Origin of the sequence: Mesorhizobium sp., from assembly GCF_004963255.1 — a bacterium.
GTDB lineage: Bacteria > Pseudomonadota > Alphaproteobacteria > Rhizobiales > Rhizobiaceae > Mesorhizobium.
The window spans coordinates 1-45,612 of the sequence record NZ_SUGA01000044.1 but is presented as its reverse complement, the minus strand read 5'-3'; the positions used below and the strand labels follow the sequence as shown (position 1 = coordinate 45,612).

Below are 45,612 nucleotides of genomic sequence, written 5' to 3'. Positions count from 1 at the left end.
ACTTCGCCTCGACCAGGCGGCGCGCGATGGTCTTGCGCATGTTGTCATGCGGCACCAGCTCGTAGGAGCCCTCGACGAACAGTTTCAGCACCTGATCGTCCGACATCGGCTTCGGCGCGGGTGCCGGGGCGGACGGAGCACCGGCCGGAATCTCGGCGGCCGGCTGAACAGGGGTGGCTCTGCCTTTCGCTGCGACCGCGGCCTCGACGTCCGCGCGCACAACACGGCCGCGCGGGCCGCTGCCTGCTATAGCCGAGAGGTTCAGATTTGCCTCTCGGGCCAAGCGTCGAGCCAACGGCGTGGCTCGGGCAGGCCCCAGCAATTGGCTGATCTCCCCCCCGGTGGGGGAGATGGCCGGCAGGCCAGAGGGGAGCCCGACGGAATGAGAGGTTGGCGGGACAGCGCCCCCCTCTGTCGGCTGCGCCGACATCTCGCGCACGAGGGGGGAGATTGGCGCCTGGCCCTGCTTGGCTTCATAGATCTCGTCGTCGGCATAGATCCAGGCGACGGGCTCACCGACGGGAATGTCGACGCGCTCCTTGCCGGTGACGTTGCGCAGCGTGCCGCTGGCCGGCGCGTCGATCTCCATCGCCGCCTTGTCGGTCTCGATCTCGAAGAGCACGTCACCCTTCTTGACGCGAGCGCCCTCCTCGGCGAACCAGCGCGAGATCTGGCCGGTCGCCATGTCCATGTCGACCTTGGGAAGAATGACCTCTGTCGGCATCGCTCAGCGGACCCCTTTCACAAGGTCGCGCGCGGCCGCGATGATGTCGGGAACCTGCGGCACTGTCGCCTTTTCCAGATCCGGATTGTAAGGGATCGGCGTCTCGGCGCCGCCCAGGCGCACGATCGGCGCATCGAGATAATCGAAGGCCTCGCTTTCGGCGACGAGCGCGCTCACTTCCGCGCCGATGCCGAGCGTCTTTACCGCTTCGTAGACGCAAAGCAGGCGCGAGGTTTTCTTCACGCTGTCGATGATGGTCTGCCGGTCGATCGGGCGGATGGTGCGCAGATCGACGACTTCGATGTCGATGCCCTCGCCTTCCAGCGCCGCGGCGGCTTCGAGCGCCTTCTGCACCATGATCGACGTGGCGACGATGGTGAGGTCGCGACCTTCGCGGCGGATCTCGGCCTTGCCGATCGGAACGATATAGTGGCCTTCCGGCACATGGCCCTTCATCTTGTAGAGCAGCTTGTGCTCGAAGATCATGACGGGGTCAGGGTCGGCGACAGCGGCAAGCAGCATGCCCTTGGCATCGTGCGGCGTCGCCGGCTGGATCACCTTGAGGCCGGGCACATGGCCGAGCCAGGCTTCCAGGCTCTGGCTGTGCTGCGCAGCGGCACCCGTGCCGGAGCCGGCAGGGAAACGCATCACAACCGGCACCGAGACCTCGCCGCCGAGCATGAAACGCATCTTGGCCGCCTGGTTGACGATCTGCTCCATGCCGAGCGTGGCGAAATCCGAGAACTGGAATTCGAAGATCGGCCGCATGCCGGTGACGGCCGCGCCCACCGCGACGCCAGCGCCGCCCAGTTCCGAAATCGGCGTGTCGATCACCCGGTCGGTGCCGTAGCGCTCGACCAGATCGCCGGTCACCTGGAAGGCGCCGCCATAGACGCCGATATCCTCGCCCATCAGGAAGACGCGCTCGTCCATGTCCATGGCGATGGCCATGGCTTCCTGGATCGCCTGGGCGTAGCTCAGTTCACGCACCGCGGCGTCCATCACGCATGCTCCGTGTAAACATAGTTTTCGAGGGTGGCGATCTCTGGCGCCGGGCTCGCCTTGGCGAACTCGATGCCGTCGGCGATCTCCTTGGCAACCGCGTCGCGGATCGCTTGGATGCCCTGGTCGTCGATGAAGCCGAAATCGCGCAGCTCCGTCTCGAAGAGCGTGATCGGATCGCGGTTCGCCATCCAGTCCTCGATCTCTTCCTTGGTACGGTAGCGGTTGCGGTCGCTTTTGGAATGGCCGCGATGGCGGTAGGTCTTGGACTCGATCAGCGTCGGCCCCTCGCCGGCGCGCGCCCGCTCGACCGCCTTGAAAGACGCCTCGGCGACCTCGGAGAAAATGTTGCCGTTGACGATGACGCCCGGCATCGAATAGGCGGCCGCCCGCTCGGCGATGTTCTTCACCGCGGTCGAGCGCGCCGTCGAGGTCGACATGCCGTAACCGTTGTTCTCGCACACGAAGATCACCGGCAGCTTCCAGATCGCCGCCATGTTCAGCGCCTCGTGGAAGGCGCCTTCATTGTTGGCGCCGTCGCCGAAGAAGGAGACGACTACCTTACCGGTCTTCATCCGCTTGGATGAAAGTGCCGCGCCCACGGCAATCGGAATGCCGCCGGCAACGATGCCGTTGGCGCCGAGATTGCCCTTGGCGACATCGGCGATGTGCATGGAGCCGCCCCTGCCCTTGCAGTAGCCGGTGGTCTTGCCGAAGAACTCGGCGAACATGCGGCTGACTTCCGCGCCCTTGGCGATGCAATGGCCGTGGCCGCGATGCGTCGAGGTGATCTGGTCGTCCTCGGCGAGCGGCATGCAGATGCCCATGGCGCTCGCTTCCTGCCCGATCGACAGGTGCATTGTGCCGTGGATGAGGCCGCGCATGTAGCACTCTTCCGCGCCCTCTTCGAAGCGGCGGATGAGGTACATCTTGTGAAGCACCTGTCTCAGCTGCTCGGGACTGTACTGGCGATAGACGAAAGGCAGGTTGGCCCGGCTATCCACGACGGCTTTGCTGGCTCCGGCCATGATCACGCCTCCACGGTTCCGTAGACGAGCCTGTCCTGGCGGGCGCGAAGCTCGGCGATCTTCGAACCCGGCGCGGGCGCCGCATTGGCATAGGTGATGAGCTCGCCCTTCTTAATGGGCGCGGTGACCGAGCCGCCCTGCAGCAGGCCGCAGGGGATGGCACGCGCCGCATGGGCTTCCGGCGCCGTCATGATCCAGGCGCGGTAGCAATATTCGCCGATGGCATCGAGCTTGTCGCCGGGCTTCAGGTCCTTCTTGGCGACGGCGCAGACCTCCGCGACCGGCTTTGCCAGCGGCACCATGTCAGCCTTGCCGTAGAGCACGACGCGGGCGCAGGTCAGCGGCACTTCCAGCGAGGTCAGATGATAAGGGCGATGGAAGGTGAAGTACGGGCCCTTGCCCATCTTCAGGTCTTCCATGCGCTCCGAGATGCGAGGATGCGACATGTCGGCGACGACGAAGACGCCCGGCGCCACGCCCTTGCCGATCGAATAGTCGACGACGCCTACCTTCGACAGCACGCCGCCATCCTTCTGTGGCACCAGCACCTTCGACAATTCGCCGAGCGTGGCCGCCGGGCCGTGCATGCCGGGCTTGTCGGGAACCAGCCCGGTCGCGTTGGCGATCGCCGCCATCTCGACCATGGTCTTCGAACCGTCGACGAATTCGACCAGCATGCGCACATTCATATGCCGGCGCTTCGCCTCCTCCTCATAGTCCGGAGGCGTGGCGTCGATGTTGAGAGGGTTGTTCTTGCCCTTGCCAGCGGCGACGATCGGGTGGCCCATGGCGGAGACGAACTCGATCAGCTCCATGCAGGAAGACGGCTCATCGCCGGCGCCCAGCGAATAGGTGACGCCGAGGCGGTCGGCCTCGGCCTTGAGATAGGCGCCGATGGTGACGTCCGCCTCGACATTCATCATCACCAGGTGCTTGCCGTGCTCCATTGCGCGCAGGCCGATCTCGGCGCCGACGGCCGGAACGCCGGTCGCGTCGATCACGACGTCGATGAGGTCGTTGCCGATGACAAGGCTGGAATCGTTGGTGACGGCGATCTTGCCCGCCTCCATGGCAGCGGTCATGGCCGAGGCGTTGGAAACCTCTCGCGCATGGCCGGTTTCCTGGAACGCGATGTCGACGGCTTTGCTGGCCGCGGGAAGGTTCAATTCGGAGATGGCGCCGATCTCGATGCCGGACATATGGGCGACGCGGGTAACGATGTCGGTTCCCATTTCGCCTGAGCCGATGAGGCCGATGCGAATAGGCTTGCCGGACTTGCCGCGTTCCTCGAGATCACGGGCAAGGCCCGTCAACGAAATATTGGAAGCCATGCCGCTTATTCCTCCCATATCGCATGCTGTTTGATTGCTTGACGGGTATTGAACATATGTATTTCTGTCAAGACTAATGTCCAAATCTTTGGCCGTTAGCCGACGCTTTTCGGATTGGTCGAGGCGCGGCTGCGAAAGGCATGGACCATGAGCGCCGCCATCAAACCCAATGCGAGCGTGCGCCTGCGGCCGAATGCCGGCGAAGGCCGCTCGACGGACCGCAAGGAGATATCTAGACGGCAATTGTTACTGGCAAACGTCGACCCATATGGCGCCGACCAGATCGGCCATGCGCTGCGGCGTGATGCGCACAGCGGCGTTGGTGGCGCCGGCAGCGGGGACGACCTCGTCGAAGGCCTTGAGCGACAGATCGCAATAAACGGGAAGCGGCGCCGGCAGGCCAAACGGACAGACGCCGCCCGGCGGATGGCTGGTGGCCGCAAGCACCTCCTCTGCGCCAAGCATGCGCGGCTTGCCGCCCATCCTGTCCTTGAACTTGCGGTTGTCGAGCCTGGCGACGCCGCTGGTGACGACCAGCATGGCCTCGTCGCCGACGCGCAGGCAGATCGTCTTGGCGATCTGCGCGGGCATCACGCCATGGGCTTCCGCCGCCAGCGCCACGGTGGCCGAACTGGCCTCGGTGACGATGACTTCGATGTCGGGCGCATGCCGCGCAAAGAAAGCGCGAACCGATTCCAAGCTCATGGTGGACCCCTCGTCAGGTCTGTCGGATAGCAGCGGTCGGCGAATCGCACGGCCAAACCATTGTTGGCAAGAGCCAGCGCTTTCCGCCTTTCAGGCATTAAAAAGCCCGCCGGGCGAAACCTCGGCGGGCTCGAATGGACGCTTTTCGCGCCTCTACTGATGCGTGGGCCGATTCTCGGCGGCCGGCACTTTGATCAATTCCTCTTCCGGCATCTGCAGCGCGGAAGCGATGCGCCGGAGCTTGGCGGGATCGGCGTCCTTGCCGTCCTCGATGTCGACGATCTCGCCCACGGCCAGACCGCAGGTCAAAGAGAGTTCCTCGATCGTGTATCCCCTCGTTTCGCGAGCGGCTTTCAAAGGATTGAGGCCGGGCGCGGCAATGATGTCGTTGGAAACAGCGTTTCGTGCGGTGTTGGGCATGGCAACTCCTTGGGATGAAACAGGGTCCGATGAAATGGTGTTGCCTGAGACGGGCGGGAGAATGCTCGTTAACAAATGATTTGCCAAGAGCTTAGGCCGTCACGCCATCGTGAAGCGGCATTCCGGCCGGTATCGCAGGCCTCCCACATGTAAGATCGCGTGGCGCCCAATCAAGTTCTTTTGAAGTTCCGCGACCGGTTTCGCCGGCATTTTCGACGCCTCGATTCGTTAGCTAGCCGTCACCGGCAGCCAAAATCCGGGCGAAGGGCGTTTCACACGGAAGGATCGAATGCCATGAATTTGAAATCATTCGCAATTGTGCTCGGCGCAATCTCGGGCGTCATCGGCGCGACGGAAACATGGGCGGCGGACGCTACTCGCGTTCGAGGCACTGTCGTCGGCGTTGCCGGGTCGACGCTGACGGTGAAGGACCGCGACGGCAAGAACGATGCGATCACGCTTGCCGACGGCTGGAAGATTTCGGGCGTGGCCAAGGCATCGGCCACCGATATCAAGCAAGGCGATTTCCTAGGCATCGCCTCGATTTCGAAAGCCGATGGCGGCAGCGGGGCGCTGGAAGTCGTGATCTTTCCCGCGGCGCTGAAAGGCACGGGTGAAGGCGACCGCGACTGGGATCTGCAGCCCAACAGCCGCATGACCAACGGCACCGTCGCCGACGTCACCGCGATAGAAGGCCACACGGTCACGCTCACCTATGACAACGGCCAGAAAAAGCAGATCGCCATCCCGCAGACCACACCGATCGTGACATTCGCCACGGCCACGCCGGCGGATCTGACGCCGGGCGCCGCGGTGTTCGTCAACGCCGAGCGAGGCGGCGACGGCAAGCTCACCGCGAATCGGGTCGTAGTCGGGAATCACGGCATCGCGCCGCCCATGTGAAGCCGCGCAGGCCGCATCCCAAATTTACCGCGATCTTCGCCTGTCAGGCGGGCAGGCGACGCGAGCGGACTTCTTAGAAACAGTCCGGAAACAAAAATCTACATTTGGGAAAAATTGTCGAAAAAAACCAGGAGGATAGTCCTTGTTGTTGCGAGGCTGGAGTCACGGATTTGGTCCGGCGGACTCAGAACGCCCGCTTTAAAGGAAACGAGTCATGAAGAAGTCCTTTCTCTCAGCGCTCGGGCTGGCTCTGGCCCTGGCGTTCACCATGCCGATCCTGGGCGCTACCAGCGCTGATGCGGCTCCAATGAAGACGCATCATCATCATCGTCATCATCACAGGCATCATCGCGTCCACCATCGTCACTATCACCACCATCATCGTCACCACCACAAGAAGATGGCTCCGAAGAAGTACTGACCTTTCGCTTTTGCCGATGGGTAGGCCTTCGCCGTTTGAGCGAACCAGCTTTCCCATCGGCGTTCTCTGACTAAGCATCCGGTGATGCCGAATCGCGCTCCGGACTTTGCATGATGGGAACCCGTGCCGACCTGCCGGTCAGACACCGCCTGGTGCTGGTGGCCGCGCGCATCGTGTTGACGCTTCGCCACCCGGCTCTCGTTGCCCGCTTCGCCATGAGGCTCGGCTATCTGCCGAATCCCGCCGCTCCGTCGCGCTACAACGAACTGATGCTGTGGCGGAAGATCGTCGACCGCAATCCGCTCTTCGTGACGCTGACCGACAAGCTGGCGGCAAAAGCCTATATCCGCGCTGCCTGCCCTGAGTTACCGATACCCGAAACACTATGGTGCGGGCGGCGCCCTGAAGACCTCCCGGCGGATCTTTTGTCCGACAAAGTTGTCGTGAAGCCGAACCATGGCTGCGCGATGAACATCTTCGTCTCGGAAGGCCGCCCCGGGAGGGCGGCAATCGTCCGCAAGGCCAGGCGATGGCTCGGGACCTTACGGGCGGCGCAATGGCGAATGGGCCTACTGGCCGATCGATCGCGCGCTCTTCATCGAAGAGAGGCTTGATCTCGCAGGCGGATCGATCGCCACCGACATCAAGGTTCATGTCTGCAGCCGCATCATCAGCCATATCTGGGCCGAGGACAAGCTCGCCGAGCGCTCGCATCTGTTCGATGACGAGGGCAAGCCGCTCCCCGGCCGCGACCCGGACTATCCGCGCGAGGATCAGGCGCTGCCGCTAACCCCCAGGCTGCTCGACTTCGTTCGACAGGCCATAGCGCTGGCGCCAAGAATCGCCGGCGATCTCGACCATGTCAGAGTGGATTTTCTGGTCACCGACAAAGGTCTCCATGCCGGTGAGATATGCATCTATACCGCCGCCGGCTACGGCACCTGGACGAATCCCGAGATCGCCAGGCGGATGGAGCGCTACTGGCGTTTGGAGCACTCGGCCTATCTCAGGCAACCACGACACGGGATCGGACACCTCTACGCCGAGGCGCTACGCGCCCGATGCGCCGCGCGCCGCAAGATGGAATCCGAGGGCTGTCCCGAGCCGGTATCGACGGCCAAATGAAAATTAAACGCGCGGCATATGAACCATTCCCTTGGGAGCGGCACTCACCGGTCATGGGCGCCGCGAAGGCGCTCCTCAACCCAACGGGACGCCAGGACGGCGATCCCAACAACCAATGGAAGGAAATGGTCAAATGACCAACTTCAAGCATATCACCCTCGCCGCGGCCTTCACCCTCTCGGCTTTCGGCTCGGTCTCGGCTCCGGCTTTTGCCGGCACGCATCCGACCGGCGACGGCGGCGCCGTCTGCAAGGGCTCTGGCTCGTGTCTGGTGCTGCAGCTCGACTGCAAGGGCACCTATACCGACGCCACCGACAAGAACGGCACCGTCTACGGCAAGTGCAGCCAGGTCATGAAGGTCGACCCGAAGACCCGGCTCAAGCTCGCGAACTGATCGCCTGAAAGGCGACTGGCACGGAAATGGCGGCCGTCGATGATGGTCGCTATTTCCTGTTTCAAATCCCGTCGATCGATCAGCGTCGGCTGATGAGAAGGCCGGCAAGCAGTCCGACCACGACGAGTCCGACCGCGGCGGTCGTCGCCGGATGGTCGCGCGCCGTCCGCTCGATCACCCTGCCCCTGCGCCTTATTGCCGGCAGCGCCTCGTGAAGGCGATCGGCAATTTGCGAGTAATAGTCGGACGCCGCCTCGCGGCCATCCTCGTAATAGGCGTCACCGCGCCTGGCCAAGACCTTCTTGAGGTCGTTCAATTGCCGCGAAAGCGCCGCGACCTGCTTGTCGATGTCGAGGTCGGAGAGGGTCGAAAACGATGCCATGCTTGTTATCCTTCTCTTCGAGAAGGCCTAACGCACGGACTACGGGCCAGTTCCGGCGGCCCGACCGCGCGGCATCACGTTGAATGATGCCTCTTCAACGAACCTGGTCGAGCAGGCGCTTGCATTCCAGCAAATCGAACAGCGCCTCCTGCAGCAAGGCCCGATTGTCACGCGACAATTTTGAAGCGTCCGGTTGCACCGGACCTTCGTCTTCGCTTTTGCCGAGGCCAAAGAAACGGCGACTGGGCTTCACCTTCGGCTGGCCTAAGAGCGCATCCTCGTCGCCGCGCGGCTGCGCGGCCGCCGTCAGCGGTACCTGCTCGGCCTGGCGGCGCTGGGCGATCGCCTCCACGGCGGCCATGTCGCCATTGCCGATGGCGACCAGGAAATGGTTGCCGTTCTCGCGCAACAACTTCTGCACGCCTTTGATCGTATAGCCCTGATCGTAGAGCATGTGCCGGATGCCCTTGATCAGCTCGACGTCCTGCGGCCGGTAGTAGCGACGGCCGCCGCCGCGTTTCATGGGCTTGATCTGGGTGAAGCGCGTCTCCCAGAAACGCAGCACGTGCTGCGGCAGGTCGAGATCTTCCGCGACTTCGCTGATGGTGCGGAAAGCATCGGGGCTCTTGTCCATGGGCCAATCCTCCACACTGGACCGCGATCCGGCGCGTTATGCCGAATCGCCCCTTATTTCAGCGATTTATGAAGCGATATTCAAGCCCAGCGTCAAAACGGCCGGCGGTTTTCAACCGCATTCGCCAGCAAACTACTTGCCGCCTTTGCCCTTGCTGTTCTGATGCGAACGCAGAATCCGGTTCTTGAGCACGTTCGACGATTTGAACGTCATCACCCGGCGCGGCAGGATCGGCACTTCCTCGCCGGTCTTGGGATTGCGGCCGATGCGCTCGTTCTTGGAGCGGACGTGGAAGGTGGCAAAAGACGAAAGCTTGACCGTCTCGCCCCGAACGATGGCTTCGCAGATTTCGTCCAGCACGGCTTCGACGAGTTCCGCCGATTCAGTCCGCGACAGGCCAACCTTCCGATAAACGGCTTCAGCAAGGTCGGCACGCGTCAGTGTCTTTCCCCCCATGCGACCGTCCCATCTGCTCGCAGAAAATGTAAATCGATACAGCCAAAGGCAGAGCCTAAGTAATTGATCCGGCAAGGTCAAGGACCGAACCGGCGCGTTCGGCACTTACCAGCGGAGCAACACCGCGCCCCAGGTGAAGCCCCCACCCATCGCCTCGAGAAGCACCAGATCGCCCTTCTTGATGCGGCCGTCGGCGACGGCCACCGAGAGAGCCAGCGGCACCGAGGCAGCCGAGGTGTTACCGTGTAAATCGACGGTGACCACAACTTTCTCTTCGGCTATCCCGAGCTTCCTGGCGGAAGCGTCAATAATCCGTTTATTGGCCTGATGCGGCACGAACCAGTCGAGGTCCTGCGCCGTTATGCCGGCCTCGCCAAAGGTCGCCTCGATGACATCGGTGATCATGCCGACGGCGTGCTTGAACACCTCACGGCCTTCCATCCTGAGATGGCCGACGGTTCCCGTCGTCGAAGGACCGCCATCAACGAAGAGCTTGTCCTTATGCGCGCCATCGGAGCGCAGGCTCGCCGCCAGCACGCCGCGGTCGGTGATCGCGCCGGCGCCCTCTTGGGCTTCGAGAACGAGCGCCCCGGCGCCGTCGCCGAACAGCACGCAGGTCGAGCGATCGTTCCAGTCGAGGATGCGCGAGAATGTCTCCGAGCCGATCACCAGGACGCGCCTGGCCAAGCCGCCACGGATGTAAAGGTCGGCGGTGGCGACGGCATAGACGAAGCCCGAGCAGACGGCCTGCATGTCGAAGGCGAAGCCGTGATGCATGCCGAGCCTGTTCTGGATCTCGACGGCGGTCGCCGGGAACGTGTTGTTGGGCGTCGAAGTCGCCAGGATGATGAGGTCGATATCGGCTGGCGTCATGCCCGCGCTGTCGAGCGCGGCGCGCGCCGCCGCCTCGCCCAGAGAGGCCGTCGTCTCGTCATCGGCCGCGACATGGCGCTGGCGGATGCCGGTGCGCTGGACGATCCACTCGTCGGAGGTCTCGACCATGCCTTCGAAGTCGGCATTCTTCATAATGCGGCGGGGCAGCGCGGCACCATTGCCGCGCACGACTGATCTGATCAAGGTCCGTTCCTATTCCTCGGCGTCGGCGGAGACGCCGGATTTCCTGTTTGCCTGGGCATTGGGATTGCGCGCATGGAACAGATCGAGGTCGGCCTCGATCCGGTCAAGCAGATTGTTGCGCACCATGTCGTAGCCGAGCTCGATCGCCGCAGCGAAGCCATCCGAATCGGCGCCGCCATGGCTCTTCACCACGATACCGTTCAAGCCCAGAAAGACGCCGCCATTGGAGCGGCCGACATCCATCTTCTCGCGCAGCCGGTCGAAGGCGCCCTTGGCGAAGACATAGCCGATCTTGGCCATGAGCGTGCGGCTCATTGCGGCGCGAAGATAGCCGGCGATCTGCCTTGCCGTGCCCTCGGCGGTCTTGAGCGCGATATTGCCGGCAAAGCCCTCGGTGACCACCACGTCGACCGTGCCCTTGCCGATGTCGTCGCCTTCGACGAAGCCGCGATAATTCATCGAGGCCATGTTGGCCTCGCGCAGCATGCGGCCGGCCTCCTTGACCTCTTCCTGGCCCTTGATCTCCTCGACACCGACATTGAGCAAGCCGACGCTCGGGCGCTCGATGCCGAACACCGAGCGCGCCATGCCGGTGCCCAGAATGGCGAAATCGATCAGCTGATGCGCGTCGGCGCCGATGGTGGCGCCGACATCGAGCACGACGCTTTCGCCGCGCGTCGTCGGCCAAAGCGCCGCGATCGCTGGGCGATCGATGGTGGCCATGGTGCGCAGGCAGAATTTCGACATCGCCATCAGCGCGCCGGTGTTGCCGGCCGAGATGCAGGCCTGCGCGGCGCCGCTCTTCACCGCCTCGACGGCCTTCCACATCGAGGACTTCCAGCGTCCGTGGCGGAGCGCCTGGCTCGGCTTGTCGTCCATGCGCACGGCGACCTCGCAATGGACGAACTCGCTTACTTCGGCGAGCTTCGGGAACTTGGCGAGCTCGGGACGCACCACGTCCTCGCGGCCATAGATGACGAATCGGATGTCAGGGCGGCGGATGACGACCGTCATCAGCGCCGGGATGACCACGCTCGGTCCGTGATCGCCGCCCATGGCATCGATGGAAATCCTGATCACTCGGTGTTTTTCTCACGGTTTGCCTGGCTAGCGGCGGACGCCTGCCAAGGTAAGGGGGCTCGCGAAGGTTCGGCGAAAATAGCGGTTTTGCGCCTGCGCACAACCAACTTTTCCAAAATCCGGACCACTCTCAGGATTTTCCGAGCAGCGAACGCAGCTTTTTCTGGAATTCGCTTTCCTCGGCCTGATCGTCGCCGGCGACGTCGAGCGAGGCTCCCGGCTTGCGCGGATAGGGGTCGATCGCCAGCCCGAAGAACTGTTCGGCCAGCGCACCGACGTCGATCGTGTCGCCGGAGAATGTTTCCGGACTGTCCGGTCCATCGGCGTCGAGAATGATCTCGCCGCCGCCCTCGAAGCCCTCGCGTCCAAGCTTCGACTGCTCGGGCAGGAACAGCGCCTCGACCGGCTCATCTATATGCGCGCTTACCGGCTCCAGGGTGACGATGCAGGCCTGCGTGATGTCGGCCTCGACGCGGCCGGTAACCTTGACGCCATTGCGCTTCCAGGAAGCAACAAGCAGCTCGGCGCGGTAGCTTTCGACCGAAAGCAGGTCATATTCGGCGGCAAGTGCCTCGCGCTGGCGCTGGTCGGCCTCGACCAGGACCGGCAGGCCCTTTTGTGGCAGCCGGGCGACATTGGCGACAAAGGATACCGGGCTGCGCAATTCAGCGTCTTTCATGCTGGCCTCCTTCAAGCGGCCCCGGCGGCCGGGAATGCGACCGTGCCGGCGGCGATCGATTCGGTCGGCTGCGCGGCGAGCTTCTGGCTGGCATCGCAGACATAATCCGCCAGCAGCGACGCCTGCGGCCAGGGGCCCGCGTCCGGCCTGACATTGCGGGCAAGCGCCGCCGCAAGCGCCGCCCGGTCGCTCTCCCGGAGGGCATCATCATAGGCGGTCGTGCGGCCGTAGAACATCCTTGCCAGCTTCTTCATGCGCTTGGGCACGCCGACATCGCTGATTCCAAGTTCGCGCAGCGAATGATCGACGTCGAGGAAGAACTCGTCGATCAGCACTTGCGCGACCTCGGCCGCCACACCTTGCTCGCCATGCAGACGGTGCTGGACGAGATAGATATGCAGCGACAGCATCTCGAAGCGGCCGAGCGGCGTATCCGGCACATTCCAGTCCGAATAAAACACCGTTTGCCGCGCCGCCGCCACGATTTGTGCGTATAGCGCGTCGGTGATAGCGCGGTTGGCATTGCGTTCGCGGCCAAAAAGGCGCTGGAACATTGAGGGCGGTCTCCCGGGGACCTGTTGTTTGATTTGGCCTTGTTGCATCGGCATGCAAGCTGGTTTACCGGTTTTGCGGCCCAGCGCAAGTTGCGGGGATGTGATGGAGAATTGTTGTTGGGTGCGCTGAAATTCAAGTCGTTTCTTGCGCCCGCCCCGGTGGGCGTGGCCTCACTGCTGATGGTGGTATCAGCGCTTTCCGCCTGCAATTCGTCCAAGATGTTCGGCGATCTCCATCCAAGCGAGACGTTGACCAAAGGCTACGTCATCGACCAGCAGGCAATCGATTCGGTACCGGTCGGATCGAGCCGTGAACAGGTGCTGCTGGCGCTGGGCACGCCGTCGACGACGGCGACCTTCGACAACGAGGCCTTTTACTACATCTCGCAGACGCGCAAGCGTTACGTCGCCTTCGACAACCCGCACATCGTCGACCAGCATGTGCTGGCGGTCTATTTCGGTGCTGACGGTCGCGTGACCCAGATTGCCAATTACGGCCTGAAGGACGGCAAGATCTTCGACTTCATCTCCAGGACGACACCGACCGGCGGCAAGGACCAGAACTTCCTCAGCCAGGTCATCAACGGCGCCGCCAAGCTGGCACCCGGCATCCCCGGCGGTGGCAGCGGCACGCCTTAAGTCCATCGACGGCCTGCAGAGCAATCAAAACCCGCCGCCTCGCCGGCGGGTTTTGTGTATGTGAGGCCAGACGCATACTTGCTTATGTTCCGGCGTCCCCCTATCAATTTGCCGGATTGGGGACGGTCATGAGCAACAGCGATCATACTGTGCCGCAAGGCTGGATGGCGACAGGCACGCCCGACCGGCAGACCGTGACACCTGACTGGCTTGTCGTCGATGCGCCGACAATCGACGGCGTCGCGCTCAAGGAAATCCGGCCTGTCGCGACTTCGACCGGCTACCTCACTGAGATCTTTCGCGAGGAATGGGATCTGGACGGGCTTCCCGTCGGACAGGTGTTTCAACGCACGCTTTATCCCGGCGCGGTGACGGGATGGCATGCCCATGGCGTCACAACCGACCGGCTTTTTTGCTCGGTGGGCAGCGTTCGCATCTCACTGTTCGACGGTCGCAAGGCCTCGCCGACATTCGGCGCGGTCTGGCACAAGATCGCCGGCGCGGTCAGGCCCGCCATCGTCGTCATTCCGCCCGGCGTCTGGCACGGTGTCGTCGCGCTCGGACCGGACATTGCATTGGTGGTCAATCTGGTCGACAAGGCCTACGCCTATGACGCGCCCGATCACTGGCGGCTACCTCCCGATACCGAACAAATCCCCTACAAGCTGGCATAGCGTGGAACAGGCCGGCCAGAGCGCGCCGACAGGGCGGATCGAACCACTTGTCTCGATAGTTGTCGCGACACACAACCGCCCGGCGGTCCTGCGCCAGACGCTGAAGAGCCTCATCGGTCAGACCCTGCAGGACTGGGAAGCCATCGTTGTCGGCGACGCGTGCCGGCCGGATACACCGGCAATTGTCGCCGCCTTCGATGACTGCCGCATTTCCTACATCGATCTTCCGGTGAATTTCGGCGAGCAATCAGGGCCGAACAACATCGGCTTTGCCAGAGCACGCGGCCGTTTCGTTGCCATCTTGAATCATGACGACCTCTGGTTTCCCGACCATCTGGCGTCGATGAGCGGCTGGATCGACGCCACAGGCGCCGATGTGGTGATCGCCCGCGGCGCCGTCATCGAGTCGGCCGCGAGCAAGGGGGCCAAGCATATGATCCTCGGGATGGGGCGGGATGGCTTCTATGACCCAGTCACCACAGTCGGATTTGGCTCCGCGCAAATCATCCGCCGGACGTCCCTGCCAAGGCTTGGGCCATGGCGCCCGGCCAGCCAGTGCGTTTGCGAGAGTTCCCAGGACTGGCTGTTCCGTGCCTGGCGCAAGGGTGCGGTGATCGCGACAATGCCGCATTTGACCGTGCTCATGCTGCACTCGGGCAAGCGCGAAGGCAGCTATGCGCGTGATACGGCGCTGGAGCAGGAAGATCTGATGGACGCGATGAGTTCGCCGGACGCGCTGCGCGCCAGGATTCTCGGCAACGCCGAGGAACCTGCTCCCCTCAAGCGCTCCCGCTACCTTAAACGCAGGCTACTGGCGATGCTTGGTATACATCCGCGAGCGCGTTCCTTCCGTCGCCAGCATCGCCGAGGCGCCTTCATTGCCATGCTGCGCCAGACACGCGGCTTGCCGCCAATGCCCGAGCGAGAGCCAGACTTGGAGGAGCTGCTGGCTCGTTATCGCGGTGGCGACGAAAGGCCGACAGGCGACTGAACTGCCAAAAGCAAGCACGCTTCGGTCGCTCTCAAGAGCGGTCCAGCACTTTGCGGACTTTGTCCGCGAGTTCGTCAATCGTGTAGGGTTTGCTGAGCAGCTCGGTGCCAAAGTCCAACATCCCATTGTGGACAATGGCGTTGCGGGTATAGCCCGTCGTGTAAAGTACTTTGAGAGCCGGTTGAATGAGCTTCACCCTATCGACCAGCTCGCGGCCGGACATCTCCGGCATCACCACATCAGTGAAAAGCAGCGATGGAACCTTGCCGGCGTTGATGGCGTCCAATGCTTCACGAGGTCCGCGCATTTCCAGCACGGAATAGCCGAGTTCCCGAAGTGCCTCGGCCGCCATAGACCGTACACGATCCTCATCTTCGACCACCATGACAACCTCCGTGGCCTTGCCTTGGGCCGCATCATCAGTTGCAATCGGGTCATCCTGGACTTCACCGCTGTTTGAGCGCGGTAAGTAGATTTTCAGCGTCGTGCCAATGCCTGGTTCAGAGTAGATTTTGACTGTTCCGCCCGACTGCCGGACGAAGCCATAGACTTGACTCAAGCCTAGGCCGGTTCCCTTGCCCACCGGCTTGGTGGTGAAGAACGGATCGAATGCCCTGCTCATCACATCGGGCGTCATGCCGAGCCCAGTGTCGGTGACCGCCAGAAGGACATATTGCCCGGCTGCGATGCCGTTTGCGACTGCATACCTGTCATCGACGTGAGCGTTGGACGTCTCGATGGTCAGCTTACCACCGCCGGGCATGGCGTCACGCGCGTTCACGCATAGGTTCAGCAATGTGCTTTCAAGTTGACTGGCATCCGCCTCTATATGCCAAAGACCAGCGGCAAGAACCGTTTCGATCTGGATCGTTTCGCCGAGAGTTCGTCGCAACAACTCTCCCATCCCCGCAACCAGGCGGTTCGGATTCATGCGCTTCGGCGCCAAGGGCTGCTGACGTGAAAAGGCCAACAGGCGCTTGGTCAATTCTGCGGCCCGTTGCGCGCCATCGATAGCTCCTTCGACGAAGCTGTTAACGTTCGTGTCGCCATTCCTAAGCTTGCGCTGCACGAGATTCAGGCCGCCAATGATGACGGCAAGCATGTTGTTGAAGTCGTGCGCTATTCCGCCGGTGAGCTGTCCCACAGCCTCCATCTTCTGCGCTTGCCGCAGATGTTCCTCGGCCTTGCTGCGCTCGGCGACCGCTTCGACCACACGTTGCTCAAGAGTTGCGTTCAGGGACTGTAACGCCCCAAACAACCGCGAATTGTCGATCGCAGTGGCAGCATGCCCGGCGAGACCCAGCAGTGCGGCTTCATGTTCGGCGCCGAAGATGCCCGTGTCGGAATGGCCGAAAAACAGCCCTCCTAAAACTTCGCCCGGCCGTGAGATGACTGGAACGGCCAAGTAAGACCTGACGGGTAGATGGCCTTCCGGCATTCCCTTGCCGGGCGCGTTCTTGCCGTAGCGCGGGTCCTGCAGAATATCGTCCGAGCGCACCACGCCTGTGCCGCGGAACGTCGGTTCAAAGACCGCTGTATTGCGGGGCATCGGGAAATTCTCAAACGCAGATCGCGGTGCCCCCGAAAGAGTGTACAGCATATAGCTGTCACCCTTTTCGTCCATGACGTTATAGAAGAATGCGCCGAATTGAGCTCCGGTGAGTTCCACGCCGGTGTCGGTCACCGTCTGAACGATGCGGCCAACGTCGAGTTCTGCGGCCACAGCAGCAGCAGTCGCATTTATAATTTGGAGATGGCGTTCGACCCGCTTGCGGGCAGTGATGTCGATAACAATTCCTATAAAGCGAACGGCGCGGCCTTCCTCGAAGATGGCATCGCCCGTTGCAGCAATCCATCGCTCCTTGCCGTCTTGCAGCCCAATCGTGCGGTATTCGATGTCGTACCGAGATGATCCGCCTGGTTCGATGGCCTGGCGCACAGCTTCATCCGCGCGATGGCGATCCTCGGGGTGCAGACCTGCAAGGAATGCGCCTTCGTATGAAACCTCGGCTTCCGGCGGCAGTCCGAAGAGCGCTTTACATTTGTCGTCCCACCGAAGCACATCGGTGACAGGATCATAGTCCCAGGTGCCGATAGCGGCCGCGTCGGTCGCCAGACGCAGCCGTTCTTCACTGGCTCTGGCTGCTTCCTCTGAGCGCACGCGCTCCACATGTGCCCAGGAGCGCTCAGTGACCTCCGCGAGCAAGGCCAGTTCGCGCTGGGACCAAATGCGAGGCTGCCTATCGTGAATGGCCATCAAGGCAGTCAGTCGGCCTTGCTTGACGAGGGGCATGCATATGGTCGCTGTTATTCCTATGTCTTGGAAGGTCTTCGCTGCCTCGGGCTCTATCTCGACAAGGTTGTTATTGATAATGAGCGGCCGGTTGTTCCTGAGATTGCCGACTGCCTGCCGTCCGAAATCCGCGAGGCTGTAGTAGCCGACAATGCTGGGCGAACCCGGCGCACTCCAATCGCCGCGGATGGTGAAGTGATCCTCGTCCGGCTCCATATCTGCATAGGCGCAAATCGAAACCCTGAGATGTTCACCAAGCAGCCTGGTGGTAATTGCCATTACGGCGTCAGCGTTCCTCGCGACGGCGCTTTCCCGACCAAGTCTATCTAGAAATCCCAAACGTTCAGTGCTCTCCCGCAGAGCTCTTTCGGCCCTGAGGCGCTCAATCGCAGTACGTGTGCGGTCCGCAACGTCCGAGACGAGCGCAACCTCTTCAGGGCTCCATCGTCTCGGAGTTGCGTTATTCAGATAAAACAACGCGACCACGCCCCCATGTTCGGTGACGGGCAAATTGATGATCGATCTTGCGCTGATAGCTTTGAGAGCGTCGACCCTGTCTCGGGTTCGGGGGTCTGTTTCAGCATCCTCGAAGATCACGGTCTCGCCGCGCTTGAGGTCCTCGATGTAGCTCCCGTAATCTCTGAAGTGGAGCGTACCCGCAAGGCTCTTGACTCCCGGTGCGTTCCAGTCGCGCTCGATCGAAATTGTCTCGCGCTCGATATCGATTGTTCCGTAGCCGGCCCGGCTCACGTTGAAGTATCGCCCCAACAGTTGAGCCGCAGCGTAGGCGAGCTCGCTCGGATCATTGACCTCGCGAATCCTGTCGCCGAGTGCGGCGAGCAGTTCGAAACGCTGGACTGCTGGTCCATTAGCGCTGGCGTCGGTTTCCCGCAATTGTCCCCCCGGGTCATGCTGCGCCACAATGCACCGGCGAATGAATGGTTCCACTACGCGGAAAGATGCATGCCCAATCCGGGATGACTCACAAACAAAAGCCCGCGGGATCGCTCCCGCGGGCTTTGTCTGGAATAGCCGCCGCGATCAGCCGTGCGCGAGCACGGCGAGTAGAAGCAGCGCGACGATGTTGGTGATCTTGATCGCCGGATTGACGGCCGGGCCGGCGGTGTCCTTGTAGGGATCGCCGACGGTGTCGCCGGTGACCGAGGCCTTGTGCGCCTCGGAACCCTTCAGGTGCTTGACGCCGTCCTTGTCGGTGAAGCCGTCCTCGAACGACTTCTTGGCGTTGTCCCAGGCGCCGCCGCCGGAGGTCATCGAGATGGCGACGAAGAGGCCGTTGACGATCACGCCGAGCAGCGAGGCGCCGAGCGCGGCGAAGGCCGAGGCCTTCGAGCCCGAGATCATTAGCACGCCGAAATAGACGACGAGCGGCGCCAACACCGGCAGCAGCGACGGGATGATCATTTCCCGGATCGCCGCCCTGGTCAGGATGTCGACGGCGCGCGCATAGTTCGGCTTCGAAGTGCCGGCCATGATGCCCTTGTCCTCGCGGAACTGCTTGCGCACTTCCTCGACGATCGAGCCGGCGGCGCGACCGACCGCGGTCATGGCTATGCCGCCGAACAGATAGGGGATCAGGCCGCCGAAGATCAGGCCGGCTACGACGTAGGGGTTGGAGAGGTCGAAGGAGACGTCGCCCATGCCCTGGAAGTAGGGGTATTTGTCGCCATTGGCGGCAAAGAACCGGAGGTCGTTCGAGTAGGCCGCGAACAGAACCAGCGCGCCGAGACCGGCCGAGCCGATGGCATAGCCCTTGGTCACAGCCTTGGTGGTGTTGCCCACGGCGTCGAGCGCGTCGGTCGAGTGGCGCACTTCCTTCGGCAGGCCGGCCATTTCGGCAATGCCGCCGGCATTGTCGGTGACCGGGCCGAAGGCGTCGAGCGCCACGATCATGCCGGCAAGGCCAAGCATGGTGGTGACGGCGATCGCCGTGCCGAACAGGCCGCCGAGCTGGTAGGTGGCGATGATGCCGCCGACGATGACGATTGCCGGCAGCGCCGTCGATTCCAGCGAGACCGCGAGGCCCTGGATGACGTTGGTGCCGTGGCCGGTCACCGAAGCCTGGGCGATCGAGTTCACCGGACGCTTGTTGGTGCCGGTGTAGTATTCGGTGATCACCACGATCAAACCGGTCACCAGCAGACCGACCAGGCCGCAGATGAACAGGTTCTTGCCCGTGATGGCGATACCGGCAACGGTGCCGACCTCGCCCCAGCCGACCGTGCCGGAGGTCGCTGCGGCAAGACCGACGATCGACAGCAGGCCGGTGACGATCAGGCCCTTGTAGAGAGCGCCCATGATCGAACCGTTGGAGCCCAGCTTGACGAAGAAGGTGCCGACGATCGAGGTCAGGATGCAGGCGCCGCAGATGGCGAGCGGATAGAGCATGGCCGCGCCCAGCGCGGCCGTTCCGCCGAAGAAGATGGCGGCCAGAACCATGGTGGCGACAACCGTCACCGCATAGGTCTCGAACAGGTCGGCGGCCATGCCGGCGCAGTCGCCGACATTGTCGCCGACATTGTCGGCGATGGTGGCCGGGTTGCGCGGATCGTCTTCGGGAATGCCGGCCTCGACCTTGCCGACGAGGTCGCCGCCGACGTCGGCGCCCTTGGTGAAGATGCCGCCGCCGAGACGGGCGAAGATCGAGATCAGCGAAGCGCCGAAGCCGAGCGAAACCAGCGAGTCGATGACAACGCGGTCATTGGGCTGCAGGCCCATCGGGCCGGTCAGGATCGCGTAGTAGATCGAGACGCCGAGCAGTGCCAGCCCTGCGACCAGGAGGCCGGTGATGGCGCCGGACTTGAAGGCGATGTCGAGGCCAGCTGCGAGGCTGTTCGAGGCGGCCTGCGCGGTTCGCACATTGGCGCGCACCGAAACATGCATGCCGATGAAACCGGCGGCGCCCGAAAGCACGGCGCCGATCAGGAAGCCGATCGCGGAGGTGATCGAGAGCAGCCACCAGGCAAGCAGGAGCACGACGATGCCGACCACGGCGATGGTGGTGTACTGGCGCGCCAGATAGGCCTGGGCGCCTTCGCGGATGGCCGCGGAGATTTCCTGCATGCGCTGATTGCCCTGATCGGACGCAAGGACCGAACGTGTCGCCCAGATGGCGTACAGAACTGACAGCAAGCCGCAGGCGATGACGGCGGTAATAATGGTCATTGCCGGATTTTCCTCGATTGATGGCCCAAAAGAACCCCTCCCTGGGCCGTTGGAACGGAGATGGATGCCGCGCGCGGAATCCACCCCTTGGTTGGGGTATGCGAAACAAGGCTTGGAACGTCAAGATATTGTTCGGTTTTTGCCCGGCTTTCGCCCAAAAGAAGAAGGTGGGAATCGTTGTGCCAGCGCGAGCCTGGAATTAGATCGATTGAAATGACGCAAGGGCATCGCAGGGCAACCAGCCCGCCAGCCCTCCCCGCATCTCTACTCTACCCCCTGCCCCATCCGCCGCGCAGCGAAGCGCTCTATGGCCGACAGACCGTCATAGATCAGCACCGCGAGTGCCGCGACGATCAGGCCGCCCTGCAGAACGAAAGCAAGGTTGTTTGAGATCAGGCCGGCGATGATCACCTCGCCCAGGGTTTTGGCTGCAACCGTCGAGCCGATCGTCGCGGTGGCGAGGCTGATGACGACCGAGAGCCGGATGCCGCCCAGGATCACCGGAGCGCTGAGCGGCAGCTCGACCTTCATCAATCGTTGCCAGCCGGTCATGCCGGCGCCGCGCGCCGCTTCCATCACGTTGCCGGGCAGCGTGGTCAGCGCCGTCAGCGCGTTCTCGAAGATCGGCAGCAGGCCGTAAAGGAAAAGTGCTATCAGCGTCGGCTTCTCGCCGAAGCCGACGGCCGGTACCGCAAGCGCCAGCACGGCAACCGGCGGAAAGGTCTGGCCGATATTGACCAGGCTGCGCGACAAGGGCAGGAACTCGGCGCCGGCCGGCCTCGTGACAAGGATGGCTAAAGCCACCGCGACAATCGTTGCCGCGACCGTCGCGACCAGCACGATCCGCAGGTGCTGCAAGGTCAGCGTCAGCAGGCTGCCCTGATTGTAGATCGCCGGCGCGCCGTTCTCGGTCAGGGGTTTCAGCAGCGGCTCGAACCAGCCCGGGCTGGTGATGAAAACCACCAGCAGCGCCAGAACGGCCAGCCTCAGCAGCGCGGGCAGCCACGCTTTCATTGCGGCCTCGCCGCGCGTTTCACCAAGCCTTCGATGGTGACGCGGCCAATGAGTTTGCCGTCGGTGCCCTTCACCGGCAGCGCAGGACGGCCTGACCACAACAGCTCGGCCAGCGCGTCGCGCTGCGTGGCGTCGCCGGGGATCGCCTCGCCCTCCGCGCCGCCCGGCTCCACGGCATCGCGCACTGGCCCGAGCGACAGCAGCCTGAACGGCCTTTCGCTGGCGCCGACCAATGTCTCGACAAAATCGCTTGCAGGCCTGGCCAGAATCTCCGCCGGTTTTGCGTATTGCACCAGCTTGCCGGCATCCATGACGGCGATCTTGTCGCCCAGATGCACCGCCTCTTCCATGTCGTGGGTGACGAGGATGATGGTGGTGCCGAAACGCTTCTGGATCGCCAGCAGATCCTCCTGCGCCTTGGTGCGGATGATCGGATCCAGAGCGCCGAAGGGCTCATCCATCAAAAGCACGTTGGGCTCGGCGGCCAAGGCGCGCGCAACGCCGACACGCTGTTGCTGGCCGCCGGAAAGCTCGTGCGGGTAACGCGGGCCATAGGCCTGTGGATCGAGCTGGTAGAGCGTCATCAACTCGTTGACACGCGCCTTGATGCGATCCCTGTCCCAGCCGAGCAGCAGCGGCACGGTGGCGATGTTCTGCGCCACCGTTCGGTGTGGAAACAGGCCATGGCCCTGAATGGCGTAGCCGATGCTGCGGCGCAACTGATAGCCGGGCACCGAGCGGTTGTCGGCGCCGTCGAGCTTGATGACGCCGGAGGTCGGCTCGACCAGCCGGTTGATCATCCTGAGCAGCGTCGTCTTGCCGGATCCGGATGTGCCGACAATGGTGGCGATGGTGCGCGGCTCAATGACCATCGAAACATTGTCGACCACCGTCGTCTCGTCATAGCGCTTGGTGATGCCCTCGATCTCGATCATGCCGTTTCAACTATCCTGCGCTTGGTGGCGGTCATCTCGATGACCGCGTCGAGGATGATGGCCGCCACAAAGGCCAATGCCACGGTGGGCAGCGCGCCGAGCAGCACCAGATCCATCGCCGTCTGGCCGACGCCCTGGAAGACGAACACGCCGAAGCCGCCGCCGCCGATCAGCGCGGCAATGGTGGCAAGGCCGATATTCTGCACCAGCACGATGCGGATGCCGGTCAGGATCACTGGAAAGGCGAGCGGGAACTCGACATCGAACAGGCGCTGGCGATCGGTCATGCCCATGCCGCGCGCGGCGTCGTTGGCCGCTCGGGGCACACCGGCCAGCCCAACCACCGTGTTGGCCACCACCGGCAGCAGCGAATAGAGGAAGAGCGCGACAAAGGCGGGCGCGGTGCCGATGCCCCTGATGCCGATCGCGGCGGCCCCCGGCACGTGCACCGCGACCCAGCCGAGCGGCGCGATCAGCAGGCCAAACAGCGCGATCGACGGAATGGTCTGGATGATGTTGAGGACATTCAGTACTCCTGCCCGCAGCTTCTCGACGCGATGGCAAAGGACGCCGAGCGGTATTCCAACGATCACCGCGCCAGCCAGCGAGCCAAGCGCCAGGCTAACGTGCTTGGAAGCCTCGGCCCAGAAACTGTCGGCGCGGCTGGCATATTCCTTGAGGATGGAGAGGCTGTCCCAGCTTCCCGAGACGAGCAGCACGGCGATGGCCACAGCGGCGAGCACCAGCACGCCGACGCGCGCCCAGGGCGACAGGTTCAGCCTGGTCAGCACATCGGCCAACAGCAGGGTGAAGGCAAAGATCAGCAGCCAGAAACCGGAGGCGGGCGCGACGCGGGCAAAGGTGTTTCCGGCAGGCGTCAGGAAACCGCCGGCGGTGCCGATCAGGACCGATAGCGCGACCAGCGCGACGACGCTGACCGCCAGCCTGAGGATGAGCGGCGTCTTAAGCAAGGCGACGATGGCGGCGACGATCACTACAGCCACCAGCACCATGCCAAGCGCGGGTGGCAGCGCTTCGAGGATCGAACGCGCCTGCCCTGGCACGATGCGGTTGGCGCGGAACGTGGCAAAGGGTGCGAAGAGGGCCGCGTAGGCGACGATAGCAGCGATAACCACCCCAAGCTTGTCGAAGCGGAGTGTCATCGAGTGCCCACGCGGAGATTTGGAGGGGCAGAATTAGGAATGCCCCGTTCTGTCGCACCCCCCTCTGTCGTGCCGGACATCTCCCCCACTTGGGGGGAGATCAGATGTCGCGCCGATTTTCGCCAATCCCCAGCAAGGTAAGAGGAGCGCCGACGACGAAGCTGCCAATCTCCCCCGTTGCGGGGGAGATGTCCGGCAGGACAGAGGGGGGCGCCTCGCACCGGCGTCACGTTTTCTTCGACGCGCCTGCTGCTACTTCAAGAACCCGTTCTTCTTCAGAAAATCCTCCGCCACGCCCTTGGCAGGCTCGCCGCCCAACTGCACGCGGCCATTGAGCTCCTGCAGGGTGACGAGATCGAGCTTGGCGAAGACCGGCTTCAGCAGCGCCTCGATTTCGGGATGCTGCTTAAGGACCTCTTCGCGGATGATCGGCGCCGGCTGGTAGACCGGCTGCACACCCTTGTCGTCCTCGAGCACGACGAGGCCGGAGGGCTGGATGCCGCCGTCGGTGCCATAGACCATGGCGGCGTTGGCGCCGTTGGTCTGGTTGGCGGCGGCGGCGATGGTTGCCGCGGTGTCGCCGCCGGAGAGCGTGATCAACTGGTCCGGCTTCAGCGTGAAGCCGTAGGTCGTCTGGAAGGCGGGGAGTGCCGCCGCCGAATTGACGAACTCGGCGGAAGCCGCGAGCACCACCTTGCCGCCGCCTGCGACATACTTGCCGAAGTCCGTCAGGGTGGCGAGCTTGTTCTCGTCAGCCACTTCCTTGCGCAGCGCGATCGCCCAGGTGTTGTTGGCCGGCGACGGCGACAGCCAGACGATCTTGTTGGCGTCATAATCGAGCTTCTTGGCGGTTTCGTAAGCCTTGGCGGCGTCCTTCCAGACCGGATCGTCGGCCTTCTGGAAGAAGAAGGCGGCATTGCCCGTATATTCTGGATAGATGTCGATTTCGCCGGCGGTGATCGCCTTGCGCACGACAGGGGTCGCGCCAAGCTGGATGCGGTCGGTGGTCTTGATATTGTTGGCGTTGAGCACGAGCTGGATGATGTTGCCCAGCACGCCGCCTTCGGTGTCGATCTTGGAAGACACCACCACCTGGGCATTCGCCGATGCCGTCGCGATACCAAGCGCCATCGCCGCGATGGCGAGCTTTCTAACTGAAAACATTGTGAAAATCCCTTGCTATAGCCGATCAATCGGTGGTCGCATATGAGCACAGCTTCAACGGCCGGTCGGGGCATACGGTTTCATAACTAGGGGGATACACGCAATAATTTTGTTCGACCCAGACGAAGGCCACGGCCGCACCCCGACATGGCTATGCCGACCTAAGGTCGGCTGGCGGCCTGCCCTGTTCTGGGGGATATTAGGGAAAGGCGGGTCGGCGGCCAAAACAGGGAGTTGTGTCATGGCCAAGCATAAAGTCGGCTACCTCATCGGCAGCCTTGCCAAGGGCTCCATCAACCGCAAGCTTGCGAAGGCCCTCGTGAAACTGGCGCCACCCGAACTTGAGATGACGGAAATCCCCTTCAAGGACCTGCCGCTTTACAGTTATGACTATGATGCCGACTTCCCGCCGGTCGCCCTGGAATTCAAGAAGGCCATCGCGTCCGTCCAGGCAGTGCTTTTCGTCACGCCGGAATACAACCGCTCGATCCCTGGCGGCCTGAAGAACGCGATCGACTGGGCGAGCAGGCCCTACGGCAAGAACTCTTTCGCCCGCAAACCGACGGCCGTCATCGGAACGTCGCCCGGCGCGATCGCCACAGCCGTCGCCCAGCAGAGCCTGCGCAGCGTGCTCAGCTTCTGCAACGCACCCCAGATGAACTCTCCCGAAGCCTATATCCAGTTTACCCCGGGATTGATCACCGACGACGGCGAGGTGACCGTGGAGTCAACCGAAACGTTCCTGCGCAATTACATGGACGAGTTCCACATGTTCATCGCGCGGGTGCTGCAGGTGCTCCCGCCGGATGCATGACGCCGGCCGTTTCGGACTTGTCACCGGAACGGCCTCGGCACCTTCCTCAGCGTTCGCGGGAGCCTACCATCCTCAACGTGCCGAGCGCGACAAAGCAAAGCGCGACGACCGGGAAGACGACCCAGTTGAGCATCGTCCAGCCCCATGCGTTGTAGATCGCGCCTGACATGAGCGAGGAGAAGGCGACGGAGCCGAACAGGACGAAGTCGTGGAAACCCTGCACCTTGCTCTTCTCGGAAGGGCGGTAGCTGGCCGCGACCATGGCCGTGGCGCCGATGAAGCCGAAGTTCCAGCCAAGCCCGAGCAGGATCAGCGCCGTCCAGAATTGCCACAGATGCAGCCCGGAAAGCGCCACCGTGGCGCAGCCGATCAGGAGCACGAGACCCGTGGCCAGGATGCGTTCGGCGCCGAAGCGGTGGATCAGCGAGCCGGTGAAGAAGCTCGGCCCGAACATGGCCATGACGTGCCAGGAAATGCCCAGCGTCGCATCGTCTTCCGACAGGCCGCAGCCGACCATGGCGAGCGGCGCGCCGGTCATGACGAAGCTCATCAGCGCGTAGCTGCCGACGGTGCAGAAAAGTGCTGCGACGAAACGCGGCTGGGTGACGATTTCAGCCAGCGGCCGGGCATCGCTTGGTGCGGTTTCAGTGAAGGCTTCTGCCGGAGAGGAAACCCGCAGGAATGACAGGACGAGCGCGCCAACCGCCGCAAGCGGCAGGATCGAGGCGAAGGATCCCGCGAACATGACCGGGGCCAGCAGTTCGCGGGTGTAAATGACGATCTGCGGCCCGAGGATGGCGGTGACGATGCCGCCCGCCAGCACAAAGGAGATAGCGCGCGCCTTGAATTGGGGCGGCGCGTTGTCGGCGGCCGCGAAGCGGAACTGCTGCACGAAGGCGCCGCCGACGCCGATCACGCAAAGGCCAAAGGCAAACAGCCAAAAGCTCGCCTGGAAGAGCGCGAGGGTCGCGATCAGGCCGCCGAGGGCGGTGACCACGGTGCCGGTCATGAAGCCGCCGCGATAGCCGAGGCTGCGGATGATGGCGGCGGCCGGCAAGGCTCCGAGCGCCACGCCGAGATTGAAGCCGGTGATCGGCGCCGTGGCGAGAGACTTGTCGGGACCGAGCAGGTATTGCCCGGCCAGCGCGCCGAGCGAAATGGCGATCGGAGCGGCCGAACCGACGATCGCCTGCGCGGCGGCAAGCAGGACGGCTGTGCGGCGCCCTTCCCTGCCGGTCCCGGCGACCGCGGCCGTTGCGGTCGTCACGAAGCGTCCTTGCCGCGCCCCTCGCCGCGAACCCGGCGCGAGACGCGATCGAGAACGGCATTCACCAGCTTGGGTTCGTCTTCCTCGTAAAAAGCTTTTGCGATGTCGACATATTCGGACACGATCACGGCCACCGGCACGTCTTCGCGCTTCATCAATTCGTAGACGCCGGCGCGCAGGATGGCGCGCAGCGTCGAATCCAGCCTCGACAGTGGCCAGTCCTCGGTCAGCGCCTGGCGGATGACGGGGTCGATGGTCTTCTGGTTCTCGACGACGCCGGTCAGGATGGCGCGGAACCATTGCGCGTCGGCCTCGCGGTAGAGCGCGCCATCGACTTCCTTGCCGAGGCGGAAGGTCTCGTATTCGGCCGTGATCTCGAAGACGCCGCTGCCGGCCACATCCATCTGATAAAGCGCCTGAACGGCAGCAAGACGGGCGGCGCCGCGCTTGTTGGCGTGGCGTACCGCTCCGGTCGAGGCAGGCTCGGTCACGATTGGGCTCCGAATTTCTCTTTCAGCGCTATCATGGTCAGCGCCGCGCGCGCGGCAAAGCCTCCCTTGTCGCCTTCCGTTTTTCGCGCACGCGCCCATGCCTGCGCGTCGTTCTCGGTGGTCAGGATACCGTTGCCGATCGCGATCGCCTCCTGCACCGAAAGGTCCATGAGCGCGCGGCTCGATTCATTGGCGACGATGTCGAAATGGTAGGTATCGCCGCGGACGACGGTTCCAAGCGCGACGAAGCCGTCATAATGTGTGCCGCCTTCGGCCGCGCCGTCGAGCGCGAAGGTGATGACGGCCGGTATCTCCAGCGAACCGGGAACCGTGACGATGTCATAGGTGGCGCCGGCCTCGTCGAGCGCGCCGGTCGCGCCTTCGAGCAGAGCATCGGCAAGGTCGTCGTGAAAGCGCGCTTCGACAATGAGCAGATGCGCCTTCGCCTTCGGGCGAATGAACGCTTTGCCGTGTTGGGATGTTCCAGCCATAAAAGTCTCCGGGGGGTTGCCGGTGACTTAGGCCGAAGCGGGGTTGATCGCAAGCGGAAGATGCTGGGCGCGACGTTCTGTGGCCTAGTCAGGCTGGCGCGTTACGGTCTCCACGCGCATTACGAGGTTCTTGACCCAAGCCTCTACCTCCCTGTGATCGATCACTCGGCCGGCATCGACATCCGCCAACGCGTCAAGAGTCATCTGTCGGCGGTCGGCCTTCTCTTCGGCTCCGGCGGGATCCATCAAAGCCCCTCTTTCACCGCCTCCGCCAGGCGCGCGGCGTAGCGCGCCATGGTGTCGATCTCGATGTTGACGCGGTCGCCGGCCTGACGCTCGCCCCAAGTGGTGACGCTCAGCGAGTGATGGATGAGAAGCACATCGAAGCGGGTGCCTTCCACCTTGTTGATTGTGAGCGAGGTGCCGTCGAGCGCGACCGAGCCCTTCGGCGCGATGAACTTCGCCAGATGGCGCGGCGCCTCCAGCGTGAAGCGCACGGCATCGCCCTCCTCCTTGCGCTCGACGATCTCGGCGGTGCCGTCCACGTGGCCGGAGACGATGTGGCCGCCGAGTTCGTCGCCGATCTTCAGCGCCCGTTCGAGATTGATCCGGGTGCCGGATTTCCAGCTCGACGCCGTGGTCAGCCTGAGCGCTTCCTCCCAGGCCTCCACCTCGAACCAGCGCGCGTTCGAGCCATGTTCGGGGAGCGCCGTGACGGTAAGGCAGACACCTCCGCAGGAAATCGAGGCGCCAATCGCGATGGTCTCCGGATCGTAGGCCGTGTCGATGCGCAGGCCGACGCCTTCAGCGAGCGGCTTCACAGCGGCTACCGTGCCAACGTCAGTCACTATTCCCGTAAACATCAGAGAGTTTCTTTCGTTTTGACCATGATCTGATCCAAAAACCGGTCTCCACTTTTTTGGATCATGGTCTCACCCACTCGGCGTAGCTGTCCTCGCCGAAGCGCATGTCGCGCAGTTTGCGAAATCCAGCCGGAATATGGTCGGCATCGATCGGCGATGCGATACCGTCTTCGCCAATCGCGTCCGGTCCCTGGAACAGGACGATACGGTCGACAAGGTCTTCCTCGAGGAAGGCCTTGGCCACCTGGGCGCCGCCTTCGACCAAAACGCTTGCCATACCGAGCGCGGCAAGGTCTTCCAGCAATTCCGGCAGGGCGACGACGCCGTCATGGGTTTCGGTGCCGATGAAGCGCACACCGGCGCGTTCGAGCGCGGCGCGCCGGTGCGGGTCGGCTTCGAGGCACGAGGCGACATAGAGCGGGACGCGGTCGACGCCGGACACCAGCTTGGATGTCTCCGGCAACCGGATCTGCCGATCGAGGATGATGCGCGCCGGCGAGCGGTTCTCCAGTCCTGGCAGGCGCACGGTCAGCGCCGGGTCGTCCTCGAGCGCGGTGCCGATGCCGACCAGGATGGCGTCGGACTCGGCGCGCATCAGATAGACATCGCGCCGCGCGATATCGCCGGTGATGGCGACCTGGCCGGCGCCCTTGCGGCCGATCTTGCCGTCGCTCGAAAGCGCAAGCTTCAGAGTTACTTCCGGGCGCTTCTTCAGAGAACGAGTGAGATAGCCGGCCATCTGCTCGGCAGCCTCGGCTGCCAGCACCTTCTCCACCACCTCGACACCGGCGGCGCGCAGTATGGCGTAGCCTTTGCCGGAGACGCGCGGGTCGGGATCGCTGGCAGCGCCAACAACGCGTGCTACGCCGGCATTGACCAGTGCGTTGGCGCAAGGCGGCGTGCGGCCGTGATGAGCGCAAGGCTCCAATGTCACATAAGCGGTGGCGCCTCGGGCCAATTCACCGGCCTCGGCCAGCGCCTCTGTCTCGGCATGCGGGCGCCCACCCACGGCGGTCACGCCGGTGCCGACGATCATCGGGCCGGCGCCGTCGTCGCGCACGATGATGGTGCCGACGGAAGGATTGGTCGAGGTGCGGCCGGCATTGCGGCGCGACAGCCTGATGGCCGCGGCCATGAAGCGGCGATCAAGCGCCGCCTGCGCGGCCTCGTCCAGTCGCGGTCCTGCCATGATCAGTCGGCGTCCTCTTCGGCCTTTTCCTCGTCGCCCTTCAATTCGCCCAGCAGCTCGTGAAAATCCTTGGCTTCGCGGAAATTGCGATAGACCGAGGCGAAGCGAACATAGGCGACGTCATCCAGCGACTTCAGCGCCTCCATGACCAGTCGGCCGACCTCGCCTGAAGCGATCTCGGTCTCGCCGGAGCTTTCGAGCTGGCGCACGATGCCGGTGACGGCGCGGTCGATGCGCTCGGGGTCGACATTGCGCTTGCGCACGGCGATCTCGACGGAGCGCAGCAGCTTGTCGCGATCGAAAGGCACCTTGCGGCCGGACTTCTTGACGACGACGAGGTCGCGCAGCTGGACGCGCTCGAAGGTGGTGAAGCGGCCACCGCAATCCGGGCACACCCGCCGCCTGCGGATCGCCGCGCCATCCTCGGCGGGGCGCGAATCCTTCACCTGCGTATCTTCGGACTGGCAATAGGGGCAGCGCATGGAGAGCCTTGGGTTCGCGATTCTGTCGGCGCAAGGCTTAGAGCCTTTTATGCCTCAGAGATAGCGATGCATAAGCAAGATTGCCAGCGGCTTACCCCGCCGGCCGACAGGTGTCAGGGCGCGACATCCTTGGTCGAAAACCCGCAGGACGTGCCGAGATTGCGATAGGCCTTGGTGAAACCGTCCATCGGGATGCTGGTGACCTGCTGCTTGCCGAAGGTCACATCGAGCGAGGTAACCTTGCGCATGGCGCGCAGCAAAGCGAGGCTGGTCTTGGCCTGGTTGTCGACCATCCAGCTCGGACGGCCGCCCGCGGCCGCGTTGGAGCTTACGGTCGCGGCCACCTTCACGCCGGGGTCGCCGAAAGTCGCGGCGATCTTGTCGCCGGTCGGCAGCGTCTTGTTGTCGATGATGAACATGATGGCCGGATAGGCGTCCGGCGGCAGCGCGTCGCCGGTCGAGATCGAGAGCGTCAAGGAGCCGGCATTGCCGTCGCCATCGACGAAAGCCGTCGAGGCGGCGCAGGTCTTGTGTGCGTCCTGCCCGGTATCAAGCGTGTCGATGATGGTGGTCCACCTGCCGAAGGTTTTGGTGGCCGGCATGTCGGAGGCGGACTGCGTCTGCTCCTGCGCAATTGCGCCGGACAGGGCGAAGGCGGTCAGCGAGCCGGACAAGGCCAGGGCGGCAAGGTGGAAAGTGCGCATCATCAAATCTCCAGTAAGCCGCGCCGCCCGATCAGGGAGCGGCGCGAAGCGCGAGGATAAAAGATGACGCGCGGCGCCCGGTCAACCGAGGGCTGACAGCCGGCGGAAGGATCAACCGAGGTAGGGGTAGAGCGGGAAGCGGTCGGTCAGCGCCGTGACCTTGGCCTTCACCGCGGCCTCGACCGCCGCATTGCCTTCGTCGGAATTCGCCACCTTCAGCCCGTCCAGCACCTCGGCAATCAGCTTGCCGATCTCGCGGAACTCGGCCTGGCCGAAGCCGCGCGTGGTGCCGGCCGGCGTGCCGAGGCGCACACCGGAGGTAACAAACGGCTTTTCCGGGTCGAACGGAATGCCGTTCTTGTTGCAGGTGATGTTGGCGCGGCCGAGCGCCGCCTCCGCGCGCTTGCCGGTGGCGTTCTTGGGACGCAGGTCGACCAGCATCAAATGGTTGTCGGTGCCGCCCGAGACGATGTCGAGGCCGGTCTCCTGCAGGCTGGAGGCCAGCGCCTTGGCGTTGGCGACGATGCTTTCGGCATAGGTCTTGAAGTTCGGCTTCAGCGCTTCGCCGAGCGCCACCGCCTTGGCGGCGATAACATGCATCAGCGGGCCGCCCTGGAGACCCGGGAACACCGCCGAGTTCATCTTCTTGGCGATTTCCTCGTCGTTGCACAGGATCATGCCGCCGCGCGGGCCACGCAGCGACTTATGCGTCGTCGTGGTCACGACATGGGCATAGGGCAGCGGCGACGGGTGCACGCCGCCGGCGACGAGGCCGGCGATATGGGCCATGTCGACCATCAGATAAGCGCCGATCGAATCGGCGATCTCGCGGAAACGCTTCCAGTCCCAGATGCGCGAATAGGCGGTGCCGCCGGCCAGGATCAGCTTCGGCTTGGTCTCATGCGCGGTCTTCTCGATCGCGTCCATGTCGAGCAAGTGATCATCCTTGCGCACGCCATAGGACACGACCTTGAACCACTTGCCGCTCATGTTGACCGGCGAGCCGTGGGTGAGATGGCCGCCCGAATTCAGATCGAGCCCCATGAAGGTGTCGCCGGGCTGGAGCAGCGCCAGGAACACGGCCTGGTTCATCTGGCTGCCCGAATTCGGCTGGACATTGGCGAAGTTGCAGCCGAACAGCTTCTTCGCACGCTCAATGGCCAGTTCCTCGGCCACGTCGACGAACTGGCAGCCGCCATAGTAGCGCTTGCCCGGATAGCCCTCGGCATATTTGTTGGTCATGATCGAGCCCTGCGCTTCGAGCACGGCGCGCGACACGATGTTTTCCGACGCGATCAGCTCGATCTCATGGCGCTGGCGACCAAGCTCGTTGCGAATGGCGCCGAAGATTTCCGGATCGGCGTCGGCAAGCGTGGTCTCGAAGAAGGATTCGAATTTGCTGGAGGCTGCCGCTGCATTGGACATGGCTTGCTTTCCCTTGGGGCCGGAGGTCTGCGAGGTCGCCGCGCATTAACACAGTTGTTTTCGGGCCGCCACGTTTGCGGCGCGAAATTTGCTGGCCGGTTTGCGCCAAGACAAAGCCGCCTGGTTCTAATCCTGCGGTTCCCGGCCCTTGAGGACCGCTTCGGAGAAGGTGATCTCGGTCAACAGCTTGCGCGCCGTGTGGTCGTTGATGTCACCGCGGCGCAACATCGCCTGCAGTTCGGCGCGCTCGGCCTCAATGCCGGCAAGTCTGAATCCGAGCTCGATCCGCCCGGATTCGCGGGCCTCGGCGCGGGCTTCCTCGGCGCCGTCGGAGAGCGAGATGCGCCGCCGGTAGATGGAGGCGACGCTCTCGGCGATGGCGAGCTTCATCTCAGCCGCCTCGCCTTCGTTACTGTCAACGGCGAGGCCTTCGATTCTGGCGATGGCCGCGTTGGCGGCGCCGACGCGAGCCCTGCGCTCTTCGGCGGCACCCGGTTGCTCGCCCGGCTCGACGAGACCGCGTGCGACCGCGGGCAGAGCAAGGCTGGCAATCGCCAGCGAGCAGATGATGACGCCGGCGGCGAGGAAGATCACGAGATCGCGGGCCGGGAACGGCGAGCCGTCCTGCAAGGTGAGCGGCACTGACAGGATGCCGGCCAGCGTCACGGCGCCGCGCACGCCGGCGATCGAGCCGGCAAGCCTGACGCGAAAACCAAAGGGTTCGGCCTTGCGCTTGCCGAGCCGCGCGGCAAGCACGGCGCCGATGTCGCCGATCCAGATCCAGACGAAGCGCAGGCCGATCAGGCACAGCGTCAGGATCAGCACGGTCATGGCCGGCTCGAACAGCCAATGCCGGGTGGTCAGTTCCGGCGGAACCTTGCGGATGATGTCCGGCAGCTGCAGGCCGAGCAGGATGAACAGCGAGCCGTTGAACATGAAGATCAGCATCGACCAGAGCGAGATCGTCTGGATGCGGGCCGAAACCGCCATGTGGCGGACGATGCCGGAATATCCGGTCAAAAGCCCGGCCGTGACCGCCGCCAGGATGCCTGAAGCGCCGAAATGCTCGGCGATCAGATAGGCGACGAAGGGCAGCAGCACCATGACCAGCACCTGCGCTTCGGCCGGCGTGCTGGTGATGCGGCTGAGCATCTGCAACGACTTCGCGGCGATGAACAGCGCCGCTATGCCGGCCAGGATGCCGATCGCCACCGCGAGGAGGAAACTCATGGAAGCCGCGGCAAACGAAAAGCTCCCGGTCAGCGTCGCCGCCACCGTGAAACGGAACATCACCAGGCCGGAGGCGTCGTTGAGCAGCGACTCGCCTTCCAATATGTGCATCAGCCGCGCCGGGACGAGATTGCGGTCGACGATCGAGGACACGGCGACCGCGTCGGTCGGCGACAGCACGGCGGCCAAAGCGAAGGCGACAACCAGCGGGATGCTCGGCACCAGCCAGTGCAAGGCGTAGCCGAAACCGACGATGGTGAAGAAGACGAGTCCGACCGCAAGGTCGAGGATCGGGCCGCGCAGCGCCATCAGCTCACGCTTCGGTGCCGAGAAAGCGTCGCCGAACAGAAGCGGCGGGATGAAAACCAGGAGAAAAAGCTCCGGATCCACTTCGATGTGAACGCCTCGCGCAGGCCAGGCAAGGGCGGCGCCGATCGCGATCTGCAGTACCGGGAGCGGCACGTGCACCAGCCGCACCAACGCACCCGACAGTGTGACGAAGGCGAGCACGACGAGGATGAAGACGGCGACGTCCATGGCGCGATTCCAGCGGTTCGGCCGACCATGGGCAATTGGACGCGCGCCGTCCAGCAGCGCCTTTGCGACCGCGCGAGGCAATGTGGATTTCGAAGCGGCCATAGAAGATCTGAGCAAGCCGAAGATGCGCCCCGATGGCCCACGCCCGCTCTTTCGCCGCAGCCGCGGCGCTTGCTCGAGAGCGTCCCCCGACATCGGGGCGCATCCGGCGGCTCGCGATATCCGGAGCGCCAGCCAAATTCGAAAAAACCGGCCGGCACCCGGCGTCAGCGGAAGGCTGCTAAGGGGCACCGGGTGGCCGGCCGCCACGCCAAGGCCCTGGAATCAGCGTGGCAAATGCAGAAGAGGGCGCCGGGTCCGCACCCTTCTGGAGGAAGTGCGCGGGTGGCTGGCGCCGCGTCTTTCCTGATACGCGAGGGGCCAACTCCATCAACCTCTCGAAAGCGCGGGGTTGACAGACAAAGCGCCCCTGCCCTTGCGGCATGGCACGGCCCATGCGACCCTGCGTTGCGGGTGGGTTCATATTGGGGCGTGCGATGCTGTCACGATTGATGACGCATGTGGAGGCGGCGTATGCGGCGCCTACGGCGGAAGACGCCAGCGTGGCCTTCTTCGCGGCAATGGAAGATTTCGGCGCCTCCTATTTGCAGACAAGGCTCTACCGGCGGCCGGCGGCGATCCTGACTTCGGCCAGCCATTGGGCGGCTGGCGGTTTCATCACCAGGCTGGCGCCAAGCGGTTGGCCGGGCAGCCCGGCCTTCGACTATGTCTGCTTCGAATGCAATCCGTTGCTGGGGGCGATCCGCGAGAGCCGCACGAGCTACCGCTTCAGCGATTTCGCGCCGCGCGACGATGCGCAATACGGCGCTTATTGGGAGGCGCTGAGCGAAGCCAATATCGACGACGCGCTCTGCGCCACTTCTTACGGCGCGGGTGGCGTGATCGCCTCGCTGCATCTCGGCTTTCGCAGGCGGGACTTTGCGCCGGACGAGCGTTTCGCCATCCACATGGCGGGCCTTGCGCTGACGGAAAGGCTGATGAGCCTGACCTCGCCGCCGCCGACCACGGCGGTCAAGCTCACGACGCGGGAGCGCGACAGCCTGGCGCTTGTCGCCGAAGGCAAGACCGACTGGGAGATCTCGGTCATCCTCGGCATCGCCGAAGCAACGGTGCGCTTCCATGTCGACAATGCCAGGCGCAAGCTCGGCGCCGTCAATCGCGCGCAAGCGGTGGCGCGGCTGGTGAACCAGCGGCTGATCTAGGGTTATTTCGCAGATGTGAAAAAAGGCCGCTCATTGACGGCCTTTTTCTTAAATAACAGCAGATGCTTACTGAGCCGAGCTGATCTGCAGCTCTTGGGCGCCGTCAAGCGCGTAGATGTCGTCGCGGAACTGAACGACGCCGGGGGCGGTCGACCAGGCCGACAGATAGAGGAAGTGGACCGGCACCGGATTGACGACGTTGATCGGCGTGTTCTCGCCGGTCTTGATCGCCGCCTCGAAATGCTGGCGGTCCCAGCCGGGCGTGTCGCGCAGGATCCAGGTGACGAGGTCGCGCACGTTCTGGACGCGCACGCAGCCCGACGAGTCGAAGCGCATCAGCTTGCCGAACAGGCTCTGCTGCGGCGTGTCGTGCATATAGACGCCGTCCGGGCTCGGGAAGTTGATCTTGACCGAGGCCATCGCATTGTTGCTGCCCGGATCCTGGCGGAAGCGGTATTTCGCGGCATCGTCCGTCGACCAGTCGATGGTCATCGGATCGACCTCGCTGCCGTCCGGCGCGAACAGGCGGATGTGGCTGTCCTTGAGGTAGTTCGGGTCCTTCCGCATCAGCGGAATGATGTCCTTGCGCACGATCGAGACCGGCGCGTTCCAGTACGGATTGACGATGATCTCGTTGATCTTGGAGTTCACGATCGGCGTCTGGCGGTCGATCTTGCCGACGATCGCGGTGTGGCGAAGCACGACGCGGTCGTTCTCGACCGCCTCGACCTGGGCTGCCGGAATGTCGACCAGCACATAACGGCTGCCGAGCGTGCCGGCCTTTTCCTTCAGGCGCTGCAAGTTCGTCTGCAGCTGGCCGAGCCGGATCTGCGCCGGGACGTTCATTGCGGTATAGGTGTATTTGCCCATGGCGCCGTCGGCCGGCAGCCCGTGGCGGAGCTGGAAGCGCTTGACCGCGGCGTCCACGTAGGAATCGAAGGCCGTCGAGATGCCGGCGCTCTGCGGCAGGTCGCCCGAAACCATCAGGCGCTTGCGCAGCGGCACGACATCCGGGTCGTCGACGCCGAGCTGCAGCTTCTTGGTCGCCGGAACCTGTTCCCAGCCGCCCTGGGCGACGATGTTCTGGTACTGCGCCACGGCCTGCTCGGTGAAGGCCACCGTCTGCTGGCTGAAGATCGGCAGCGTCGAGGCGACCTTGTTGGTGTCGTTGGCGCGGGCGTCGAACTGGTCGTCCCAATTGCCGCGCGTCGAAGACTTCAGGATGTCCCCGATCACGTCCTGCGCGCTGGCCTGGCCGGCCACCATGGCGGCGGCGAGCGCGGAGGCTCCGGTAAGGAAGAAACGGCGGCTGGTTCTCATGGCAGACATTCTTGTTTGTTCGCTCTCGCTCAATCGCTTGCCGGGCGGCTTTGTCCGCACTCTAGGGTTGGCAAACTTAACAATTCGCCAACCATGACCTCGCTTCACCGGCCGCCAGAAACGCGCTGCCGCCACGCGGGTTCCAAGGAGCGCAGGGCATAGGCCCGCAGCATCACCCACACTTCGCATCGCCCGCGATTATGGCGGCAACGTGGCCTTGGCCCGCGATTTGCTTGTGGCGATAAGGTGAAAGAAATGGGGGCGATGCTTTTTTGCATCGGCGGGATGCCAGCGCGTCCCCGTGAAGTCTGCACCTCCCCGTCAGGCACAAGCTTCAACGCGCACAGCGATGGTCAAATTACCGTAGATGCCGCCTTTGCAAAAAGAAAGGACCGGCGCGTTCGGCACCGGCCCCATATTCCTTCCCTTGGTCGCGCTTCTTCGGCGCGGCTTCGATGTTCCTCAAACGCTTACATCCGATAAGCGATCGTATCGTTCCAGAAGCGGTCGAGCCGCTGCAGGGCGCGGTTCATCTGCTTGAACTCGTCGGTGTTGATGCCGCCGACCGCTTCGATCGAGCCGACATGGCGCTCATAGAGGCCGGCGACGACGTCGGCCACCTCGTTGCCCTTCGGCGTCAGCGAGACGCGGACCGAGCGGCGGTCGATGCGCGAGCGCTGGTGGTTGATGAAGCCGAGGTCGACCAGCTTCTTCAGATTGTAGGAGACGTTCGAGCCGAGATAGTAGCCGCGCGAGCGCAGCTCGCCGGCGGTCAGCTCCGAATTGCCGATGTTGAAGAGCAGCAGCGCCTGGATGGCGTTGATGTCGGAACGGCCGTTGCGGTCGAACTCGTCCTTGATCACGTCAAGCAGACGGCGGTGCAGACGCTCCACCAGCTGCAGCGATTCCATGTACAGCGAGCGGATAGCCTCGCGGCGATCGTCGGATACGTTTGCGGTCTTCGCCGCCGGACGCGAATTGATCATTGTCTTTGCCTCTCGTTTGTCGCCTTGGTGATTTTTTGTTTTTCACCTTGATCGCGACACTATCGAATACTCATAAAATTCGACTTAAACGCCAGGGCTAACAAGAGCTTACCGGTAAGAGGTTTCGGAAGACGCTTAACGATCGGTCACCCGAGCAAGAACAATTAACCTAAAGATTTAGCCAATGGATTTCGGGAGAAAACGTGCCCGGAAAATGGCCCCGGAGACCAGTCTTCGGCCGGCTCTATGAGCGGAGCATGATGTCGCCCGAAAACCGCTTCGCACTTTTCGGCATCATGCTCATTGGCGCAGCTGACGCTTCTGCAGCCAGATGGTGACGCGAAAGACGATGTAGAGCAAGGCCACGCAGGCGTGCGAGATCACGATCAATAGGCGGTGGCCAAAGAGATCGGGGAAGCCGGCATACATCACCGTCTCGGTCACCGCGCAGATGAACCAGATCACCGGCCCCCAGGACGCCAGCATCCAAAGCCCCGCCGCGGCGAAGGGGAAAAAGACGGCAAGCGTGGCCGCCGCTACCTGCCAATGCACCGGCATCAGGTCGAAGCGCCACAATTCGCCCGGATAAATGCCGATCAGCCGGATCCAGTAGAGAATGCCGAACAGAAGGCAATAGCCGGCGATCACACGCTGGAACCAGGCGAAGATGACCTCGGTGGTCGAGGGCTGCAGAACGACACGCCTGGAGGTGACCTCGCTCACAAGGCGAGTTCCTTGTCCCCGAGCGGCGCGAAATAGGCGTCGATGTCGGCGGCACCGACCTCGTCCAGGCTCGCTGGCCGCCACTGGGGCGTCGAGCCCTTGTCGATGATGGCGGCGCGGATGCCTTCGTAGAAATCGTGGCCGGCAAGCATGCGGTTGAGGATGCGGAACTCCATCTTCATGCATTCGTCCATCGACAGCGTCGATCCCGTGCTGATCTGGCGCCAGGCAACGTTGAGGCTGGTCGGCGAGCGGGTCCTGAGCGTCGCCAGGGTCTTTGCGGCAAAAGCATCGTCGGCCCCTGCCCGCTCCAGACTGTCGATGATGCCGGCGAGCGAGCTCTGCGAGAAATGGCGCGCGATCGCCTCCAGCTCCTGCCGCTCGGTCTCGCGTTTGGCGGGCACGAAGAAATCGCGCAGCTCCGCATTGGCGTCGCCGCTCGTCGCCAGCTCGTCGAGCAGGCCCGCCTGGTCCTCGGCCTTGATGGTGTGGGTGGCGAGCCCGGACCACAGCGCGTCGCCATAGCGGATGCGGTTTCCAGTCAGCCCCAAATACATGCCGAACGAGCCGCCGAGATCCGGCAGCAAATGGCTGCCGCCGACATCGGGGAAAAAGCCGATGCCGACCTCCGGCATGGCGAACTGCGCGTTTTCGGTCAGGACGCGATGCGAGCCATGGAAAGAAATGCCCACGCCGCCGCCCATGACGATGCCGTCGATCAGCGCGACATAGGGTTTCTTGAAGCGGGCGATGCGGGCGTTCAACCGATACTCGTCGGCGAAGAAGTCGACCGGCGGCTTGCCGGCGCGGCCGGCCTCATAGATGTGCAGGATATCGCCGCCGGCGGAAAACGCCCTGCCCTCGGCCTTGACGACAACGACGCCGATGCCCGGATCCTCTTCCCAGGCGTCGAGCGCCTTGCCGAGCGCCTTGACCATGTTGTGCGTGACGGCGTTGAGCGCCTTCGGCCGGGTCAATGTGACCACGCCTGCTTTGCCCAACCGCTCGAAGCGGATCTCGTCGCCGCCGCCAAAATCCATCGTCAGAGAATCCTCCCCCGCGCCTGCGGGAGGTGAAGTGCTAAGCGGCGACCGGGCCAACGTCAATTGTCGAGTACCGGGGGCAGGCCGCGCCTCTTGCGGCGGGCAGACTACCAGAGGAACGGGATAAGCGCGTTCGTGCGGCGCGCATAATCGGGGAACTCGTCGGGAAATTGCCGCGCCAGAAGCCGATCCTCGGCATCGACCCTCCAGACGAAAATCGCCCCGAGCAGGATCAACAGAAAGACGAAGGGGCCGCCGACCACGATAGCCGAGCCGATACAGGCGAGCAGGCCGCCCGTGTACATGGGATGACGCAGGCGACTGTATGGACCGGACCTTACCAGCTCATGCTCCTGCTTGGCCGAAACGGTTTGACTCCAGTTGCGGCCGAGAGTCTGCCGCGCCCAGACCAGCAGCGCCATGCCCGCGATGGTGATCGCGGCGCCGATGCCGCCCAGGACCGTGCTGACAGGTGCGAAATTGACGAAGCCGAAAATCGGCAGCCTCGGCAGCAGGAAGGCGGCGATGATGGCAAACATCAAGCCGAAGCTCTGCAGCAGGTGCGGTTCGGTGTCCCGCTTCACGCCGATCGCCTGAACGGTCAGGAAGATGATCAGCATGAGCCAGGCGGCATAAATGAACCAGATGAAGGCCATGCCCTGCTCCTTCGGTTAGCCGGCAATCCGCCTTGGCCACCGCGCGCGCCCGGTGCTAGAAAATGGGCATCGTGAACCGGACGGCAAGTCATGCCCGGATTTTCTCGCCTCGCGGCCATGGTGATCGGCATGATCGCCATCTGTTTCGTCTGTCGCCCCGTCATCGCCGCGACGTCCGCCGAGCTTTATCAGGCGCAAACGATCGTCACCGGAACCGGAGACGTGAACCGGCAGATCGGTTTCAAGGATTGCCTCGACAAGGTGCTGGTCAAGGTCTCGGGCGATCAGCGGCTGACGCAGAAGACGCAGATGCTGGCGCTGCGCGAGAAGGCGGCCGATTTCGTCCAGTCCTTCCGCTACCGCGACCGGCTCGAGGGAATTCCGATCCATGACGAGCAAGGCACGCATGACCGGCCGCACGATCTGACCTGCCTCTACAAGCCGGCTGTGGTCGACAAGCTGCTCGCGCAGCTCGGCAGCAGGCCCTGGCCCGGCGAGCGGCCGCCGATCGCCGTCTTCATGACCGCCGAGCAGGGCGCGCGGCATTTCGTGCTGACGCAGGACGAGCAGCGCGGCAACGCGATGCGCGAATCCTTCGCCAATGCCGCCGGTCCGCTGCTGATGCGCGTCACTTTTCCAAAGGCCGGGCAGCTCGGCGGGCTCGATGACAAGGCGCTTTCCGAGGCGGACATCGCAAGGCTCGACAGGCTGGCGAAGAAAGCGGGAGCGGCCCGGGCGCTCGCCGGCAGCATCGTGTGGAGCGACAACGATCTCGGCTGGATCGCCGACTGGCGGCTGGCCGATCGCGGCAAGACCTATCGCTGGCAGGCGCGCGGCGTCAGCTTCGACGAGGCCTTCCGGGTCGCGATCAGGGGCGCGGCGCAGATTTTGTCAGGGCACGGGCAGCCCTGAGGTTCCTCGCCCCACGAAAGTGGGGAGAGGTGGCTCGGCGAAGCCGAGACGGAGAGGGGAGCGCCGGTTCCGTCGGCAAAGGCCCTCGTATTGGAAGACTTTCCGCCCTACGAAGGCCCCCTCTCCGTCCGCTTCGCGACACCTCTCCCCCGCCTTAGCGGGGGCGAGGAACCACGGGCTTCGTCCCTGGCACAATCGTGTCGCATTGGTCAGTTACCAAGACGCGTGGTAAAAGCCGGCGCAAAAGAGAGTTTCGGCCATGAACAAATTCACCCCCGCGAAGCCTGCCGGAGCGCGCAGCGTCGACGAGATCACCCGCAGCCGGCGGCTCAGGCGCATGCGCAAGGCCGACTGGTCGCGCCGCCTGGTGCAGGAGAACCAGCTTTCGGTCAACGACCTGATCTGGCCGATCTTCGTCATCGACGGCAAGAACATACGCGAGCCGATCGCCGCCATGCCGGACGTCTATCGCCTCTCCATCGATCTCGCTGTGAGGGAAGCGGAGCGCGCCGCCAAGCTCGGCATTCCGGCGATCGCCACCTTCCCCAATGTCGAGCTTGCGCTGCGCGACCAGACCGGCTCGCACATCCTCGACCCGGACAATGTCATCAACCGCGCCACGCGCGCCATCAAGGACGCGGTGCCGGAGATCGGCATCATCACCGATGCCGCGCTCGACCCGTTCACCAGCCACGGCCATGACGGCATCCTGCGCGACGGCATCATCGTCAATGACGAAACGGTGGAGCAGGTCGCGGCCGCGGCCGTTATCCAGGCAGCCGCCGGCGCCGACATCATCGCGCCGTCCGACATGATGGACGGCCGCATCGGCGCCATCCGCGACGCGCTCGACGCCAACGGTTTCCAGGACGTAGCGATCATGTCCTATGCGACGAAGTTCGCTTCGGCCTTCTACGGCCCCTATCGCGAGGCGGTCGGCACCGCCGGCCTGCTCAAGGGCGACAAGAAGACCTATTACATCGACCACGCCAATTCCGACGAGGCGGTGCGCGAGGCCGAGCAGGACCTCGCCGAAGGCGCCGACATGCTGATGGTGAAGCCGGGTCTCCCCTATCTCGACATCATCCGCCGGCTGAAGGACGAGTTCCAGATGCCGACCTTCGCCTACCAGGTGTCGGGCGAATATTCGATGATCAAGGCCGCCGCCGCCAATGGCTGGATCGACGGCGAGAAGGCGATGCTGGAATCGCTGCTTTCGCTGAAGCGCGCCGGCTGCGACGGCGTGCTGACCTATTTCGCGCCGACCGTGGCGGAGATGTTGCGGGGGTAAGCCGCCAACCCGGCAAGCAGCGGCGCCACTGGCCAGCCTTCAGAATTCCACCTCTAGCTCGACGATCTCGTCTGGCTCGGCGAGCGCTCCTTGCGTCCATTCCCGCATCAGCGGCCAGGCGAAAACCGTCTCGCAGAAGGCGGCGAGCGGCGCTTCGAGGTCAACCGCGTAGGTACGGAAGCGGGTGCAGACCGGAGCATACATAGCGTCGGCCATGGTGGGCCATGCCCCGAACAGCCACGGCCCACCATAGGTCGTCAGGCATTCCGACCAGATCGCCTTGATCCGCTCCACGTCGGGCCGCGCGCCGGAAAAGATCTTGAAGCTCTTGTGCCTCGCCTTGAGGTTCATCGGCAATGCCGAGCGCAGATTGTGGAAACCCGAATGCATTTCGCCCGACACCGCGCGGCAATGGGCGCGCGCCACGCGCTCGGCTGGCAGCAGGCCGGCGCGCGGCATCGTCTCCGCAAGGTACTCGGCGATGGCCAGCGTATCCCATACGGTGACGCCGTCATGCGTCAGCCGCGGCACCAACACCGATGGCGACAAGAGCAGCAATTCCTGCCGCTGCTCCGGATCATCGATGTCGACGCGCTTCTCCTCGAACTCCAGACCGGCCATGCGGCACAGCAGCCAGCCGCGCAGAGACCAGGACGAGTAGTTCTTCGACGAGATCGTCAACGTCGCCTTCGCCGCGCCCTCCGGCTTCGCCGCCTTCGCCTTCCCCGCCTTGGCCATGTCGTGAAACCTCCAAGCCTTTCGCCGGCAACAATCCTCTCGCAATGCAAAATAGATTGCACTAGCTTTTTTGCGCTGCACGATGGGCTGTCAGCGGAACGAGGCGCAATGCTTTACCAGGCCTACCAGCTCCAGGACGACCTCATAGCTCCGGCGCGCATGCTTGCCGAACTGATGGGCTCGGCGACGGGCGGGATGGCGCTCGGCGACGCCGCCAAACGGCGCATCGCGGCCGGGCTGGAGATGGTCGCCCGTTTCAGGCTCACCCATACGCGCCCGGATTTCGGCATCGGAACTGTCAGGGTCGGTAACCGCGAGGTGCCGGTCGCCGTCGAAACAATGCTCGCCCTGCCCTTCGGCAAGCTACTGCGTTTTGCCAAGGACATCGACGCCCGCCAGCCGAAGGTCATGGTGGTCGCGCCCCTGTCCGGACATTTCTCGACGCTGCTGCGCGGCACGGTGGAGACGCTGCTCGCCGACCACGAGGTCTATGTCACCGACTGGGCCAATGCCCGCGACGTGCCGCTTTCGGCCGGCAGATTCGGCGTGGACGACTATGTCGACTACCTCATCCGTTTCCTGGAGGCGATCGGCCCGGGAGCGCATATCCTGGCGGTCTGCCAGCCCTGCGTCCAGGCGCTCGCCGCCGTCGCCATCATGTCCGAGGACAAGCATCCGGCGACGCCGCGCTCGATGACGCTGATGGCGGGGCCGATCGACCCGCGCGAAAGCCCGACCGAGGTCAACGAATTCGCCGTCAGCAAGTCGCTGGCCTGGTTCCAGAGCTACGTCATCTCGCATGTGCCCTTCCGCCACCCTGGCGGCGGGCGGCGGGTGTATCCGGGCTTCCTGCAGCTCACCGCCTTCGTGGCCATGAACAGCGACCGTCACGTCACGGCTCATCGCAAGCTCCATGAGCATCTGGCGGCCGGCGAGACCGCCGAAGCCGAGAAGATCAAGACTTTCTACGACGAGTATTTCGCGGTGCTCGACCTCACCGAGGAATTCTATCTCGAGACCATCGACCGGGTGTTCCAGAAGGCGGAGCTTGCCACAGGCGCGTTCACCTTCCGCGGCAGCAAGGTCGATCCCGGCGCGATCCGCAACACGGCGCTGCTTACCGTCGAGGGCGGACGCGACGACATATGCGCGCTGGGCCAGACCTCGGCGGCGCATGATCTGTGCCGCTCGCTGCGCCCACATCTGAAGCGGCATCACCTGCAGGCCAATGTCGGCCATTACGGCGTCTTCAACGGCAAGCGCTGGGAACGCGAAATCTACCCCGTGGTGCGCAACCTCATCCTGGCGATGGAATAGCGGGACGCGCGGACGAACGAACCGGCGCCAGGGCCGCCCGCTTCGTCCGAGCCAAATCCATAAACCGAAACCGGGATCATGCCGCCGGTCGCGATGCCGCTGCCTATCCGCTTGCAATTCGCAAGCGGTCAAGCTATCGGTTGACCGCTTGCAAATCACAACTGGATCAGGAGGCCAATGATGTCCAGGCTGCGCGTCAACGCATTCACCCTGTCGCTGGACGGTTACGGCGCCGGTCCCGATCAGAGCCTCGACAAGCCGCTCGGCGTGGGCGGCGAAAATCTGCACAAGTGGATGATTAAGACCCGCTCGTTTTACCAGATGATCGGCAAGGAAGGCGGAACGACCGATACGGATGACGATCTTGCGGTGCGCAGCTTCGAGAATGTCGGCGCCTGGATCCTCGGCCGCAACATGTTCGCGCCGAGCCGTGGCCCATGGCCGGACGACGACTGGAAAGGCTGGTGGGGCCCCAACCCGCCCTACCACGTGCCGACCTTTATTTTGACGCATCACAAGCGCGCGCCGATCGAGATGGAAGGCGGGACGACGTTCTATTTCGTCAGCGACGGCATCCGCTCAGCCCTCGAACAGGCGAAGGCGGCCGCCGGCGGCAAGGACGTGCGCGTCGGCGGCGGCGTCTCGACCGTCCGGCAGTATCTGCAGGAGAAGCTCATCGACGAGATGCATCTGGCAGTCTCGCCGCTCCTGCTCGGCTCGGGCGAGCATCTATTCGCCGGGCTAGACATGCCGAAGCTGGGATACCGCTGCACCGGGCAGGTGGCGACCGCCGATGCGACACATGTGATGATCGGGCGGGTGTGACGAGCGTAATCTCCCCCACGAGGGCATATGCGCTAAGATAGCGTTGGCATGGCTTGAAACTTGCGTTTTCGTGGT

The 45,612-nt window shown here is 63.7% G+C and carries 48 protein-coding genes; 13 read left to right on the top strand and 35 right to left on the bottom strand.

Annotated features, from left to right (window positions below; translation table 11 throughout):
- The 6 genes from E5X34_RS29110 to E5X34_RS29085 all read right to left on the bottom strand — a co-directional run.
- A partial coding sequence (locus E5X34_RS29110; protein WP_292572190.1) for an E3 binding domain-containing protein occupies positions 1–724 on the bottom strand: 724 nt, incomplete at its 3' end.
- Between the two features lie 3 nt (positions 725–727).
- Entirely contained in the window at positions 728–1,726 is a 999-nt protein-coding gene (locus tag E5X34_RS29105) for an alpha-ketoacid dehydrogenase subunit beta (RefSeq protein ID WP_292572187.1), read from the bottom strand.
- Positions 1,726–2,754, bottom strand: coding sequence for a thiamine pyrophosphate-dependent dehydrogenase E1 component subunit alpha (locus tag E5X34_RS29100; RefSeq protein ID WP_292572184.1), 1,029 nt, complete (start codon positions 2,752–2,754; stop codon positions 1,726–1,728). The genes E5X34_RS29105 and E5X34_RS29100 overlap by 1 nt, the downstream gene beginning before the upstream one ends.
- Before the next feature lie 2 nt (positions 2,755–2,756).
- Positions 2,757–4,085: an NAD(P)H-dependent oxidoreductase gene (locus E5X34_RS29095; protein WP_292572181.1), complete on the bottom strand. Its 1,329-nt coding sequence runs from the start codon at positions 4,083–4,085 to the stop codon at positions 2,757–2,759.
- A gap of 246 nt (positions 4,086–4,331) precedes the next feature.
- A complete protein-coding gene (locus E5X34_RS29090) occupies positions 4,332–4,790 on the bottom strand; it encodes a YbaK/EbsC family protein (RefSeq protein WP_292572179.1) in 459 nt (152 codons plus the stop codon).
- A gap of 153 nt (positions 4,791–4,943) precedes the next feature.
- Positions 4,944–5,210: a helix-turn-helix transcriptional regulator gene (locus E5X34_RS29085; RefSeq protein ID WP_292081789.1), complete on the bottom strand. Its 267-nt coding sequence runs from the start codon at positions 5,208–5,210 to the stop codon at positions 4,944–4,946.
- 294 nt (positions 5,211–5,504) lie between these two features.
- Between E5X34_RS29085 and E5X34_RS29080 the strand changes: the two genes are divergently transcribed.
- On the top strand, positions 5,505–6,113 hold the full coding sequence (locus tag E5X34_RS29080) for a hypothetical protein (RefSeq protein ID WP_292572176.1): 609 nt from the start codon (positions 5,505–5,507) through the stop codon (positions 6,111–6,113).
- A gap of 232 nt (positions 6,114–6,345) precedes the next feature.
- Here the strand turns inward: E5X34_RS29080 and E5X34_RS29075 are convergent, their stop codons facing one another.
- On the bottom strand, positions 6,346–6,591 hold the full coding sequence (locus E5X34_RS29075; protein WP_292572173.1) for a hypothetical protein: 246 nt from the start codon (positions 6,589–6,591) through the stop codon (positions 6,346–6,348).
- 95 nt (positions 6,592–6,686) lie between these two features.
- On the opposite strand from E5X34_RS29075, the gene E5X34_RS29070 reads away from it, so the two are divergent.
- From E5X34_RS29070 to E5X34_RS29060, 3 genes are all read left to right on the top strand, one after another.
- A complete protein-coding gene (locus E5X34_RS29070) occupies positions 6,687–7,148 on the top strand; it encodes a hypothetical protein (protein ID WP_292572170.1) in 462 nt (153 codons plus the stop codon).
- Entirely contained in the window at positions 7,114–7,659 is a 546-nt protein-coding gene (locus tag E5X34_RS29065) for an ATP-grasp fold amidoligase family protein (protein ID WP_366664926.1), read from the top strand. The genes E5X34_RS29070 and E5X34_RS29065 overlap by 35 nt, the downstream gene beginning before the upstream one ends.
- A gap of 133 nt (positions 7,660–7,792) precedes the next feature.
- Positions 7,793–8,053: a hypothetical protein gene (locus E5X34_RS29060; RefSeq protein WP_292572166.1), complete on the top strand. Its 261-nt coding sequence runs from the start codon at positions 7,793–7,795 to the stop codon at positions 8,051–8,053.
- 79 nt (positions 8,054–8,132) lie between these two features.
- Here E5X34_RS29060 and E5X34_RS29055 read toward each other — a convergent pair whose 3' ends face one another.
- The 7 genes from E5X34_RS29055 to E5X34_RS29025 form a co-directional block, all read right to left on the bottom strand.
- Positions 8,133–8,435, bottom strand: coding sequence for a hypothetical protein (locus E5X34_RS29055; RefSeq protein WP_292572163.1), 303 nt, complete (start codon positions 8,433–8,435; stop codon positions 8,133–8,135).
- Positions 8,436–8,529: 94 nt separating this feature from the next.
- On the bottom strand, positions 8,530–9,069 hold the full coding sequence (locus E5X34_RS29050; RefSeq protein ID WP_292572160.1) for a MerR family transcriptional regulator: 540 nt from the start codon (positions 9,067–9,069) through the stop codon (positions 8,530–8,532).
- Positions 9,070–9,201: 132 nt separating this feature from the next.
- Positions 9,202–9,525, bottom strand: a complete 324-nt coding sequence (locus tag E5X34_RS29045; RefSeq protein WP_040983242.1) for an integration host factor subunit alpha — start codon at positions 9,523–9,525, stop codon at positions 9,202–9,204.
- Between the two features lie 105 nt (positions 9,526–9,630).
- Entirely contained in the window at positions 9,631–10,602 is a 972-nt protein-coding gene (locus E5X34_RS29040; RefSeq protein WP_292572157.1) for a beta-ketoacyl-ACP synthase III, read from the bottom strand.
- A 9-nt stretch (positions 10,603–10,611) separates the two neighbouring features.
- Positions 10,612–11,682 carry a phosphate acyltransferase PlsX gene (gene plsX, locus E5X34_RS29035; protein ID WP_292509915.1) on the bottom strand — a complete coding sequence of 357 codons (1,071 nt, stop codon included), beginning with the start codon at positions 11,680–11,682 and terminating at the stop codon, positions 10,612–10,614.
- Positions 11,683–11,812: 130 nt separating this feature from the next.
- The gene (locus E5X34_RS29030) at positions 11,813–12,361 is read right to left on the bottom strand and encodes a DUF177 domain-containing protein (protein ID WP_292314940.1); all 549 of its coding nucleotides are present in this window, start codon (positions 12,359–12,361) and stop codon (positions 11,813–11,815) included.
- 11 nt (positions 12,362–12,372) lie between these two features.
- Positions 12,373–12,915, bottom strand: a complete 543-nt coding sequence (locus tag E5X34_RS29025) for a ubiquinol-cytochrome C chaperone family protein (protein WP_292572152.1) — start codon at positions 12,913–12,915, stop codon at positions 12,373–12,375.
- A gap of 117 nt (positions 12,916–13,032) precedes the next feature.
- On the opposite strand from E5X34_RS29025, the gene E5X34_RS29020 reads away from it, so the two are divergent.
- The 3 genes from E5X34_RS29020 (at position 13,033) to E5X34_RS29010 (ending at position 15,219) form a co-directional block, all read left to right on the top strand.
- Entirely contained in the window at positions 13,033–13,554 is a 522-nt protein-coding gene (locus E5X34_RS29020) for an outer membrane protein assembly factor BamE (RefSeq protein ID WP_292572149.1), read from the top strand.
- 128 nt (positions 13,555–13,682) lie between these two features.
- On the top strand, positions 13,683–14,228 hold the full coding sequence (locus E5X34_RS29015; RefSeq protein ID WP_292572146.1) for a dTDP-4-dehydrorhamnose 3,5-epimerase family protein: 546 nt from the start codon (positions 13,683–13,685) through the stop codon (positions 14,226–14,228).
- A gap of 1 nt (position 14,229) precedes the next feature.
- Entirely contained in the window at positions 14,230–15,219 is a 990-nt protein-coding gene (locus E5X34_RS29010; RefSeq protein ID WP_292572143.1) for a glycosyltransferase family 2 protein, read from the top strand.
- Positions 15,220–15,250: 31 nt separating this feature from the next.
- Here E5X34_RS29010 and E5X34_RS29005 read toward each other — a convergent pair whose 3' ends face one another.
- The 6 genes from E5X34_RS29005 to E5X34_RS28980 form a co-directional block, all read right to left on the bottom strand.
- Positions 15,251–18,406: a GAF domain-containing protein gene (locus E5X34_RS29005; protein WP_292572141.1), complete on the bottom strand. Its 3,156-nt coding sequence runs from the start codon at positions 18,404–18,406 to the stop codon at positions 15,251–15,253.
- Between the two features lie 147 nt (positions 18,407–18,553).
- The gene (locus E5X34_RS29000; RefSeq protein ID WP_292572138.1) at positions 18,554–20,695 is read right to left on the bottom strand and encodes a sodium-translocating pyrophosphatase; all 2,142 of its coding nucleotides are present in this window, start codon (positions 20,693–20,695) and stop codon (positions 18,554–18,556) included.
- Positions 20,696–20,959: 264 nt separating this feature from the next.
- Positions 20,960–21,709, bottom strand: a complete 750-nt coding sequence (locus E5X34_RS28995; protein WP_292572135.1) for an ABC transporter permease — start codon at positions 21,707–21,709, stop codon at positions 20,960–20,962.
- Entirely contained in the window at positions 21,706–22,644 is a 939-nt protein-coding gene (locus E5X34_RS28990) for an ABC transporter ATP-binding protein (RefSeq protein WP_292572133.1), read from the bottom strand. The genes E5X34_RS28995 and E5X34_RS28990 overlap by 4 nt, the downstream gene beginning before the upstream one ends.
- A complete protein-coding gene (locus tag E5X34_RS28985) occupies positions 22,641–23,807 on the bottom strand; it encodes an ABC transporter permease (RefSeq protein WP_292572129.1) in 1,167 nt (388 codons plus the stop codon). The genes E5X34_RS28990 and E5X34_RS28985 overlap by 4 nt, the downstream gene beginning before the upstream one ends.
- 252 nt (positions 23,808–24,059) lie before the next feature.
- A complete protein-coding gene (locus tag E5X34_RS28980; RefSeq protein ID WP_366664925.1) occupies positions 24,060–24,938 on the bottom strand; it encodes an ABC transporter substrate-binding protein in 879 nt (292 codons plus the stop codon).
- A 274-nt stretch (positions 24,939–25,212) separates the two neighbouring features.
- Between E5X34_RS28980 and E5X34_RS28975 the strand changes: the two genes are divergently transcribed.
- Positions 25,213–25,785, top strand: coding sequence for an NADPH-dependent FMN reductase (locus E5X34_RS28975; protein ID WP_112129922.1), 573 nt, complete (start codon positions 25,213–25,215; stop codon positions 25,783–25,785).
- A 46-nt stretch (positions 25,786–25,831) separates the two neighbouring features.
- Here E5X34_RS28975 and E5X34_RS28970 read toward each other — a convergent pair whose 3' ends face one another.
- From E5X34_RS28970 to E5X34_RS28930, 9 genes are all read right to left on the bottom strand, one after another.
- Positions 25,832–27,052: an MFS transporter gene (locus tag E5X34_RS28970; protein WP_292572122.1), complete on the bottom strand. Its 1,221-nt coding sequence runs from the start codon at positions 27,050–27,052 to the stop codon at positions 25,832–25,834.
- Positions 27,049–27,543, bottom strand: a complete 495-nt coding sequence (nusB, locus tag E5X34_RS28965) for a transcription antitermination factor NusB (protein ID WP_140785261.1) — start codon at positions 27,541–27,543, stop codon at positions 27,049–27,051. The genes E5X34_RS28970 and nusB overlap by 4 nt, the downstream gene beginning before the upstream one ends.
- On the bottom strand, positions 27,540–28,034 hold the full coding sequence (gene ribH / locus E5X34_RS28960; protein ID WP_292572115.1) for a 6,7-dimethyl-8-ribityllumazine synthase: 495 nt from the start codon (positions 28,032–28,034) through the stop codon (positions 27,540–27,542). The genes nusB and ribH overlap by 4 nt, the downstream gene beginning before the upstream one ends.
- 245 nt (positions 28,035–28,279) lie before the next feature.
- A complete protein-coding gene (locus tag E5X34_RS28955; protein WP_292572112.1) occupies positions 28,280–28,897 on the bottom strand; it encodes a riboflavin synthase in 618 nt (205 codons plus the stop codon).
- Between the two features lie 61 nt (positions 28,898–28,958).
- Complete coding sequence (gene ribD / locus E5X34_RS28950; protein WP_292572109.1) at positions 28,959–30,086, bottom strand: bifunctional diaminohydroxyphosphoribosylaminopyrimidine deaminase/5-amino-6-(5-phosphoribosylamino)uracil reductase RibD; 1,128 nt, start codon at positions 30,084–30,086, stop codon at positions 28,959–28,961.
- A gap of 2 nt (positions 30,087–30,088) precedes the next feature.
- Positions 30,089–30,568 (bottom strand): transcriptional regulator NrdR, encoded by a 480-nt coding sequence (gene nrdR / locus E5X34_RS28945; protein WP_127227519.1) that lies wholly within the window; start codon positions 30,566–30,568, stop codon positions 30,089–30,091.
- Positions 30,569–30,681: 113 nt separating this feature from the next.
- Positions 30,682–31,275 carry a hypothetical protein gene (locus tag E5X34_RS28940; protein WP_292572103.1) on the bottom strand — a complete coding sequence of 198 codons (594 nt, stop codon included), beginning with the start codon at positions 31,273–31,275 and terminating at the stop codon, positions 30,682–30,684.
- 108 nt (positions 31,276–31,383) lie between these two features.
- A complete protein-coding gene (gene glyA / locus E5X34_RS28935) occupies positions 31,384–32,697 on the bottom strand; it encodes a serine hydroxymethyltransferase (RefSeq protein ID WP_292572098.1) in 1,314 nt (437 codons plus the stop codon).
- Between the two features lie 126 nt (positions 32,698–32,823).
- Positions 32,824–34,464, bottom strand: a complete 1,641-nt coding sequence (locus E5X34_RS28930) for a Na+/H+ antiporter (protein WP_292572095.1) — start codon at positions 34,462–34,464, stop codon at positions 32,824–32,826.
- Between the two features lie 536 nt (positions 34,465–35,000).
- On the opposite strand from E5X34_RS28930, the gene E5X34_RS28925 reads away from it, so the two are divergent.
- Positions 35,001–35,726, top strand: a complete 726-nt coding sequence (locus tag E5X34_RS28925) for a LuxR C-terminal-related transcriptional regulator (protein ID WP_292572092.1) — start codon at positions 35,001–35,003, stop codon at positions 35,724–35,726.
- Between the two features lie 66 nt (positions 35,727–35,792).
- Here the strand turns inward: E5X34_RS28925 and E5X34_RS28920 are convergent, their stop codons facing one another.
- From E5X34_RS28920 to E5X34_RS28900, 5 genes are all read right to left on the bottom strand, one after another.
- Positions 35,793–37,046 (bottom strand): L,D-transpeptidase family protein, encoded by a 1,254-nt coding sequence (locus E5X34_RS28920; protein ID WP_126061143.1) that lies wholly within the window; start codon positions 37,044–37,046, stop codon positions 35,793–35,795.
- 470 nt (positions 37,047–37,516) lie between these two features.
- Positions 37,517–38,032 (bottom strand): MarR family winged helix-turn-helix transcriptional regulator, encoded by a 516-nt coding sequence (locus tag E5X34_RS28915; RefSeq protein ID WP_040983294.1) that lies wholly within the window; start codon positions 38,030–38,032, stop codon positions 37,517–37,519.
- A 300-nt stretch (positions 38,033–38,332) separates the two neighbouring features.
- Entirely contained in the window at positions 38,333–38,755 is a 423-nt protein-coding gene (locus E5X34_RS28910; RefSeq protein WP_292572088.1) for a DUF6163 family protein, read from the bottom strand.
- Positions 38,752–39,795, bottom strand: coding sequence for an enoyl-CoA hydratase/isomerase family protein (locus tag E5X34_RS28905; protein ID WP_292572086.1), 1,044 nt, complete (start codon positions 39,793–39,795; stop codon positions 38,752–38,754). Before E5X34_RS28905 ends, E5X34_RS28910 begins: the two co-directional genes overlap by 4 nt.
- 110 nt (positions 39,796–39,905) lie before the next feature.
- Positions 39,906–40,454 (bottom strand): isoprenylcysteine carboxylmethyltransferase family protein, encoded by a 549-nt coding sequence (locus tag E5X34_RS28900; protein WP_292572083.1) that lies wholly within the window; start codon positions 40,452–40,454, stop codon positions 39,906–39,908.
- Positions 40,455–40,544: 90 nt separating this feature from the next.
- Between E5X34_RS28900 and E5X34_RS28895 the strand changes: the two genes are divergently transcribed.
- Positions 40,545–41,366 carry a DUF2066 domain-containing protein gene (locus E5X34_RS28895; protein WP_292572079.1) on the top strand — a complete coding sequence of 274 codons (822 nt, stop codon included), beginning with the start codon at positions 40,545–40,547 and terminating at the stop codon, positions 41,364–41,366.
- Between the two features lie 259 nt (positions 41,367–41,625).
- Entirely contained in the window at positions 41,626–42,657 is a 1,032-nt protein-coding gene (gene hemB, locus E5X34_RS28890) for a porphobilinogen synthase (RefSeq protein ID WP_292572076.1), read from the top strand.
- 39 nt (positions 42,658–42,696) lie between these two features.
- On the opposite strand, the gene E5X34_RS28885 is transcribed toward hemB, so the two are convergent.
- A complete protein-coding gene (locus E5X34_RS28885) occupies positions 42,697–43,395 on the bottom strand; it encodes a glutathione S-transferase family protein (protein WP_292572073.1) in 699 nt (232 codons plus the stop codon).
- Between the two features lie 108 nt (positions 43,396–43,503).
- Here E5X34_RS28885 and phaZ point away from each other — a divergent pair, with 108 nt between their 5' ends.
- Entirely contained in the window at positions 43,504–44,712 is a 1,209-nt protein-coding gene (phaZ, locus tag E5X34_RS28880) for a polyhydroxyalkanoate depolymerase (protein WP_292572070.1), read from the top strand.
- Positions 44,713–44,892: 180 nt separating this feature from the next.
- On the top strand, positions 44,893–45,537 hold the full coding sequence (locus E5X34_RS28875; protein WP_292572067.1) for a dihydrofolate reductase family protein: 645 nt from the start codon (positions 44,893–44,895) through the stop codon (positions 45,535–45,537).
- Positions 45,538–45,612 lie beyond the last annotated feature (75 nt).

Coding starts and splice junctions, on each gene's coding strand:
- E5X34_RS28895 (WP_292572079.1), top strand. CDS start 40,545: ATGCCCGGATTTTCTCGCCTCGCGGCCATGGTGATCGGCATGATCGCC.
- E5X34_RS29105 (WP_292572187.1), bottom strand. CDS start 1,726: ATGGACGCCGCGGTGCGTGAACTGAGCTACGCCCAGGCGATCCAGGAA.
- E5X34_RS28920 (WP_126061143.1), bottom strand. CDS start 37,046: ATGAGAACCAGCCGCCGTTTCTTCCTTACCGGAGCCTCCGCGCTCGCC.
- E5X34_RS28925 (WP_292572092.1), top strand. CDS start 35,001: ATGCTGTCACGATTGATGACGCATGTGGAGGCGGCGTATGCGGCGCCT.
- E5X34_RS28985 (WP_292572129.1), bottom strand. CDS start 23,807: ATGACACTCCGCTTCGACAAGCTTGGGGTGGTTATCGCTGCTATCGTC.
- E5X34_RS29075 (WP_292572173.1), bottom strand. CDS start 6,591: ATGGGAAAGCTGGTTCGCTCAAACGGCGAAGGCCTACCCATCGGCAAA.
- E5X34_RS29045 (WP_040983242.1), bottom strand. CDS start 9,525: ATGGGGGGAAAGACACTGACGCGTGCCGACCTTGCTGAAGCCGTTTAT.
- ribD (WP_292572109.1), bottom strand. CDS start 30,086: ATGGCAGGACCGCGACTGGACGAGGCCGCGCAGGCGGCGCTTGATCGC.
- E5X34_RS29030 (WP_292314940.1), bottom strand. CDS start 12,361: ATGAAAGACGCTGAATTGCGCAGCCCGGTATCCTTTGTCGCCAATGTC.
- E5X34_RS29050 (WP_292572160.1), bottom strand. CDS start 9,069: ATGGACAAGAGCCCCGATGCTTTCCGCACCATCAGCGAAGTCGCGGAA.
- E5X34_RS29015 (WP_292572146.1), top strand. CDS start 13,683: ATGAGCAACAGCGATCATACTGTGCCGCAAGGCTGGATGGCGACAGGC.
- hemB (WP_292572076.1), top strand. CDS start 41,626: ATGAACAAATTCACCCCCGCGAAGCCTGCCGGAGCGCGCAGCGTCGAC.
- E5X34_RS28885 (WP_292572073.1), bottom strand. CDS start 43,395: ATGGCCAAGGCGGGGAAGGCGAAGGCGGCGAAGCCGGAGGGCGCGGCG.
- E5X34_RS28975 (WP_112129922.1), top strand. CDS start 25,213: ATGGCCAAGCATAAAGTCGGCTACCTCATCGGCAGCCTTGCCAAGGGC.
- E5X34_RS28915 (WP_040983294.1), bottom strand. CDS start 38,032: ATGATCAATTCGCGTCCGGCGGCGAAGACCGCAAACGTATCCGACGAT.
- E5X34_RS29085 (WP_292081789.1), bottom strand. CDS start 5,210: ATGCCCAACACCGCACGAAACGCTGTTTCCAACGACATCATTGCCGCG.
- nrdR (WP_127227519.1), bottom strand. CDS start 30,568: ATGCGCTGCCCCTATTGCCAGTCCGAAGATACGCAGGTGAAGGATTCG.
- E5X34_RS28955 (WP_292572112.1), bottom strand. CDS start 28,897: ATGTTTACGGGAATAGTGACTGACGTTGGCACGGTAGCCGCTGTGAAG.
- ribH (WP_292572115.1), bottom strand. CDS start 28,034: ATGGCTGGAACATCCCAACACGGCAAAGCGTTCATTCGCCCGAAGGCG.
- E5X34_RS28930 (WP_292572095.1), bottom strand. CDS start 34,464: ATGGACGTCGCCGTCTTCATCCTCGTCGTGCTCGCCTTCGTCACACTG.
- E5X34_RS28900 (WP_292572083.1), bottom strand. CDS start 40,454: ATGGCCTTCATCTGGTTCATTTATGCCGCCTGGCTCATGCTGATCATC.
- E5X34_RS29055 (WP_292572163.1), bottom strand. CDS start 8,435: ATGGCATCGTTTTCGACCCTCTCCGACCTCGACATCGACAAGCAGGTC.
- phaZ (WP_292572070.1), top strand. CDS start 43,504: ATGCTTTACCAGGCCTACCAGCTCCAGGACGACCTCATAGCTCCGGCG.
- E5X34_RS29090 (WP_292572179.1), bottom strand. CDS start 4,790: ATGAGCTTGGAATCGGTTCGCGCTTTCTTTGCGCGGCATGCGCCCGAC.
- E5X34_RS28995 (WP_292572135.1), bottom strand. CDS start 21,709: ATGAAAGCGTGGCTGCCCGCGCTGCTGAGGCTGGCCGTTCTGGCGCTG.
- E5X34_RS28980 (WP_366664925.1), bottom strand. CDS start 24,938: ATGGCGCTTGGTATCGCGACGGCATCGGCGAATGCCCAGGTGGTGGTG.
- E5X34_RS28905 (WP_292572086.1), bottom strand. CDS start 39,795: ATGGATTTTGGCGGCGGCGACGAGATCCGCTTCGAGCGGTTGGGCAAA.
- E5X34_RS29100 (WP_292572184.1), bottom strand. CDS start 2,754: ATGGCCGGAGCCAGCAAAGCCGTCGTGGATAGCCGGGCCAACCTGCCT.
- E5X34_RS28940 (WP_292572103.1), bottom strand. CDS start 31,275: ATGATGCGCACTTTCCACCTTGCCGCCCTGGCCTTGTCCGGCTCGCTG.
- E5X34_RS29000 (WP_292572138.1), bottom strand. CDS start 20,695: ATGACCATTATTACCGCCGTCATCGCCTGCGGCTTGCTGTCAGTTCTG.
- E5X34_RS29095 (WP_292572181.1), bottom strand. CDS start 4,085: ATGGCTTCCAATATTTCGTTGACGGGCCTTGCCCGTGATCTCGAGGAA.
- E5X34_RS28990 (WP_292572133.1), bottom strand. CDS start 22,644: ATGATCGAGATCGAGGGCATCACCAAGCGCTATGACGAGACGACGGTG.
- E5X34_RS28875 (WP_292572067.1), top strand. CDS start 44,893: ATGTCCAGGCTGCGCGTCAACGCATTCACCCTGTCGCTGGACGGTTAC.
- E5X34_RS29080 (WP_292572176.1), top strand. CDS start 5,505: ATGAATTTGAAATCATTCGCAATTGTGCTCGGCGCAATCTCGGGCGTC.
- glyA (WP_292572098.1), bottom strand. CDS start 32,697: ATGTCCAATGCAGCGGCAGCCTCCAGCAAATTCGAATCCTTCTTCGAG.
- E5X34_RS29025 (WP_292572152.1), bottom strand. CDS start 12,915: ATGTTCCAGCGCCTTTTTGGCCGCGAACGCAATGCCAACCGCGCTATC.
- E5X34_RS29060 (WP_292572166.1), top strand. CDS start 7,793: ATGACCAACTTCAAGCATATCACCCTCGCCGCGGCCTTCACCCTCTCG.